Below are 57,671 nucleotides of genomic sequence, written 5' to 3' on the forward strand. Positions count from 1 at the left end.
TATTCCATCGGCTATTTTCATATCAATCCCTCGCAATCATTGTCCAATAGTATCTGTATTTTACACTATTTTAGTAAGTTAAAGTCTTTTGTTTAATGTTTGAAAAACCATTAATAGGCAATGAACGTGAAATTCGCTGTTCCGACATCGTTGACGTGCGGGAGTAACCGATATTGCCACAGTCATGCCTGTTTCGCCACGTGTGCCGACAGAACCCATTGCCAATATAATTCCATTCAGATAATATCAGCGAGCCACACGTTGGCACACAGCCCGCAACGTTGCCAACCCAGCCGGTGCGGCAACTGGGTGAGGCGAGTGCGGGGCCGGGGTTGATGGCGTGTTTCATCCACGATAATGTGACTTTAATAATGAGACTATCGGCAGACTGTTTCCCGTATGTCCGTTTGAACAACTGGCCCATATGTCCGTTTGGACAACCGCTAATGATTTCCCATATGTCCAAACGATCAATGTAACTAGAACAACGACATAACTATAGATTACTGTGGTTCCTAACGGTATATAGGTAACTGTACTAGACACCGTAGTTAACTGCTCTGCCCACTGAACAGGGCCCCACAGCATCTCACAGCAATCATACCTTTTTTCCCATAGACATGAAATAGAGGGATACTGGCGGCAATTCCTGTAAGTCACTCGTCACAACTGCGATCTTTTGGGTAACAAAAAACAGTCTGGACCACATAGTCCCAGGCTGTTATTATTTTGGCTATGTCTGAAAATTGGAGGGTAGCAATGTTCGTCAATTACACCTATAATGCCACGGTCACCAGAGTGATCGACGGAGATACATTCGATGCTGATGTCGACCTCGGCTTCAACGTCTTTATAAAGGAAAGGTTCCGCTTGTACGGCCTGAATGCGCCAGAGATTCATGGCGAGGAAAAGGCTAGGGGAGAACAGGCTAAGCTGTGGTTGAAGAATCAAATAGTGGGAAAGTTCGTTACCGTCAATTCCGTTCGGAAAGAGAAGTACGGGAGATGGCTGGCTGTCGTCAACGCAGCGGGGAAGAACGTGAATGATGAGTTGATTGTCGAAGGGCTGGCCGTTCCGTTTATGAAATAAGACCCCCGACGTATGTAGACCTGTAAAAATAAACCTGCTACGATGGTTATATCGTTAGGAGGTGTCGATGTGGATTATAATCAAGCGAAAAGTCGTTTAGCTCCATGCGGACTTGACTGTTCACGCTGTGCTGATTATGACTCTGGAGAAATACAACAAATTAGTTCTCGCCTAACCGAATTGCTCGGAAATTACAGACGCCTAGCCGCTATTAAGGCAAACACATTCCCTGTCTTTCAGAACTATCAGCAGTTTGAGGACGTACTCTCGTATTTTAGCCAAGCATCATGCAGTGGATGTCGTGGAGAAAACGTAAAATGCCCGATTAATTGCCCGGCACAAACTTGTCATAAGGAAAAAGGCGTTGATTTTTGTTTTCAATGCGATGAATATCCCTGCGATAAACCTTTTCCAGACGCGATTGAGAACCGATGGAGAACATTAAATGACCGAATGAAAAAAATCGGCGTTGAAAAATTTTGTATCGAACAAGATAAAAAACCTAGGTATTAATATGGGCGATACGCGGTAAGCACGAGGGATGATTTTCATTTGACCGTCAGTTGAACTGACTCACAAAATTCGAAGAGCTTCGCAATAAACGATGTTGTCGCGGTGACCGATTTGATAATCAAACCGGTTGGCATGAGTAAAATCCCGGTTGATCGTTTGAACAATCGTACAGTTGTCCGTTTGGACAATCGCATAGTTGTCCGTTTGGACATGCGTATAGTTGTCCATTTGAACAACTGTATAGTTGTCCAAACATGCGATGTAACAAGAACCAACGAACAAGAACCAATAAACAAGAAGAAACAGGCAGAGCAGCCAGTAGTGGTTAAATTACCGTGGATGAAAACAAACAACAGCATGATGGCCTGGAATGTCCGTTTGAAAGATTGCGAGAAGACGCTTTGCTGACGAAAGTTGGCAGGGCGTTTTTTATTTTCCCACTGTAGTTGTAGGAATTAACAGGATTGCTGGAAGGAGGTGATTACCTTGTCGAAAGTATACCGGCTGTCTGCCCAGCAGTTGCGAGCCGCTGAAATCTTTGCCACCAACGACATCCACAAAATGACTATGGCTCAAATCGCCGAGGAAGTTGGCGTAACCGATCGGTCCCTATACCGTTGGAAACAAGAACCCGACTTCATCGCATACCAGAATGATGTGGCCGAACGTGTGATGAACGACTTCCTTGCCGAGACTTACACTATTCTCCGAGGTATCGTTCGGACCAGCGGAAGCGACAGTAACAAACTGAAGGCCATTGAACTCGTGCTGAAAAACCAGGGCCGATTGACCGACGTCCAAAAGATTGAGGCGAAGGTTGAGGATTCCCGTTCCAACGAAGCGATCGAAGCTGAGATTGATAACCTCAAGAAGATGCTAGCCGAGATGTAATCAAAGGGTACGAACATTGTTCGGATCCCTGCGAACTCATCCTCTATCATTGCAATAGAAGATGAGAAAGACTAGGAGTGTCGTAATCCAGCCCATATAATTGCCCACTTATCTCTAAAAAAACTCATCATATATGTATAGGAGTTTCTCTTAACTTCTGCTGCATATGGGCCCGATATAATCGTATTATGCAGGATATCAGTTTATTTCGTCGAACATAGGTAAGAAAATAATGCGAAAGCTATCACATGCACAAAAGTTCAAAGGGGGGACTTGCAGCCAATTAGGCTGCCTTCTCTATCCATTGTATTTTAAGCATAGACATAAAAAACACAAAAGTTCACAGCCAGTTCACCAGTTAGACACATTGATTGATTAGAATAAATTAATGGTAGGTACACAATAAGAAAAATCAGGAGGCTTCCTATGCAAACGTTTCGAAACTTCAATACGGCTACAAAAATTATCAGCCTCATCGTACTTATGAGTGTTTTTATGCTGGGAGTAGGGTTCGTTGGTTTCAGTTACACCAATGTAGTAAGTTCAAACATGCAGGCCATGTATCGTGACAGTTTATTACCAGTAAAATGGCTCAACCAAGTACGGGCGGACAACAGATTAGTTGAAGAGTTAACATTGAAAATAATGTTGACCGACCAAGATAAAAATACAGAGAATGTATCATTGAGTAAAATAAACGAGCAGATTCAAGAAATTATTTCCCTTTTAAATGAATATGAAACTACAAACCTAGATTCTTTTGAGTCAGAAAAGCTAGCACTCATTAGAAAGAAACTGGACGCTTATGGGGTGGAGCATCAAAAAGCATTGAATCTAGCTACGAATGGACAGAAAAGTATCGCCTATGCCGAGTTCTCCCAAAATGCGACCCCGCTAATGATGGATGTAAATACTTCTCTCAATGAGTTAGCTGAATATAAGAGTAAAAAGGCTGAGGAGGAAAACAATAACGCCATGATAGGCAGCGCCATGGCGAAAAGAATGATTATAGGAATTACTGTCGTTGCCGCAATCGTATCTTTAGGCCTTGGATTGATTATTTCTAAGGTAATTGCAAATCCGCTCGTCGAAATGGTTGGTCGAATTCAGCAGGTCGCAGAAGGAAATCTATCTATTAATCAGGTGAAAGTTAACTCTACCGATGAAGTAGGTCAACTTGGGATCGCCATTAACACCATGTTAGTAAACATGAGGAAGCTTGTAAAGCAGGTGACTGTATCAGCCGAAACAGTAACCTCGTCATCGGAAGAGCTATCGGCAAGCACAGAACAATCTGCCCATGCGAATAGTCAAGTGGCCATGGCAATTAGTGACGTCGCTCATGGGGCCGCTGAACAGGTAAAAACGATTAATAATACAGCTAGGATTGTAGATCAAATATCAGCAAGCATCCAACAAATCTCAGTGAACACGAACGAAGTGGCGGCCATGTCGGACAGAACCGACGAATCTGCCCAAGACGGAGAAAGAGCCATACATACCACAGTCAGTCAGATGATGAATATTGAGAAGACGGTTATGACGTCTGCGGGAGTGGTAGCAAGGCTCGGAGATAAATCCAAGGAAATCGATCAAATTGTCACGACCATATCGGAAATCGCAGCCCAAACAAATCTTCTAGCATTAAATGCAGCCATCGAGGCTGCCCGAGCTGGTGAAAATGGAAGAGGATTTGCTGTTGTGGCTGAAGAAGTTCGTAAGTTGGCCGAACAGTCACAGGTAGCATCCAAGCAGATCGCCGAACTGATTCGAGAAGTTCAAGAAGATACGCAAAAAGCAGTTGTTGCCATGAGTGCGGGCACGCACGAGGTGAAGATAGGTACAGATGTTGTAAATGATGCAGGAACTGCTTTTAGAGATATTGCTACGTTAATCACCCAAGTATCGGGAAAAATTAGAGAAATATCATCGGCCATTCAACATGTGGCTAGCGGAAGTCAGCAAATCGCTTTTTCTGTCCGTGAAATAGCAAAGATCAGTGATGGTACTGCCAATCGGGCACAAACTGTCTCTGCGGCGACCCAAGAACAATCTGCCGCGATGGAACAAATAGCAGCTTCTAGTCAAAGCCTTTCAAGCATGGCAATGGAATTACAGGCAAGTTTACATAAGTTTAAAGTTTAAATCTTGCATCATGGGCAGCCTCAATGCTGCGACAGCCTATTCAAAAATTTCATAAGACATACTCAGCGCCATTCCTATGGATAGTACATAACCCGTCAGGAGCCACCCCGCCTTCATCGGCCGTCAAGCGTAGCAATAACTCTTGAGCCACCATCGTTACCGTAACCCCCTGTATGAAATGACCCACCCGATCAAAATGATTGCGCTAGTAAACTTATCCAGCCTTTGTTCTTTCTTTGAACATCGAGAGCACGACATCATTGGGGCGAGAGAAAAAGGCATGATTGCATAGGGTTAATATAAAATCACCCTAGCTCCTTACCGAGTAGATAAAGGAGAAGGGTGACTGTAAACAGGCCTATCGAAGTTTTACTGCTGTTCCACTTGCAGCGACCATCAACATTCCTTCACGGATGACTTCGTAATCGATATCGATGCCAATCACTGCATCAGCACCAAGGCGAGCGGCTCGTTCCTGCATTTCACGCATAGCGATCACGCGAGCCTCGTTAAGTTTACTTTCATACGCGCCAGACCTACCGCCGTTAACGTCGGTGATGCTAGCGAAGAAGTCCCTGACCACGTTAGCCCCCATAATAGCTTCACCAGCGACAACCCCTAGATAATCAGTGATCACCCGGCCCTCTACGTTATTCGTAGTGGTAACAATCATTCCAATGATCCTCCTTTCATTCAAGTAAGGCAGCATATTTAGATTTTTGTTATCTCACCAATAGGTTGATTTACATTACCTTCATACAAACCACCATGAAAACAGATAACCGGTTCGATATCGTATGCGGTGAGTACTTGTATTTTACACTATTTTAACCAGCCGATCCTAATGTTTAATCTTTGACCGGTGGCAAGTAAGCCCTGGGATAGCATTAGAACATGCGTTTCGCAATAGGAACATATGTGCTAAACTATATCCAGGAGGTGGTCTTTTGAACCCGAAAGTAAAACGGTTTTACGAGTCCAATTATCTTTGGCGTCCCATGTTACTGCCCGAACATCGTGAAGTAACTCGCATAACTCAAAGGGAATGGTTGAGTAACGAAGAACCAATCCCAGAACTCAACGATATTCGCCTAGAAGAATTGGCTCGGCTGATCGAGTTGGCTGCGAGCGAACAGTGTGAAATAAAGATTCGGATAAGATCGGGACAGTGGATGAGTGGAATCCCCGTCAAATCGAAGTCCGGCAAATTGACGATCCTTTCTGACGACAGGGAACGTGAAATTCGCTGTTCCGATATCGTTGATGTACGAGAATAGTTCATATTTTAAACACAAAATGGACACATTTCGACGTTATACTTATTTTATCCAAAAGTTATATCCTTTTAAGGAGGCACGAGTTATGCTGGATAAGCGACAGAAGATCTCTAAGAAAAGTAAATTAAGCGAATTCATGATAAGGCTCAGCCAAACCGAAACAGGGCAAGAGGCCAGAGAGTTACTTGAGGTGGAAGGAAAGAATTATACGGTGGGTCAATTTTTGACTGCCATAAACTACAGTGATTTTATTTCTCCATCGTGAATCAAGATAAGGCGGACGTTCCTGTATGTCACCTGTGACCAAAGACATTTGAATATTTTGCGAAGAACAGCCTGGGTGGTATATCCTAGGCTGTTTTATTTTTTGACTAGCAGGACTGCCCTTTGGTTGTACAGACTCAAAGTACCCTCGATTAGCCCGAGAAAGAAAAGCGAGTTCGGTAGTTAGCCCTACGCATAACATAGCACTTGTAGCAATAAGATCGAGAAGGGAGACTTGTTCATTAACCTGAAAATCTGCGGAGGTGGTAGAGATGCACGATTATGGTCTTTTTTCAGGTCTCGTCGGATCCGTCATGGGATTACTGGGGATTGTGATTGCCATCGTACCCTTTTGGAAAATATTCAGTAAAGCTGGTTTTTCGCCGTGGTATAGTTTGCTGTTGATTATTCCTATCGTCAACATCATCATATTATTCTTCTTGGCCTTCGCCGATTGGCCAGCCTTAAAACAGCAAAAACAGCCTTACGAATTCGGACCTCAATAAATCATGAAACAGGCGACACGCGGTGAAACATCATTCACCGCGGGGTCGCTTTTTTTGTGACCGAATCGTCCTGGAAGAGAATTTCTCCGCCTTTGTATTCTCTATCTCGTTCCGGTTAGGTATAATTAGTGCATAAAGTTCGTTGGATCAAGGCTTATGGCCAATAAATAAGGTGCTTAGAAATGAGTGTGGTCGTGCATGAAAAGGTCATGGATGCTCTCTTTTTGTCTCATTTTTATGTTATTGTTGACGGGTTGCGGGCAACAGAAAGCTGCCGATTTTATATCCCAGCACTATAGTCTCGAAGCGGCGCAACAAGATGGTTCTGGTTCATCTTCTAAAACGTACCGAGCCGCTCAGACGCCTGTCGGTGAAGTGGCCACAGCGATTGTCAGTGTAGAAAAGCCGACTGAACAATCGGCCTACAACGACGACAAAATGGTTTTGTTGTACAATAATAATTCTATCATCACCGTTACGAAAGATGCCAATCTCCCTCAAGACAGTTTGGTGAATGTAAGCTCTGTTCAGTACGTTAAAGAACACACGGGCAGTGGTTTCTGGCAGGGATATTTGCTTGGTAATACTCTGGAGCGAATCTTTGGATCGAGTCCTTCGACATTCAGTACTCCATCGTACACGCCGAATAATGGCTACCCTTTCCCGTCAAAAAGCGGTTCTTCCAGTTCTTCTGCTGACAGTTCAAAAGGAAAAATAGACGGAACGACCATTAAACCGACCACATCGTCCGGGACGGGTACGGTGACTCGAAAATCGAGCGATACCACTTCAACACCGACAGAGTCAGCACCGTCAAGCGTAAGTGGATCTACATCATCGAAAAGCACAGTCTCCAGCCCTCCGAAAACCACTACATCAGTTCCATCGAAACCGTCCACATCGAGCGGTGTTGGTTCCGTCAAACGAAAATGATTTGAGCGAGACGAAAGCGTTAAAGCGTCTCTGCGGGGTGAAATTGACTTCACCCCTTTTTCGTGCGCTCCCGAGGGAATATAGTACGACATGGTTACTTCATGGGATACCCGCAAAAAACCAACAGCCCTATCGAATGTTATAGATAACCTCCTTATAAAAGGAGTGTTAATTTGAAAAAGACGGAGGACGAGAATGAGAAAAGCGATTACAACAATCATCACCGGTTTCGTAGCAGCTTCCCTATTCTTGACGAGTGGGCTCCCTAGCGCCGATGCCTTTTGGGCGAGGTATTCCACGTCTCAAGCGATTGCGAAGTACAAGGAGTATAGCGATGATTACCAAAAAGACGAAGTAACCAAAGTGGCGAAATGGCGACAATCGTACGCTTCCATCGATGGCAGCTTGGCCGATCAATTGGTTGAGCGGGCCATTTGGTATATGGACCAAGGCTACATGGTTTACGGACATCAATATAAAGGGTATAAAGATTATGGGATTGTAGACTGCTCCAACTTTGTATCTCTCATATACGGTGACTTTGGTTTCGATATAACGACCACCGCAAAAAACTATGGTACTGTAGGTAAGCGAGTTACGGGCGTTTATGCAGCAAAAGAAGGAAAATACTGGACCATTAAAGGGACTGAAAACCTGCGTCCAGGAGATATATTCACCTATTGGAAGACCGATTCGAACGGCAAGAAGTATATCAGTCACGTGTCCATCTACATGGGAATGATCGATGGACAACCTGCAGTCATTGGAACTGCTGACAGCAAAAACCCGACCGCCATCGGCATCGTCAATGATGTTCGATATTGGTGGGGAAGCAACTTGTTTACGGTCCAACGGGTACTGCCGGAAAGCTCATGGACCCCAAGTAAAACTATCGCTGGACACACTGCCAAAGCACCGGTAATCCCGAAGAAATATCAATTACCGCCGCAAAAACCTGTGATCATGCCCGCCCAAGGCAACACAGCTGCAACAAATTAACTGCATAGGAAAGAGCGTTTGTCAGCATGAAAAAAGACCCGCCACCTTCTCAAGAAAGGTTGGCGGGTCTTCCTCTAGTTGACATAGAGAAATCAATCACGGTGAAGGGAAATGGGTACATCTTTCACTGTTGTATTCGCCTCTTGAATCGTCTTCATCTGCGCTTCTTGACTGAACTTGTCCACGAGCACTTTTGCTTTCGGAGAATGGTTTAAGGCTGCCGGTCCGCCGATGCATCCATTGATACAAGCCATCCCCTCGATGAAGTTCTCCGGAAGTTTTCCAGCCTTGGCGATACGCAGCGCTTTGATACATTCTTCGGCACCGTTGCATTTGAGCGGCTTCACGGTAATATCTTTATTGGATTCCTTCAGGGATTGAACGACCGCTTGGGTCACACCACCGGAACGGGCGAAGGCGCGTCCAAAGGGAGACGTTTCCTCCCGGTGATTTTCTTCACACTGAGCCGGATCGATCTCTGAGGCGGAGAGAATCGCCAGCAGTTCTTCGAAGGTCAGCGCATGATCGACGGCGCCGACTACGTCTTCGCGCACCGTTTCCGCCTTTTTTGCGATGCAAGGGCCGATAAAGACGACCTCTGCTTCTGGAGTTTTTGCTTTTAGGTACCGCGCCACCGCGATCATGGGAGAGACGGCAGAAGAGACATGCTCCTTTAACTCAGGGAAGTGTTTCTCAATCATTTCGACAAAAGCGGGACAGCAGGAGGTGGTGAGGAAAGAACCTGCTTGAATTTTTTCTTCCAGTTCGGCAGCTTCCTCTGGAATGATCATATCGGCACCGAGCGCCGCTTCATAGACATCGAAGAAACCGATTTTTTTCAATGCTGTCCGCAGTTGTCCCAAGGTGGCATCTTGAAACTGGGCGACTACTGCCGGAGCTACAATCGCATAGACAGGATGATCTTTGGCCTGCAAGCTTTGGATCACATGGGTGATGAAGGATTTTTCGGAAATGGCACCAAAAGGACAACGATAGGCGCACTGACCGCAATTGATGCATTTCTCTGGGTCGATCTTGGCCAAGCGATCTTCCCCGGTCGTAATCGCTTTTACCGGACAAGCTTTGACACAAGGACGGAGGGTGTCTGTAATCGCGCCATAGGGACAAGCTTGTTTACAACGGCCACATTCGATACATTTTTCTTGATTGATGATCGCTTTGCGGCTGATTTGACCGATAGCGTTCACCGGACAAACTTCCATACAGGGATGGGCGATGCAGCCCCGGCATGCTTCGGTGACGGTAAACCGTTCTACAGGACATTCATCGCAAGCCGTTTCCATGACTTGAATGATGCCGCCGGAAGATCCGCGAACATCATTTCCGCATGCGAGGATGATCCGTTCCCTAAGGACCGCTCGCTCTTTATAAACGCAACAACGAAAGTGAGGCTTTTTTCCTTTAACAATCATGTAGGGGATCAGATCTTTATGCTGATCGAGTGTTTTTTCCATAGACAATTTGGCAACATGGGTCAGAACTTCGTGGCGCAGCAGTTGTACAGTTGTTTCGAATTTTCGTGGCATGATTCGGTCCTCCTTTGATTGCATATATATATTTATCGTTAATCAAAAATAGTTCTGGTAGTGCACGGACCATTATAAAGATGTATGTAACTAAATACAATGATATCCTCTTGGGAAAAAAGCAAAAAAAAGCCGCCCACCATCACAAATGCTGACGGAATAGTTATCTTAATTATGTCAACGACGATTGGATATACGCGATGGTTTGATATAAGCGACGATGGGTTTAATTAGCAGGTAACCCCGCGAATATAATTCGGAAGTATCCGTCGAGCTTCTTTAATAGAACGGCAAGCGAAGTCGAGGTCTACTTTCGCCTTTTTTTGATACAACTGGTAATTGGCTCGGTAAGTTTCCGGTGTGTTGATCAACATGATCGAGTTTGCACCCCACTCCAATGCGAGCCGCTGTCCATCAGGATGCAGCGTAGCCAGGGAAGTGGTGGCAGGAATGAAGGCGCGGCCGCAGAGAAGACGGGTGACAGCGACAGCACGCAGAGTCAGATCTAAGTCCCCAGGCGGGTGATTTTCTAAAGGGGTATGCTCGGCAGGGAGAAAGGGACCGACGCCGATCATATTCGCGCCCAGATCGCGCCAGTACAGGATGTCTTGGGCGATGCTGGCTACCCTTTGACCGGGCAGACCGACGATGCCGCCTGTTCCCAGCAGGAATCCCGCTTCCCGGAGCCAGAGGAGGTGTTGTTTACGCTCTTGCAGATCATCATCAGGATGGACTCGTGCGAAAACTTCCGGATCGGTCGTCTCGATGCGGAGGAGGTAGTTGTTTGCTCCTGCCCGGCGAAAAGCCCGGTAATCTTCTAAGGATCGTTCCCCTAAACTTAAGGTGATCCGCAGGCCGTACTGTTTTTTGATGGACTTGATCAGTTCCACCAGCGATTCTGTGGCCTCCGGCGACTCTTCGCCCGATTGCAGGATGACAGTCCGTATCCCCAAGGCATAAACGTCGCCGACTGCAGCGAGAATAGCTTTGTTGTCCATACGGTAACGGGGCAGTTGCTGATTCCCCTTACGAAGCCCGCAGTAATGACAGTTCTTGCGGCACTGATTGCCGAATTCCACCGCACCTCGGATGTCGACCACATCACCCAACGTTTCTTGGCGCAAAGCATCAGCGGCCCCTTGAAGGGCTCGATGATCAGCCGGAGTGGGAGGGGATAGAAGCTGTTCAACTTCTTCCAGGCTTGGTGCATTCATTTCCCGTACTCGATTCAACAGGTCACCGTAAGCGGCTGTTTCCACTTGTTCCAAAGCGTTCTGCCAAGCTTCTCCGGGAGGGACTGAACGCCAAGGTTCCAACGCCTGCGGATGTAGTCCATGGTTCGAAAGCAGTTCCTGCACTTCCGGACCGTGAAATCCGGAAAAGACGATGGCCGTCGTGCAGACAGGGCCGAACCCTTTCGGGGTGGGGATAAAGTCGCCCTGTACGCCGGAAGACTCCATCAGTTGATGCGCTTGTAAAGTTTGTTGCATCGAGGGGAAGACGACGATCCACCGATCACCCTTTGGCTGCTTCGTCAGAAATTTATCTAACATGAATGTGGCAACGTCCTTTCCAGGCTAGATATAAATATCTCGTTCGCCGCACCGCAGTCGCTCCATTCCCTGCCGCAGCCGTTCGGCTTTCTCCTCAGAAAGTTGGGTCAGCGCTTGCTCGATTACAGCGGCCCCCCTTTTCTGTAATGACTCATCTCCGTAATCGAGCAGGTATTCTTGTAACGTCAAAAGGGCGTTCGGATCGCACATTTGAGCGATATGCCCGGTTTTGGCCAAGGCCATAAAATCTTCACCCGTCCGGCCGCTCCGGTAGCAAGCAGTACAAAAGCTGGGGATGAATCCTTTCTCCATGATGGAGAGCGTTACTTCCGGCAAGGAGCGATGGTCTTCCAGGTAAAACTGGCTTCCTTTGGTTTCAAGATCTTCTGCCTGTTCTGTTCCATCGCGATAACCGCCGGGGGTGGTGGAAGAGCCGGCACTGATTTGGGAGATGCCCAGATGGAGCAGTTCATTTCGAAGTTCCGCTGACTCCCGTGTAGAGAGGATCAGCCCTGTATAGGGAATCGCCAGGCGAAGAACGGCGACGATTTGTTTAAAGGTTTCGTCATCGATCGAATAGGGGACAGTGGTTAAGGCTGATTCAAAGGCTGGTTTCAACCGGGGAACGGAAACAGTATGCGGTCCGGCGCCATAGCGATCCTCTAAGATCCGGGCGTGTTCCAAGAGGGCCAGGATCTCAAAAGGATGATCATAGAGTCCAAAGAGAACACCGAGTCCCACATCGTCGATACCGGCTTCCATGGCCCGGTCCATCGCAGTTAGGCGGTTGAAGTAATCCGCTTTAGGGCCCGATGGGTGCAGATAGGCGTAAGTGTCAGGATGATAGGTCTCTTGAAAGAGCTGATAGGTACCGATTTGGGCATCTTTAAGGATGCGAAAATCGTCGATACTCAAAGGAGCACAGTTTACATTCAGACGACGAATATCGGTGGACGAATAAATCGCCTCGACCATCTGGGCGATAATGGTTGCTGCAGCTTCCTTGGGGTGTTCACCAGCTACTAACAGCAACCGTTTATGTCCCATTGCTTCCAGTTGCATCGCTTGCCGACGGACCTCTTCTACGGTGAGGCTTTTTCGGACCAAGGCTGTATTGGCGCGACGAAAACCACAGTAAAGGCAGTCATTGATACAACGGTTTGACGTATAGAGGGGAGCGAAGAGGACGATTCGTTTCCCGTAAATCTCATCTTTTATTTTTCCTGCTTCTGCAAAAAGAGCAGACCGCCATTCGGGGTTAGATATCGATAAGAGAAGTGCTGTTTCCCGAAGAGATAAGCCCTTTTTTTCCCGGGCCTTTGCCAGCACCTCGTCAAAACAGTTCTGATCCAAGGGAAGGGGATGTTCAAGGGCAGCATGGATGGGAGCTAATGAAATACTCATACATTACCTCTTTTCTCAGGGTCTACAGGGCGTCCTCGTTTATTATAAACCAAAGTGGAGAATCGCCATGAAGATTAATTTTTCTTGCTTGTTTTAACAATAAAAGCCGGGCGTCCGGGTAGCGAACGCGTCGGCTTTTACTGTCTCTCTTCTACATCAACATCTAAATGATTTGAAAAACCCGGTTGAGTCGTGTCAACTCAAAGACTTCTTTAACGACCCCGTGGATTCCTTTGATGACCACATCGCCCCCGCTTTGGCGGGCTCGTTTCAAGACGGTGACGAGTACGCCGAGACCTGAACTATCGATAAAGTTGACGCCTTGCATATCGATAAGAAAATGGACGCCATGATGATTAGCATGTTGGAGAAGCTTTTCACGCAATTCCGCTGCTTCTGTCACTAGAATGCTTCCAGTCAGGGTGACTGTTACCTGATTGTTCGCTGTAACGATGTTCTGAATCATGATGTTCATCCTTTCGTTATTTCGTCCTGATTTTTTGCGTCAGGCGATCCAGTTTGTGGAGCACTGTTTTGGAATGGTGCTCTAATTCAAGGAGCACTCTCTTCGCTTCCTCACGGTTCCCCGATTGATAGGCCAAGACGGCTTTCTTCGCACAATCATGGACTTGCTGGTGAGGTTCTTCAAGGGACATAAAGTTGGGATCCCTTTTCAGCGGGTTGTTTTCATCGTAGTACCATTTACCGAGGCGGCAATGGTGATGGGAAGTGACATCGTCTAAATCCAATCGCTCGACACCGTCGATCATGTTGGAAATACGCAGTTTCCAAAGTAAGTGATCCGATTTGGCGCGAACGAGCAAATCAAAATCGGTCAACTTTTGGGATGAATCATCGACGGTAAACCTCTGTACCGTGTGTAAGAGTGTAGAGGCCATAGCACTCGTCTCTTCCGTGGAGGCGGCGATCGTTTCCATCGAAGCGGAAGCTTCTTCTGTAGCCGCCGCTACCTGTTGTACATGGGAGCTTACATTTTCAATATTGGTTGCGATGGAGTCGATCAATTTGACGATCCGATCGGAACTGGCCACGTTCTCATTCGTCACCTTGACAATCTCTTGAACCGCCCCTACCGTCCGGTTGACAGCCGTGACGATGTTGTCGAGGGCATGACCCGCTTCTTGTACCACACGGAAGCCTTGTTCTACCTCATCGCGGCTTAGTCGGGTAGCTGTGACTGCCGCTTCGGTACTTTCAGCCACTTTTTGCACTAGTTGATCGACTTCCTGAGCCCCTTGGCTCGATTGCTCGGCCAGTTTGCGTACTTCGTCGGCGACAACAGCGAATCCACGTCCTGCTTCGCCCGCCCTAGCCGCCTCAATCGCGGCGTTCAGTGCCAGCAAATTGGTTTGGTTGGCGATACCGGTAATCGTATCGGTGATGGACTGAATTTGCTGGGAGTAACTGTTGAGGGTCGTGATCCAGTTTTCCGTTTCCGTCGTCTTCTCTTTTATTTTCGTCATCCGGGTTACCGTTTCCTCTACCGTCTGCTTACCTCTTTCCGCCGTCGTTAAAGTCATGTTTGAATCGCTGGCTGCCGATTCGGCTTGGTTCTTGGCGATCTGGATGAGGGACGATAGTTCGATCAATACGGATGACGCGTCTACAACAGACCGGCTGCCTTCTTCTGTCTCTCGGGCGACCTCCTGCATGCTGGCCGCTACTTGTTGGAGGGAGGCCGATACTTGCTGACTCGAGGCCGCCATCTCTTCCGAGGCAGCGGCCATTTCTTCGGACGTTTTCCGGATGCCTCTGATCATATCGGACTGGTGGTGCACCATCTGGTTGAAGGTGGCCGTCATGTTGCCAAATTCGTCGGTAGCTGCCACCTCGCCGTGGACCGATAAATTCCCGGCTCCCGCTTGTGTCATCAACAACTGGATCTGCTGAATCGGTTTAGAGATACTACGGACCAGGAGTGTACTTAAGAAAAGGGAGATGACGACGGCAAAGAGGGTAATAGCAACGATAGTATTTATGGACTGGGAAATATCTTTGTCAATATCCCGATTCAACGTTTCAGCTACGTCTGAATTGAAATCAGCGATCTTTTTCCATAACTCATTCTCTTTTTCAAACTCCGGTTTGCTCGTCGACAATAATTTCAGAGCTTCTTCTGAGTTCCCGGCTAAGGCAAGATCGATGATCTTCTTTTGATTGATATCGTTACGTTCTGCTAAGCTCTTTACCGAACGAAGCGTTTCCAATTCAAAATCGAGCAAGTATGTCTTCTCATAGTCATGTGACAGTTGTGCGACTTTATGTTTATTGTCAGTAATCTGCTTTGCCAGGGAAGAACGTTTATTGATGTCAGAAGTTAAAAGCATCTCAAGCAATTTCGATTCGCTGTCATGACTGAGAGACCCTATTTCATTGAGCCATTTAACAGGCAAGAGCCGATCATTGTACATTTGCTCAGCATAAACGTCAATTTTACTCATGAAAAAATAGCTGACTGCTCCGGTACCGGCTAATAGGAAAATGACACCTGCAATCAAAAGTAGGATTTTTTTCGTAACATTTAGGTTACGGAGCCAATTCACTGGATCAACCCCTTTCAAATAGTGAATAACAACATAATCAAAGGCTTTTTCTTAGTTTATCATAGGTTAAACCTCCCAGCCAGTGTGGGAGGTTTATTTACTTTATTAAACATTTATAACATGAAGTACTTGTAGATTTATAGTTCTACAAACATTATACTGGCACGGTGTCTTATTTGCACTATAGAGAGGGGGATAATGATGCAAATAAAAAGCACCAGACTATATCCGTGGATTCTTTTTGCGGCTTTTTCGCTGGGGGGATTGGCTATGGCTCAACCAGCCTTAGCGAATTATCCTGATATTTCGTTATCTATCAATGGACATTTCATTCAGTCAACGCCAGCGCCGAAGGTCATCGGTGGATATATTGCCGTCCCCGCTCGTGGCTTGACCGAAAGTCTAGGCGGCAAAGTGTATTGGAACGGTGCTACTCAAACGATGACGGTAGTCCGTGGCGGAGCCAACGGCACCGTCGAAATCGGGAACCCGTGGGCTGTAGTAAACGGTAAAACGATCAAACTCGCTTTCGCTCCCTTCTTATCGGGAGATCGTCTGTACCTTCCGTTGAACTTTCTCGGGAAAGCGTTTAACGCCTCACTGAATTGGGACGCTGTAGACCATATCGCTTCTGTGAATACGCCTGATCAAAAGTTTCAATGGGGAACGGGAATGCGAGCAGTCTCCATTCCGGATTATCAAGTGCTGAAGCAACGTGTGCAAGGGTATCTCGATGAGCGTCCCGGTCAGGTCAGCGTCTATGTGCAAGATCTTACGACAGGTGCTTCCTTTGATATCGGCGGTGATCAAATTTATATGACTGCCAGTACCCATAAATTGCCGACCGTATTGTATTTATACACCTTGGCGGCCCAAGGAAAAGTGGATCTAAATTCGACGCTGACTTATACCTCAGATTATTACCGTCAAGGGACGGGTATCATGCAGGGAGAGCCTTTTGGCAAAGAGTATAAGCTCCGCGAACTTGCCCGTTTGGCTATCGTCTACAGCGACAACGCCGCATGGGCTATGCTGCTTGATTACCTCGGCGATGACAATCTGGGTCAATTTGAACAATCTATCGGTGGAACGGTAACTTACTATGATGACAATAGTAATCCGCTGACCACTCCGCGAGACATGGGAAAATACCTGGCCTATTTGTCCGTTTTCCGAGACAATCAGCCTGCTTTGGGCAATGAGATTTTTAATGCTTTAGAAAACACCGTATATAATGATCGTATTCCCTCTGAACTACCTGCTGGTACTGTGGTAGCCCACAAAATCGGCTCCCTCAATGACAAGTTTCATGATGTCGGTATCGTCTTTGCTCCGAACCGACCTTATATCATCTCCATTTACAGTAAAGATGGATGGGAAGCGGCATCAGTGCAGACACTGGCTGATCTTTCCCGCATCGTCTACGATTATCAGGTTTCACTACCTTGATCAGTAACGCTCTGATCAAGAAGATTGAAAAAACCCTCGCCTATCCCACGTGGAATTCTTTCGCGGCGGGAGGCGGGGTTTTTTCTTTTTGTATGAGGAATAATCGGTCCGATTCATGTCAGCTATCCTGCCGAATCAAATCCGACGAGGACGACACCGAGTACGATGAGGGCCGCACCACCGAATTTCAGCGGTGACATCGTTTCGCCCAAAAAATAATAACCGGCAAAAACAGTGATCAGGGGAGAAGCAGCCAAAACTAACGCCGTTTGGCCGATATCCCCCCGTTTGATCGCTGCATAATAAGCCAAGTCTCCTGCAAAGGTGGCTAAAAAGGCCTCCATGGCAAGGAAGTACCAACTCCTGGTGCTGATATCGCTGATGCGGCCGATGTTTCCGCTGATCAAAACCCATAGCCCGACTAAGAGTATCGTGATCAAGGTGCGGGCGGCTAGGCCGTCGATCGTCGGAATTCCTCTCAATCCCACTTTTCCGAAGACCGGTGCCATCCCCCAGCAGATGGCACCGAAAAAAGCCAGCCAAAAGGCGTACAATCGTCATCCCTCCGTCCGAGAATCAGGACATCCGTTCGACCACTCTAGGCATGGGTTGGTAATAGTCCATCCCGAGGTCTTTTGTAACTTTCTTCGAGTCGCTGTATTCGATCGTCAACCAAGACTTTACAGAGAGTCCTTCGAGACCGGGAACAAGTACTTTCTCTTCGCCTTTGTTGAGTGTACTGTTTGTACGATAGACTGTCGGTGCCTGTTGGCGGTTGAGTATTTCATGATGCCAGGTTACGTTCGGAGGGTTCACACTTCCGTAAAATCCCATATACAGTGTGTTATCTTCCGTATCCGCCCAGATGACGACGGGACTATCGGTATCGTTTTTGATCTTAAAGTCTTGGACGCCATAAAAGACAGCCGCATCTTGCCCCGGTGGTACATAAGGGACTTGCATCATATGGGGATGCCGTTCAATGATCTTCAGATTGGACAGGACGGTGGTGTTATACAAGGTGGTGGCCACTTTGCACACACCCCCTCCGACGGTCTTCACCACTTTTGCCCCTATATAAGTGGGACCTTCCTGGAAGCCTCGCTGCGTCGTGTAAGGTCCAATGGTTTTGTTCATAGAAAAAATCTGATTCGGTTCAATGACCGTTCCAGCTAACATGTCAGCGGCTAAGGCGACATTATACTCTTCGCCGGGAAGCGGGTCGGGAAGGGTCGTCTGAAAGGCCCCCATCCGGATCGTGGCACGGTGCTTCGTACAGAGCTCTTGAAAGCGCGGGTCCTCTTCCCATTTGAGCGGCCCTTTGACCGGACGGCCGTAGGGATGTTGCCGGGTTCCTTCTTCCGGTAGAGAAGATGCGTCGCTTGGCGATGAGTTTTCTGGCTGCGGTGGTGCAAGGGGGGACTCTTCCTGTTTCGGGCTTGATTTACCGAGATGTAGGCCTTTCAAAAGGGTACCATCCCCAAAGGTATGATAGGCTGAAAAACCGATTCCTGCAGCGATGAGTGCTCCCATAAAGAGGAACACTCTTTTTCTGCTGAGGGACAATTCGATCCTCTCCCTCCAAGAGACAGTCGAGAAAACCTTTCATGAAGTCTCTAGCATTAATCCATACACCAGGATCAGCAGATTTAGACCGTTTCTTCGGGAGGAATGGAGATAATACGAAGTTGGATGCCAAAAAATGGACAATAACTACATAACTTCAAATGGTAAAAGAAGGAAATTATTATGAGCTTGTCGAAAGGCTCTGTCGGAAAGTGCACTAGATAGGGGGAATAAGGATGGAAAAAACGCCTTTACTACATCTTTGGCGGGCTGATCATTGCCTTGGTGATCGGCATGACGATTCAAGGTACGCGCTTGTACAACAAAGCCGATTCGGAGGGAACTAAAAAAGCCTTTACCGAGAGCAAGGTGACGATTGAGGGAAAGGGTGCTTTGACGGAACGAGATGGCATGAAGGAAAAAGGTTTAGATAAGGAAATCCGTGTTCACGTATCTGGCGCCGTCAATAAGCCGGGAGTCTATCAGATGCCTGCTGGAAGTCGGGTTGATGATGCGTTGCGCTTAGCTGAAGCCGGCCCTAACGCTGACTTAGAGTCGATCAACCGGGCCGCTTTGTTGACGGACGGACGGCAACTCGTCGTGCCGGCGATCCGGTCAGAAAATGGGAGTAATGAATCGATGAAGAACGGTCAAGCTGTAGGCACAACGACGAGCGGGGGAACATCGAGAGCTTTCTCGAAAGGCAGCTCTAGTGGAAACGGAAATGCTGGTGCAATCATCAACATAAACTCGGCCGACGCGTCGGAAATGGATAAACTGCCTGGAGTCGGTCCTGCCTTGGCCCAGCGGATCCTTCAATACCGGGAGACGAAAGGACCTTTCCAGCGTGTCGAAGATATCCAAAACGTGCCTGGAATCGGTCCCAAGAAATATAACGATATGAAGGACATGCTTTCGGTTTATTGAGTGAAGCCGGCTGCATGAAGTTGATGGAATGAAGACGAGAGAGTGGGATAGGATAAAAAGGCGATGCAGGAGGAGTGATGAAGAGATGATGCATGTGATCTTAGAGGGTTATGGAGACAATGAGGCCTACATCAAAACAGATGATGGGACCATGACCATTCCCAGACACCGGGTGCCCAAAGAAGCCAAGATTGGCGATTGTCTCGTGATGCGGGATGGTGCCTATTTCGTAGACAAAAAAGGGAACTGTCAAACTCGTTGATGGAGGATTCATGGGAATCCAGGCTGACCGGAAGCGTTGTCCCGGTCAGCCTTTAAATTTATTTTTATGAAGGTGAGTACTATCTCATTGTCTATTGACATGCGTCGACAGAGTGGTATATTAACCTGTATGGATAAAAGGTCGACGCAGGAGATGACGCAACGGTGCTAAACAGTATCAAAGGGTATAATCTAAACTCACGTCTTTTACTTTTAGGAATGGGACATTTGGTGACGGATATCAACCAGGGTGCGTTGGCGTTAGTAGCCATTTTATTGAAGGACAAGTTCGATTTATCTTATTTTATGGTCGGTTTTACGATTTTGGTCGGAAGCGTCAGTTCTTCTGTCATTCAGCCCCTCTTCGGTTTGCTCAGTGACCGCTATCGGGCTACTTGGTTGATGCCGATCGGTACGTTCACCGCAGGTGCCGGTATGGCTTTAGCCGGGATTGCGCCGACGTACGGCTTGGCCGTAACCGCATTGCTGATTTCCGGTTTAGGAGTCGCTGCTTTCCATCCCGAAAGTTATAAATTGGCCCAAGCCGTTGCTGGGAAAAAGAAAGCTTCAGGTCTTTCCCTTTTTTCCGTAGGCGGAAACTTGGGATTTGGCTTAGGACCTCTTTTGGCCGGTTGGTTTAATAAATGGTGGGGATTGACGGGACTTATCTGTTTTCTACCTATCGCTGCCGCTATGGCTTTTTTGTTGTATCGCTCTACTCAAAAGCTCTATGAGCAGCAAGCTGTTCTTCAAAAGGATCTGAACGGTGGCGGTTCGGCGAATCGGATATCGGAAAGCTCGGCGTCTGTCAAATGGATCTTGGCTATCTTGTTAGGCGTTGTCTTTATCCGCTCTTGGGTGACTTCCGGCTTGACGACATATGTACCCTTGTACGTAGTAGATGTATTAAAAGAGACGCAGGAGCAAGGTGCTGGATTGTTGAGCTTTTTCCTGATCATCGGTGCGCTGGGGACGCTGCTCGGAGGACCGATCGCCGATCGCATCGGCGCCGGCAAGTTGATTGTTTTTTCCTTAACGATTACAGCTCCTCTCGTGTTGCTGATCCCCTTTACCCAAGGGTTGCCACTCAGCATACTGATGACACTGATCGCGATCACCTTGTACGCGAGTTTTTCCTCCACTATTGTTCTGGGACAGCAGTTGCTACCGAATCATATGGGGACTGTTTCTGGATTGATTATCGGATTCGCCATAGGCATGGGTGGTGTAGGGGTGACGGTCTTAGGGAAAATTGCCGACGTTGTGGGCATACCCCCCATTTTTTATGGCATGACGGGGCTCCTCCTCTTGGCCGTTGCCCTCACGTCGGTACTGATAAAACAATGGAAGAACAAAGAAAAAGCTGCAACGGTTCAATGACCGGCAGCTTTTTTTATGCCCCAGGAAATGCTCAAGAAAACAAAAGGATAAATAGCTCTTGCAAGCATAAGCATAGAAGGTAAAATAAGGTTGAAAATATTTGGAGGGATGTGACAAACCCATGGGGTGGCTGCAAGGAGTCAATCAAAAAGTGATACGAGGGATTCTCTTATCTGCTGTTACGGCGGCTCTCTTCGTCTCAGGTTGTTCGAGTGACTCGGACAAGGTCAATGAACCGAAGGAAGTCTCTGCTCAAGGGCAATCGATCAGCAAAGAAGAGGCCAGGAAGCAGTTGATTTCAGGGAATGAACGTTTCCAATCGGGAAAAGTGATCCATCATGATTTAAGCGAGCAGAAACACCTTGAGCTAGCAAAGGCGCAACATCCCTTTGCGATCGTATTAAGTTGTTCTGACTCTCGAGTTCCTCCGGAACTGGTTTTTGACCAGGGTCTTGGCGATCTTTTCGTGGTTCGCTCGGCCGGTCACGTCCTGAGTCCGGAGACGATTGGCAGTATCGAATACGCCGTGGAACACTTGCACACGCCTTATCTCGTCGTTTTAGGTCATGAGAGCTGTGGTGCTGTCAAAGCTACCGTGGAAGGGGGCCATCCATCCGGGAGTATCGGCGCTGTCACCGACCACATTAAACCGGTAGTGGAGAACGTGAAAACGAAAGGAATCGATCAGGAAGAGCTGACGGAAAAAGCCGCCGATGAGAATGTGCGACAGACAGTGGCGGCACTGCGGAAAAGCCCTATAATCGCCGACGCGATAGCCAATGGAAAATTGGCTATCGCCGGGGCGAAGTACCAGATGATTTCGGGAAAAGTCAATTGGTTGGATTAAAGGTCGATTAGCCAATAAATCTTATTCGCTTTTAGCCGGCTGGGAAGGTTCTTTACCGATGGCATCCCTCAAGTTTTCCAACCATTGGCTGATCTGTTTTTCACGTCCGTTCGCGGTGGGCTCGTAAAAGCGAGTTCCCTCGATTTCGGGCGGCAGGTAACTCTGTTTTACATAGCCCCCGTAGTTGTGGGGATACTTGTAACCAATACCGCTGCCAAGAATAGGGCCTGCCTGAGAATGAGACATATCGGCGAGATGGCGGGGAACAGTGATCCTTTTAGCTTCCCGGACAGTCCGAAGCGCCCTATCGATGGCATCTTTCGCACGGTTGCTTTTGGGAGCGCAGGCTAGATAAAGGGCGGCTTCGGCGAGAGGAATCCGACCTTCCGGAAGGCCGACCAGTTTCACCGCATCGGCGGCAGCTTGCGCCAGGACGAGAGCCATCGGATCGGCCAATCCAATATCTTCGGCGGCATGGATGACGATGCGGCGGGCGATAAAGAGGGGATCTTCGCCGGCTTCCAGCATGACGGCCAGCCAATATAGGGTCGCATCAGGGTCAGAACCGCGGATGCTCTTAATAAAGGCGGAGATCGTATCGTAATGACGGTCTCCTTTTTTATCATAATAAACAGCGATCCGACCGGTCACCTGCATCACTTCATCGGGACCGATGGGCTTGTCCAAAGTGCCATGAGCAGAAGCCACCATATCGAGAATCGTCAGTGCCGAACGGGCATCCCCTTTAGCTGCTTGGATGATCAATTCCAGCCCATCTTCTGTTACCGCATCAGCAGGTAAGCCCAAGCCCCGGTTCGGTTCGGTGACGGCTCGTTTTAACAATGACCAAAGGTCCTCTTCTGAAAGCGGATGAAGCATGTAAATACGGAGGCGGGAGAGGAGCGCCGAGTTCAATTCATAGAGAGGATTTTCGGTGGTAGCGCCGATTAAGACCAACGTTCCGTCTTCCACGATCGGGAGCAGCAGATCCTGCTGGGCTTTGTTAAACCGGTGGATCTCGTCAATAAACAGGATCGTACGCTGTTGTTCGAAAGATAGACGCGATTCAGCCTCTTTGGCCACTTTCTTGATATCAACCGAACCGGCTGTGACTGCCGACAAGGTCTCAAAGTGACTGCTCGTAGTCTGGGCGATGAGCCGGGCGATCGTTGTCTTTCCGGTCCCCGGCGGCCCGTATAAGATGAAAGAGTGGACTTTGTCTAGGTCCACCATCTTGCGAAAGAGGGACTCGTTATTTAAAAGATGTTGCTGCCCAGCCACTTCATTGAGGCTGCGTGGACGCATCCGAAAAGCCAAAGGGCCTTCCTTCGCCTTTAGGGCTTCTCCTTGATAGGAAAAGAGGTCCAATGGCTTCAGCTCCTAACGAATTCTATTCAAATCTATTTTAACCATCCTTATACACAAACCCAATATGTAACCCAATAAAATAACGCCTCCAGCCATAGAGTCTCTATGCCTGGAGGCGTTTTCTCTTTCATTAACGCAGGGTTTGATTCTTTTTGGCCCGCTCTCGTTGGGTGGGGTCGAGGAGACGCTTGCGAAGTCGGATGTTCAAGGGGGTCACTTCAACCAGTTCGTCGTCATCAATCCACTCTAAGGCGTCTTCCAAGGAGAGGATTCTTGGGGGTTCCAGTTTAATGGTGCCGTCAGAACCGGAAGCCCGCATGTTGGTGAGATGCTTGGCTTTGGCCACGTTCACATCCATATCTTGTTCCCGGGCGTTTTCGCCGACGATCATTCCCTGATAGACATCGGTGCCAGGGGTGATGAAAAAGGCGATCCGTTCCTGCAAATAGCCAAGTGCGTATGCCGTGGCTGTACCATGTTCGAAAGCGACAGCAGCGCCTTTGGTCCGCCCAGGGATTTCGCCGCGGTGTTCGCCATATCCGTGGAAGAGGTGGTGCATGATCCCGAAGCCCCGGGTATCGGTGAGGAATTCCGTCCGGTAACCGATGAGGCCCCGGGCAGGGATGATGAACTCAAGACGGACTTGACCAGTGCCGTTGTTGACCATGTTGGTCATTTCCGCCCGGCGCGTTCCCAGCTTTTCCATGACTACACCCATGTATTCTTCAGGAACGTCGATGATCAACTGTTCCAGAGGTTCCATCAGGTTGCCTTCATCGTCTTTGCGGAAAATGACGGAGGGCTTGGAGACGGCCAATTCGTAGCCTTCCCTGCGCATCGTTTCTATCAGAATAGACAGGTGCAGTTCGCCGCGGCCCGAAACAAGGAAGACATCGGGGTCTTCTGTTTCCTGGACCCGCAAGGCTACGTTTTTCTCCAATTCCTTCAACAAACGACTGCGCAGATGGCGGGAGGTGATGTAATCGCCTTCTTTGCCGGCAAAGGGGCTTGTGTTCGTTTGGAAGGTCATCTGCAAGGTCGGTTCATCGACGTTGATCACCGGCAGGGGAGCAGGATTGTCGGGGTCGGAGATGGTCTCGCCGATGTTTACATTATCTAAACCGGTAAGGGTGATGATTTCCCCTGTGCTCGCTTCCTCGACAGGGACCCGTTTCAACCCTTGATAGGTGAAGACTTGCAGCACTTTGCCTTTGATGATGTCGCCGTCCCGTTTGCAGATAGAAACCTGCTGGCCTGTACGAATTTTTCCTTGATGGATACGGCCAATGGTGACACGACCTGTGTAGCTGTCATAATCGAGCGAAGAGATGAGCATCTGCAGGACGGCAGAGTCGTCCCCTTCTGGACAGGGGACTTTTTCAATGATCGTCTGGAAAAGAGGCTCCAGCGTCGTTCCTTTTTCATCGGGATCGAGGCTAGCCCAGCCAGCCCGGCCTACGGCATATAAGACGGGGAATTCCAACTGTTCATCATCGGCGCCTAGTTCAATGAACAGCTCCAAGATTTCGTCAAGCACTTCTGCAGGACGGGCATCTTGGCGGTCCATTTTGTTGATCACGACGATAGGCCGCAGGCCCGATTCGAGGGCTTTGCGAAGGACAAACTTTGTCTGCGCCATAACCCCTTCAGCGCTGTCTACCAGCAGAATAGCACCATCGACCATCGAGAGAATGCGTTCCACTTCGCCGGAGAAATCTGCGTGTCCAGGTGTGTCCACGATGTTGATTTTAATGCCGTTGTACGATACGGCCGTGTTCTTGGCCAGGATGGTAATACCCCGTTCCCGTTCCAAGTCGTTTGAGTCCATGACGCAATCCTGGACTTCTTCATTGGCCCGAAAGATACCGGACTGTCGTAGCAAACCGTCGACCAGTGTAGTCTTGCCATGGTCGACGTGAGCGATGATGGCGATATTCCGCAAATCCGTACGTTTCAAACTCGCATTCTCTCCTTAATTCATAAAAAAAAGATGCCCTCAGACATCAACTATTATCACTAATATTTAATGATAGAGCTATAGTCATTGACTGTCAAGGGGTTTCTATAGTAAGGAATACTTTTTTCCATTGGTCCTATTTCGACGGGTATGGGTGCATCCTGAACCGAAAGTCTTGCTTAGTTTAGGTACAGCTCTCATTGGGTAAAATTGGTTTAGATTGATCGAAAAATAACGGCTTGTCATGGAATGGAAGAAAGGTGTATTCTTAAATAAGAACATTCCTAATTAAACGTTCCGGTTCATATAGGGGTGAATCACTCCGTTCCCATTGAAATCAGGATTACTGTACTCAATGGATAAACTTTAATCACCGCAGTGATCGATTAGGAGGCTCATCGGGTGTTGAACATTGTCCGACCATTCAAACGCGAAAAGGATCGAAACGGCGATGAATCGATCCTCGTGGAGGCCCGCCATGTGTCCTTTCGTTACGACCAGCGGGAAACATTAAGTGATATAGAGCTGAAAATCATCCGGGGAGACTTTCTCGGCATTATCGGCCCGAACGGGTCGGGAAAATCGACTCTGCTTCGGATGCTCTTAGGGCTGTTGCGGCCGGAAAAAGGGGAAGTCTTTCTCTGGGGCGATCCCGTCGATAAGTTTCGCCGTTGGCCCCTCATCGGCTACGTACCTCAAAAAGCCATCGCTTTTAACACCGCTTTTCCTGCTACCGTATGGGAAGTGGTCTATGCAGGCCGGCTCGGCCGAAAGGGCCTTTTCGGATGGAAGAATCATCATGACAAAGAAATCGTCGACGAGTGCTTGGAAAAGGTCGGTATGACGAAGTATGCGGGCCAACTGATCGGCAATCTTTCGGGGGGGCAGCAGCAACGGGTATTTATTGCCCAAGCTTTAGCTGGAGAGCCGGAAATCCTCTTCTTGGATGAACCGACGGTTGGTGTCGACGCAGAACAGCAAGAACTGTTCTACAGCTTATTAGAGGATCTCAACCATAACATGGGTCTGACTGTAGTCTTAGTCTCCCATGATATTGGTGTGATTACAGAGCGGGTGAACAAGCTCGTCTGTTTGAACCGCCGGCTGTTCTTTCACGGTGAAGTGGGCGGCTTTAAGGCACGGCAGACAGAGATTTTAGCCAAGATGTACGGCCATCCTGTGCAGATGGTTCAACACCATCACCACTAGGAGGAAGAGAGCATGTTCGGTTTCACAGAAATGTTTCAACATGATTTTATGGTCCGGGCCTTTCTGGCTGGATTGATGGTCGCCGTCATATGTCCGTCGATCGGACTTTTTCTCGTTTTGCGCCGCCTATCCCTCATTGGCGATACTATATCCCATATATCTCTGGCCGGTGTAGCAGGAGGGATGTTGTGGGGCGTCTATCCGCCTCTGATGGCGCTCACTTTTTCCCTCATCGCTGTCTTAGGCCTGGAAAAACTTCGCCGGAGCTATCAGAACTATGCTGAAATCTCCACCGCCGTCTTTCTTTCTGGCGGCGTGGCGTTGGCAGTTATCCTGCTCAGCGTGAAAAAATCGGCCTCATCAGATATTATCAGTTACCTCTTCGGAAGTATCATCGCCGTTAATCGTCAAGATTTAGTCATCTTATCGGCCGTGTTAGCCATTGTCCTCATCGTCATCGGTTCTCTTTATCATCGCTTTTTCTATATCTCTTTCAGCGAAGAAAAAGCGCAGCTCAGCGGCTTGCCGGTCTACGGACTAAACTTAGTGCTCATGGTCCTGGCGGCTCTCGTCGTCGCATCATCCATGCGCATTGTCGGCATCTTGCTCGTATCGTCGATGCTTGTGTTACCGGTAGCGGCTAGCTTGCAGATCGCCCGGAGTTTCCGGGAAGCTTTTTGGTTGGCCCAAGCTTACGCCTTAACATCTGTGACGGCAGGTCTTTTGGCTTCCTATTTTCTCGATCTGGCTCCTGGAGGATCTATCGTATTGTTAGCGGCGTTCCTGCTCGTATCGACGATCTTGGTAAAAAAAGCTTGGCTCCGTTTGCGCCCGCTACGGGCGAAAGATCGCCTATCGGCAAAGGAACTGGCGAAAATCCAATAAACAAGAATAATCCTAAATGGGATTGATATGGTTTACGGAGGGTGCATGGAGACAGAACAGGTACTCAATTTATTAAAGGCAAAGGGATATAAGTGTACGCCCCAGCGCCGGGCAGTTGTTGAAGCTCTTGTCCGAGCCGAACATCCCTTATCCGTCAAAGACCTCGTCGATGAATTACGGGAGCTTTTTCCCGATATGAGTGCAGACACGGTCTATCGCAATGTAAAGGTCCTCAGCGATTTAGGGGTGGTCAATCTCATTCATAATCAGGGAAAAGAAGGGGCCCGCTTTGAACTCGATGGTCGCCCCCATCACCATCACCTGGTCTGTGTCGCCTGTGGTAAATCGGTATGCCTGCCCTATTGTCCCATGGAGGAAAAGGCGGAAGCCCTTGCCAAGCAAGAGGATTTTAAAGTGCTTGGTCATACCTTTGAAATCTTCGGCCATTGTCGTGAATGCCAAAATAATAAGGAGGGAACATCATGATTCCAAGAGCGTTGCAAGGGCTGCTGATTGGTTTCCTTACAGCGGCGGTTATCTCCGGATGTGCCTCTAAACAAGAGGGCATAAAGTCTGTCAGCCAGGAGGGGCAAAAGGTCCAAGTCGTCACCAGCTTTTACCCTATGTACGAATTTACCCGGCAAGTAGGCGGCGATAAGGTCGAAGTGACCAACCTGGTTCCCCCGGGATCGGAGCCCCATGACTGGGAACCGTCGCCGCAAGATATGGTCAAGGTCGGCAAAGCCCGATTGCTTGTTTATAATGGGGGCGGTTTTGAAGGGTGGATCGAAAAAGTCAGCCAGGCCGGCAATAACCCTAACTTGCTTCTGGTAGATACGAGCAAGGGCATTGAGATGCTCCCTAGTGAGATGAGTGAGGATGCCGAGCATGGGCAGGACGAGGAACATAGCCATCAGCACGGAAAATATGATCCCCATTTTTGGCTTGATCCGAACTTGGTCAAAATCCAGGTAGAAAACGTCAAAAAGGCGCTTGTCAATGTCGATCCGGATAACAAAGATTATTACGAAGCCAACGCAAAGGCATACCAAGAAAAGCTGGACCAAATAGACCGGGAGTTTAAAGAGGTCATGAGCAAGACTCAGTCGAAAGAGTTGATCACGACCCACAGCGCTTTTGGTTACCTAGCGCATCGTTATGGCTTACATCAAGTTTCCATCATGGGCATTTCACCTGAGGCAGAACCCAAGCCGGCTGAACTCGCTCGCATTGCCGAATACGCACGAAATCATGAGGTGAAATACATATTCTTTGAAACCTTAGTAAGTCCGAAAGTCGGGGAAGCACTGGCGAGGGAAGTGAAAGCGGAAACACTGGTGTTAAATCCCATTGAGGGTCTGACGGAAGATGAGCAAAAACGGGGACTCGATTACGTTGCTGTGATGAAGCAAAACTTGGAGAACTTGAAAAAAGCGTTAGGGTATCAGCCCTAAGAGAAAAAACCCTTTAGCCTCCTTTGCGAAGGAGGCTTTTTTGATCCCTTGGCAACACTGGCAATTCAACTGTCAATATTTATTCCTTTACCAGTAAGCTCTTTTGACGGTACTATATTTAAGAATCAATGGGTCTATTGTTAAAATGTCAAAACAAAGGGATGAGAATGACAAAGAATAAGAGTAAAGGGGGATGATTTATTGCACCGGTACACATTAGCCGTTGGAAAATTTAGGTTTTTTGTTCTCGCCGTGGTGACTTGGCTCTTTTTCTGTAGCACCTCGGCAGCTCTAGCGGCGGAAGAGTCGCCAGATCTGAGAATAGTTAAGTTTTGGGTCGGTAAAAATGTCTATGAAGTCAACGGCAAAGAATACTCGATGGATTCAGCGCCAGTCGTTGACATCCAAGCGGGACGATTGCTCATGCCGTTACGCTATTTGGCCTACAGTCTAGGTATCACTGATAGCGACATCGAGTTCAAGAAAAATACAGCCGGTTCGATAGACGAAATCATTGTGCGCCGCCCCTCTGAGGGTGGTTTTAGGGATACCTTGCAGATGTTCATCGGACAGCCGGACTTTATCGTCAATGGGGGAGAAGCAGGTACGCTGGATGCCCTTCCCCGTATCGACAATGGTCGTACATTGGTGCCTTATCGTTCCGCTGCCCAGGCTTTAGGGGCACTCGTTTTTTGGGATGCTGCGGAGCGAGCTGTGGTCGTAAAAACCTGGAATCGGGTGCCGTCTCCAGCAAACCCATCATGGTCGAAAGTGATCCTCTATCCTGGACTACAGAAAATCGATCGCATTGGAGTGGGAGGTACCGCAGATTCGCTGAAGACCAAGGTCCCCGTCGCTATAAACGGGAGTGATGGTATCACCCAGTTCAATGTCATCGACTATTTGCATGCCTGGGGAGTGCCGGCACAAAACATCCTTTACGACCAACGGGGCGGTTTGATGGTTCGTGGAGCAGCTGGAGCAAACATACCTGGACAACCTTATCGTGCCGGTTTTATCTATTTCTATGCGGGAGAAGGTTGCGGCTGGATCAGCAACAATCACAAGACAAATCCAGACGAAGGGGTTCTAGCCAACGAGATCAAAAACGGACAATTGTACAGCGCCATGCCGCTCTTTTATGCCATCGGCCCTTTATTCGGCAAACAGGTCGAAGGCAATGTCAGTGCTGATTCCCTGTGGCTGCGCCTGATTTCATAGCCGAAGCGAAAAGAGAGTTCCTCCCTTTGGGGAGCTCTCTTTTTAAGTGCCTGAATAGTCCGGTTCATAATGGGTCCTATGGACTTGCCAATGTTGCCCGTCGCTTTCGGCAGTGATCGCGCCGCAGCGATCGGTTCGTAAGACCTCTGCGCCTGCATCGTGCCAAGCTTGCTGAACCTCTGGACTCGGATGCCCATAACGGTTTTTTCCTACGGAAATGACTGCTAGGGCTGGTTGACCTGTAGATTGCAAAAAATCTGGCTTTAAATTGTGTCGACTGCCGTGGTGCGGGACTTTTACAATGTCGGCTTTTAGGCTTTGGGAAGATGTCTCTGCAGCGGCCACCATGGCTTGTTGTCCTTCGTTCTCTATATCACCGGTAAGCAAAACCCGGCATTGACCGTGCTGCAGAAGCAGAACTAGTGATGAATCATTCGTATTTTGAGGCTTACGTTCCAAGCCAGGGTGTAAAACATCTAGCTGCACCGACGGATCGGGGCTAATGTCACTGTCTAACGGTGGTGTTTCGAGGACAGGGATATTTTTTACTGAAGCGAGTTGAAGAAGCGCGTCGTATTTTTCGGATGGTTCTGGCGGGGTAGATAGGACAAGTTGCTTGACAGGATAGTTTTGCAGAATATAAAAGACCCCGCCTATGTGATCTTGATCAGCATGGGTGACGACAAATGTATCGATATTGGTGATTCCTTTTCGATTAAGCAGTGGCGCCAGCATCTTCTCCCCTGGATCGTAAGGTTTGCTTTGCTGGGCATGTTCTGAAGAAGGGTGAAATTCTGGCGGCCCTGGCACATCGATGATCACCCTTTTGCCTCCCGGCGTCTGAATCAAGATGCAGTCTCCCTGACCCACGTCGAGAAAGGTCACTTGCAGTGCTGGAGGGAAGAGAAGTCGATAGAGGAAAAAGAGAGTCGCAAGGAATGTCGTGACGGGGAGCGTCAAAGTTTGAATTCGGACAGACACCTTGGGGCTCAAGTGGCCGAGGGCAAATTCCCGTACCAGGATAAGCAGGAGGTAGAATGCGAGGAGAAGTAAGGGAGGCGGGGTGGCGATCGTCAAGGCTGCACCGGGCAGCGTAGATAAATGATGTAGCACTGTAGTCAGCAGTTCCACTGAGAGGCCGGAAAAGACGACGAGCGCCTTGGCACCGCCGATCCAGACCGGTAGAAAGAAGAAGGCGGCAAAACCTAAAATAGTGACCAAGGCGATGATCATCCCTGCGAATAAGTTGGCTAAGAGGCCCGATAGAGAGAGTATATTGAAGTAATAGACGGTGAGTGGACCTACAGCCAGTAGAGCTGCAAGCGAGAGGAACAAGGCCTCGACAGAAAGTTTTTTCAGTGCACTCCAGAACCGTGCCCCGGAACGATTGCCCGGATCGGAATTGGGGATGAACCCTTGAAAGATCGGCAAGAGGTAGAGGATACCCCATGTTGCGCCAAAGGACAGTTGAAATCCGGGATCGGCCAGCATGAGAGGATTGACGATGAGGATGGGCAGAGCTGCAGCGGCCATGAGGGTGAATGGTTCCACCCGTCGCTGAACGCCGTAGGCTAGCAAGCTGCCGCAAGCCATGAGAATGGCTCGCTGCACCGAAGGGGGAAAGCCGGTCATCATTCCGTAAAAGACGATTACCAGCATGGTAACAGCGATGCTCGGCCAGAGGGGGAATTTCCAGCGCTTGCCGCCGCGCAGGAGGAGCAAGAGGGTGCTTGTGATGACCGCCACGTTTGAACCGGAGACAGCAAAGGCGTGAGCCACGCCGGTAATTCGAAAAGCTTCCTGGTCTTCCTCAGAAAGTCCCCCTTGTCCGCCAAATATGATCCCGGCGATGATTCCGGCTGTGTCCGATGGCAAGGTGGAAGCTAAGATTCTCTCCATCGTTTGCCGCCAGTCGTAAGCTAACCTGTGCATTGTATCGATGAGACCGTGATGAATCCCTTCGGGAGATGGAGCGAAACGAATCTGATTCGGTTGTGTGGTAAAAATCTCAACGGCGATGCCTTGCCTCCATAGATAAGCTTGATAGTCGAAGTCACCAGGATTGCGACGAGGAGAAGGAGCTTGTACCTGTCCAGTAACTTGGAGATCGTCCGCTGGTTTCACTTCAAAAGGTAAGGCCTTTCCTCGGTGCTTTACCCTCACGGTTTCTTTGTCGTCCAGCAGGAGGTCGAAGACGAAGGAATCTTCTCCGTTGGTCACGATGCTTTCAACTTTGCCTGTTAAGGTAACCGTACCGCCGTTGTGCTTATATAAACTGGATACAGGTTGAGAAGCCATGTACGCGTAGAGCCAGCCGAGGGCGGTGACCATCAAGAACAGCGATAGTGTTAACATATTGTGCCAGTAGGTGTTGCGATGCTGAGAATAGGAGAAAGGGTCGCCGAAGAGATGCCTATCGGAAAATCGAAACACCAAAAGACCGGCGATGATCAAGCAGAGACCTAACTGAACCGTATCACCTTGCAAGGGATATCGGACGAGTTCCCGGTGATAGAGCCCAATCGCGATACCGAGCATGAACAAACATATAAAGACCACCAAGGGGCGCTTCATTACGACACCTCCAGTGGTCCATTTCTACAAATATCCATAAAAACCTTTATATTACGGACGTTGTTTGAGAATTTTTACCCATTTCAGAACTTAGGACTATTGAGAAATCAGTTGCATGACTCATATCAAAGTGATATCATTCAGGTATCAAGATGATATGGAGGGAATGGGATGACTGAGCGAAAAGCTTGGAAAGTTAATGGTTTTTTGGCTTTGCTGTTTTTTGTGTTGTTGTTTATTTCTTCAGGGTTACTCATCATTGCAGGGACAACTATCCTTGGGGTTTTCATTTTTGGGATATCTTTAATTCTCATCACGGGGATCAAAATTGTTCAACCCAATGAAGCGAAAGCGTTAACTTTTTTCGGGCAATACCTGGGAAGTGTCGGAGATAGCGGCATTTGGCTCACCATTCCTTTTACAGCCTGGAAGAAGGTATCTCTCAAGGTTCGTAATTTTAATAGCGCCAAGTTAAAGGTGAACGACGTCGAAGGGAACCCGATCGAAATCGCCGCTGTCGTTGTCTTTCGAGTAGTTGATACGGCAAAGGCTTTATTTGATGTAGATAATTACGAAAAATTTGTAGAGATTCAGGCAGAGACAGCGCTCCGTCACGTCGCCACCAAATACCCCTACGACAGTTTTGAAGGGAATGGCTCTTCTTTGCGAGGAAATACGGAAGAGATTGCCACTGAGATTGCCCGTGAGCTACAAGCGCGCCTTACCGTAGCGGGGGTAGAAGTGTTGGAAGCAAGGTTGACCCATCTTGCCTACGCAACAGAAATAGCCAGCGCAATGCTTCAACGCCAACAAGCATCGGCGATACTAGCTGCCCGGCAGAAGATTGTAGAAGGGGCAGTAGGTATGGCCCAAATGGCCATTGAGAAGCTGCAAGTTGAGGGGATTGTCGCACTTGATGAAGAACGAAAAGTAGCCATGATTAACAACTTGCTCGTCACCATTGTTTCTGACAGGTCGTCCCAACCTGTAATTAACACTGGCAGCCTCTATCAATAGGTGATGCAGGTGCCGCCCAAAAAAAGTTTTCCCCTCAGAATAGATCCGAACCTTTATCAGGCATTGGAAAAGTGGGCTGGAGATGAAATGAGAAGTGTAAATGCTCATATTGAATTTCTCTTGCGAGAGGCTGTGATAAAGGTGGGACGATTACCTAAAACAGATAAAAAGCATCTCACTGAGCAGAACTTATCTGACTAGATTAAAATGCTTATGTTTACACGTAAAAAACGCGCAATGTAGGGTTGCGCGTTTTTTACGTCGTCTGCAGGGTCTTTCTAAGGTGCAGATGATGTCCTTGTTTAAGCGAACTCGGTCATGTATACAGTCTTTGATACAAATCTAGCCAGTGATATCCCTCGGAATCTACGTTACAATCCCCGTTTAATCGAATTCCGTTGCGACACAAGAACCCCAAACAGTACTCCTCGGCGAGGATTCGCAAAAAGCGCATTCTTGTCGTCTTTTCCGATTGCAGTGCCCGGAGGTTAGACAGAAAATGAACACATTCTAACGTTCCACTCTCATAATAGCGGTGGCAAAGGCGCCAAAAACGCTGGGGGAAATATAACAAACCGAGCAAGACCGGGTACTCTTCCGGGAAGATCGGCGTGATCTCGTCGTAAGTTTCCAGGATAGCCCGGGCAAAGCCGAACCTCCAGCGGTGGCTTCGCAGCGTTCGGTCTAAAAGTCGGGCCAGGTCAACGAGGCGTATATCCCAACGGCAGTAATCGAAATCGATGATCTTAGCCTGTCCTTTGTAATCGAGTACAAAATTTCGCGCGGCCACATCCCGGTGGATGAAGGTACCCAACTTTTTCGCTCTCCGAGCGATAGCGCGGTATTGGGAATTTTCCAGGATGTTTAAAGCTGTTTCGGCCTGCAGGATCTGCTCATTCAAGAGAGGCAAAAGAGGAGACTTTTCCAGTTTTACTCGATACCGTCGTAAATCCTCTGTTCGACGAGAAAGGGTCCGGATCCACCGCTCCCAGTGAGGGCGACGATAGAGGTCAGGCGGTGTTTCCAGCCCCCGGCTGTACTGATGAAACTCGGCCAAAGTTGCCGTTGCTGCAAAGATATGCTCTCTTTCCCCGAAATCGCAAGGGATGTCGGCTACCCAATCGGTAAGAAAGTAGCGGTGGCCTCGGTAAAAGGCATAGTAGCTACCTTGCAACGTGGGCAGGAGTACCGGCGACTTGTTGAAGCCTTGCTGATTTAAGTGGGCCATGGCTAGGCAGATATACTGAAGTTTATCTTCTTCATAACATACTTTTTTTAAGCAAAGTGGCCCGAGATCGGTCTCCAATCGCCAGACCGGCGACAGACGCTGCGCTGAACGCAGGCGGTACCCGTATGTATGACGTAAAAAATCGGCCAGCTCCTCCAGGGTCAATTCTGTCATCAAGATTTTCCACCGCTCTTGCATTCGATGGTATTCCTTCTACAATATATGTTAAAGCGTGTCTGTGGGTTTGATGAAATGGAGGGTACCGATGGACTATTCCGGTATGAAAGCAACGATTCAACGGGACGTTTACGCTTCTGTTTATGTGATATTTGGTGATGAACCTTTTTTGATGCAAGAACTGCTGGACGAACTGCTGCGAAGCTTTACGGAAAAGCCTGGCGGGGAGTTTAACGTCGACCGCCTAGAAGGCGACCTTTCGGCAGAAAGCGTGGTAGAAATGGCTCAGGCTCCACCGTTTATGGCCGATCGGCGGTTGGTGATCGTTCGAGACTTTACCCTGTTGAAGGCGGGAAAAGGTTCAGAATCGACAGAAGGGGATAGTTCCCCCTCGAAAGGAAAAGGGGGAGCTGCCAAATCAAAAGGGGCCGAACCGGAAGTGCCGTTGACGAATTACTTGCAAAACCCGAGCCCGACGACCTGCCTCATTTTTTACTCACCTTCCGGTGTGGACAAGCGAAAACGCCTTTATAAGGCCATCGAGAAAACTGGACATACCGTTGAGATCAAAAAGCCAACGGGTGTCGAAGTCGAAGCCTGGGCTGCCCAGCGAGCCCGAACGATCGGACTGCCCTTTGAGCCGGAGGCCCTATCGATGCTCATCGAACGTACTGGCGAAGACATCGGGCAGATCGCCTTGGAAATGGACAAGCTCTATACTTTTTTAGGGGAACCAACGGCACAACGCCGAGTCACTCGGGAACGAGTTCGCCGTCTGGTGCCAGCGACACCGGAAGACAATATTTTCGCGATCGCCGACTCCTTGGGAGATCGGCGAATCGATCGGGCGTTGACGATTGCCCGAGACGTCATCCGCCAAGGGCAGCATCCCATCCCTTTGCTGTTCCTGATCTTGCGCCATGTTCGCCAACTGCTTCGCTTGAAAGAACTGATGGCAGCAGGTGTGCGTAAAAACGATTGGGGAAAGGAACTGAAGCTTCCGCTCGGTGTTATTCGCAAGCTCGAGAGCCAAGCGGGACGCTTTCAGACGGACGATTTATACCGCCTCTATCACCGACTGACAGAGGCCGATGTAGCCATCAAGACTGGTGCCGGTGAGGCAAAGCAGACATTGGAACTTTGTTTGCTCGCTTTCGGTAACGATAGGAAATGAAAAAAAGAGAGACCAGGATGGACCTGGTCTCTCTTGAGTAGCCATGAGCAAGTTTATGTTAAACAGCCTTGGCTTTGGAATTAAATCTTTTGGTGATGCGGGATTTTTTGCGGGAGGCCGTGTTCTTGTGAATCAGGCCTTTGGCAGAAGCTTTGTCTAGAGCTCGGACAGCCTTGGCAAGTGCAGCACGAGCATTGTCCATATTGGCGGAAGCCAGAGCTTCTTCAAAACGTTTCAAAGTCGTACGCAGGGCGGAACGAGCCGAAGCGTTTTTCAGGGTGCGCTCCCGAGCAATTTTAACTCGCTTCATCGCCGATTTGATATTGGGCATACTCTCACCTCCTTGCCACTCAACAAAGGATATTTTACCACGATGATCTTGCAGATGCAAGAAATAGTTTACCATTTCTATAGGACTATATCACGGTAAGTATGTTTTTCTTTCCTCCGGCGATACTACAAAGGAATCCTGTCAAAAAGGAGGAAGAGCGAACCGTGATAGGTTTAGTCGTCCGTTTTCTCGTCTCTGCCGTCGTACTGCTGGTGGCCAGCTGGTTTATTCCTGATTTCGTTGTTAACGGATTTACGGGTGCCGTCGTGGCCGCTTTGGTCATTGCTTTGCTTGGCTATGCCGTAGAAGCTCTATTTGGCGACCGCATCACCAATATGCACCGGGGAATCGTAGGCTTCCTCGTATCGGCGGCGGTCATCTGGGTGAGCCAGTTGCTGGTTCCAAACGCCATTAAAGTGGGCTTGTTTGGAGCTTTGTTGTCGGCCCTCGTCATCGGCATCGCCGATGCTGTCGTTCCGACGCCGCTCAGTCCAAAAGCGCTGCAAGGCAAGCGCTAAGAACTGCTTCGTTACCTGCAAAAAATTCATAGTTAAACGACCCCCGACATACCCATATATATTGGGAGAGAAGGGGGTTGTTTGCTTTGTTATTTAAGAGGACAAACCCATGGGGGCGCAGTCGACGCAGGCCCTTTTGGTTGGTCGTGCCTCTGTTGATTTTAGTCGTCGTAGGATGGCTTTGGCAAGGTGTACGCATCCATTCATCGGCTTGGGCCATCATTTCTCCTGGTGAGATCCTCAACATCGCTCTTCCACTGTTACGATTTAATTCTCCTTCAGTTCAACCGACAGGCACAGACAACCGTTCTGCTATCCCTGGAGAACCCTCACAACCATCGTCTTGGTTTGAGAATAAAAACGACTATCTGAATCGGATTCTGGAGGGCCAAATTCCCCTGCTTGGCGGCAGGGTCGATCCGACGGGAGGGACCTTAGCGGCGAAGACAGCGCCGAATCGGGGAAATGTGTCGGAAGTGGAAGGGGAAGATTATCCCGATGTGGATATTCCTCGTGAAGATCCTCGCGGAGAGGGAGCTACAGAACCGGATCATTCGACGGCATCGGGAGAAGTGATGCCTACCATTTTAATCTACCATACGCATAACGGTGAATCTTATGCTGCCTCAGGCGGCGAAGCCAGAAAAGAGGGACAAAACGGCGGCGTTTTCAACGTGGGGACTCGAATGACCGATCGTTTGGAACAATGGAAAGATAAATACGGTATTGCCGTAGAGCATTCGTCACGGATTCACGATGCACCATCGTACAATCTCGCCTATAACGAATCGAGAAAAACAGTCCTCGAGTTTTTACAGAAATATCCCAATCCCCTCGCTTTGATCGATCTCCACCGTGATGCCTTGCCCACGCGAGAAACCGTCACGATCAGTAACAAGACCGCCGCTAAAATACTGCTTGTGATAGGCACAGATCAGCGGGCACCCCATCCCCACTGGAAAGACAATCTGCGTTTTGCTGAAAAGATACAGAGCAAACTGGATGAGTTGTATCCCGGGTTGTGCAAGGGTGTCGTCACCAAGTCCGGTCGTTACCATCAACAGATGCATCCACGTGCCGTGCTGGTTGAAATTGGCAGCGATCAAAATTCTACGAAGGAAGCGGAGACGGCAGGGGATATGTTTGCCGTCGCCCTGATGGAGGTCCTTAAGGAGGAAAATCTGATAAAATGACCGGTTTGAGAAAAAAGGTTGCCAAAGCTAAAAATACTAATACAATAGGGAAGGGAAGTGGGACAACCGTTTCGTAAAGGAGAGTCGGGGAATGAACCAAAAACCGGAAGAAGGCCAAAAACCCGATGGCGGCGGCCAGCGAATTGCGAAAGCGGCCGGGTCGATCATGTTGGCGATGTTCATTTCCCGGATTTTGGGTTTTGTTCGTGAAGCGGTCATCGGGGCCAAATTTGGTCAGAACGGAGTGACCGATTCATATATTGCGGCCTTTGCACTGCCGGACTTTTTATATTTTCTCTTGGTGGGGGGCGCCCTTTCGACGGCTTTCATCCCTGTCTTTTCGTCTTATGTGGCGACAGACAAGGAGAGGGACGGCTGGGTAGTCGCGTCGACCTTTATCAATGCGATGATTTTGCTGTTGGGGATCGGGGTCATCTTCGGAGAAATCTTCACGCCCCAGTTGATTCCACTTGTTGCCTATGATTTCAAAGGTGAGACGCTAGAGCGGACGATCTTTTTAACACGAATCATGTTCCCATCGGTATTGTTCACGGGCTTGGCTGGGCTCGCGATGGGTGTCCTCAACTCATACCAGCATTTTCTCATGCCCTCTATCGGAGCGATTTTATATAACGCCGTCATCATCATCTGCGGATACTTTCTGTCGGATCGTTTTGGTATTGCCGCCTTCTCGATCGGTGTGGTGTTGGGAGCATTGACCAACTTTATCGTGCAGGTTCCCATGTTGATGAAAATCGGGCTTCGTTACCAGATGACCATGGATTTGAATCACCCTGGTGTGCGCCGGATCGCCAAGTTGATGATCCCGGCTCTTATCGGTCTATCTATCGGTCAAATCCAAGATATTGTGAACCAGAACCTGGCGTCGGCGCTGGAGCCCGGATCGATTACGGCGCTGCGATTTGCCAACCGACTCATGCAGCTTCCTTTGGGTGTATTTGCCATCGCCATTTCGGTGGCCATATTTCCGACGTTGACGAGCACAGCTGCTCGACGGGAATGGACAGATTTCCGGAAAAACCTCTCCTTAGGGTTGCGCACGGTAATTTATATCACCTTACCGGCCGCTGTCGGGATGACCGTCTTGCGGGTGCCTATTGTGCAAGTCCTCTTTGAGCGAGATAACTTCACCCATGAGGCCACCTTAGCGACGGCATCAGTGTTGCTCTTTTTCCTCTTGGGACTTTTTGCTCAAGGTGCGAACCAGATGTTGCCCCGGGTATTCTATGCGCTGCAAAAGCCGCAGATTCCAGTTCGAGTCAGTGCCATTGTGCTGGTGATCAACACAGCCGTGAGCCTGATTTTGATTCCTTACATGGGCGCCGAAGGTCTCGCCTTGGCCTTTTCCTTAAGTGCCTTCCTCGCCTATGGGCTTTTCTTAGTTCTCGCTCGAAAAGCCCTTCGATCCATCGATGGGAAGCATCTTCTGTTTTCGTTATTAAAGACCACTGCCGCCTCGGTCATCATGGGCGCTGTGATTTGGGTTATCTTGCGGTTTGCCCCTCTGGTCGTCGATCTCTCCACCAAGATAGGCCAAGTGAGCCTGCTCATCGTGACAGTCCTGGTCGGTGCTGTTGTCTATGGCGCGTCTACTATGGCGATGCGGATGGAAGAAGCTCAGATGGTCTCTCGTGCCTTTTTGAGTCGCTTTACCGGCCGGTAAATGGGCATTGTTCGCGCTATGTCTATCGGTTATAATACATTGGATATGTCTTTTTATTGGGCAAGGGAGGAACCAGATCTATGGGAATGGCACAAGCCAACATTCGCAATTTTTGCATTATCGCGCATATTGACCACGGCAAATCGACCCTTGCCGACCGCATCCTGGAGTACACTGGTGCCCTTACGGCACGGGAGATGGAAGACCAGGTGCTGGACTCCATGGATTTGGAGCGCGAGCGAGGAATCACAATCAAGCTACAGGCCGTTCGGTTGCAATATAAAGCAAAAGACGGACAAACTTACACATTGAATTTGATTGATACGCCCGGTCACGTAGACTTCACCTATGAAGTGTCCCGTTCCCTGGCCGCTTGTGAAGGGGCCTTACTGATCGTCGATGCGGCCCAAGGTATTGAAGCCCAAACGCTGGCCAACGTCTATTTGGCCTTAGAAAACGACTTAGAGATTATTCCGGTCATCAATAAGATCGATCTCCCGAGTGCTGAACCGGAACGAGTCAAGCAGGAGATCGAAGATGTCATCGGCCTCGATGCTTCTGACGCCGTTCTGGCTTCGGCCAAGTCCGGCATCGGGATTGAAGAAGTTCTCGAAGCGATTGTCAAAAAAATTCCGGCGCCAAAGGGCGAACCGGAAGAGCCGTTGCAATGCCTTATTTTTGACTCTTTCTATGATATCTATAAAGGCGCTATTTCCTATGTCCGTGTCGTTCAAGGAAGCGTGAAAAAGGGTTCGAAAATTCAGATGATGTCCACCGGTCGTACTTTTGAGGTGACTGAGGTCGGCGTCTTCGCGCCGGCGCCTCGCCAGGTACAAGAACTGTCCACTGGGGAAGTTGGTTTCATCGTCGCCTCCATCAAGAATGTGAAAGACACTCGCGTCGGCGATACGATCACGAACGCTGAACGCCCGGCGGCAGAACCGCTGGCTGGTTATCGCCAGGTGACCCCCATGGTCTATTGCGGTCTCTATCCTGTGGAAGGAGCTGACTATGAAGACCTGCGGGATGCCTTGGACAAACTCCGCCTGAACGACGCATCGCTAATCTACGAACCGGAAACATCCGTCGCCTTAGGTTTTGGCTTCCGTTGTGGTTTCTTAGGCCTTCTGCATATGGAGATCATTCAGGAGCGGTTGGAGCGGGAATTCGACCTGGATCTGATCACAACAGCACCGAACGTCATCTACCGGGTCAATCAGACGGACGGTGAAGTGGTTCTCGTCGACAACCCCACGAAACTGCCGCCGAACCAAAAGATCGAGTCTATTGAAGAACCTTATGTAAAAGCCTCAATTATGGTCCCTTCGGACTTCGTAGGTGCCGTGATGGAACTCTGCCAAGAGAAGCGGGGCCTCTTCACCAACATGGACTACATCACGAACCAGCGGGTCATGCTCGTCTACGAACTTCCTTTGGCGGAGATCATCTTCGATTTCTTTGATCAACTGAAATCGCGTACTAAAGGATATGCCTCCCTCGACTATGAACTGATCGGCTACCGTGTTTCCGAGTTGGTGAAACTGGACATTTTGCTGAATGGTGATTTGATTGACGCTTTCTCGATCATCGTTCACCGTGACCGGGCTTATCATCGCGGCCGGGCTTTGGCGGAAAAACTGCGCGACCTCATTCCGCGGCAGATGTTTGAAGTTCCCATTCAGGCAGTCATCGGCAACAAGGTTATTGCCCGGGAGACGATCAAAGCGATCCGCAAGAACGTCTTAGCTAAATGCTACGGCGGTGACATCTCGCGGAAACGGAAACTGCTGGAGAAACAAAAAGAAGGCAAAAAGCGCATGAAGCAGGTCGGCAGTGTCGAGATTCCCCAAGAAGCCTTCATGGCTGTACTCAGCATCGATCAGTAAATAATAACAGTAGGAATAGAATCATGCCAACTGTACAACCTCTCAAACAAGGATGGGGAGTCTATATCCATATCCCCTTTTGCCGGAGCAAATGCGCTTATTGCGATTTTTATTCCCACGGGGCGTCGGAACAAGAACGGCGGGAATACGCTCAGGCGGTCATACGTCATATCGCTGGGGAAGCCGACAAATGGGATGGGGCTCATGGTCCGACAACCGTCTTTTTTGGTGGTGGTACCCCTTCTCTACTTCCGCCGGAATCAGGAAGGGCTATCTTGAAGCAGATTCGGCATACCTTCGGTGACCATCTTTTATCGGAGGTTACCATCGAGGCAAATCCGGGGACGGTGACCGGCCCCGATTTGCTCCAGTGGGTGAGAGGAGGCTGCAACCGCCTCTCGCTGGGGGTACAAGCCTTTCAACCGCGCCTGCTGGCCTTTCTCGGCCGCAAACATTCCCTTGAGGATGTTCGAGGAGCCGTCACGGCAGCAAAGCAAGCGGGCCTGTCCAACGTGAACCTGGATTTGATTTATGGCATCCCCGGCCAGTCTATGGAGGACTGGCGGCTCTCTTTGGAATTGGCACTTGATCTAGAGCCGGCGCATCTTTCCTTATATAATCTCAAACCGGAAGCGGGAACACCTCTAGCCCTATGGCTAGAAAGAGGTTTAACGGGGGTTTGCCCGGAAGACCTGGAGGTGGAGATGTATGAGGAAGCCCGTCGGCTTCTCCATTTGGCAGGTTTTAGACAATATGAACTGTCCAACTTTGCCCGGCCCGGATGGGAATGCCGGCATAATCTAAACTATTGGCACCGTGGTGATTATCTGGGATTTGGCAGCAGTGCCGCCTCCGGTGTGGGGCTTCGCCGGTGGACCTGGGCGGCTGACAGTCGTCAGTATGTGAGGGCTCTCTCGTCAGGCTGTGACGTACCCATCGGAGACGACGAGATGCTTACACCGGTAGTCGCCGCAGAGGAAGCTGTCATGCTCGGTCTTCGGTTGACCAAGGGGGTAAACCTTCAGGAGGTCCTACGGCGATACGGCCTGGGAGAACGCCAGGGGTCTTGTTGGCATAAACTATCGACAATCCTCCATGGCAAAGGTTGGGTCGATTACGATGGTTCTCGGGTGAAGCTCATGCCGGAGTCCTATCTTGTCGCGAATGAAATCATGGAAAAATACCTAGGAGAAGAATCAGAGAATTGAGAGACAGGTGTCTTTTTCACTAGGGAGCCCAAGTATTGACAAGCGGCTTCCCCGGTGGTATTTTTTTATCGTAAGACCATTAGCACTCGTCGGTCATGAGTGCTAACAACGGGAGGTGCTTCGGGGATGCAGATGAACGATCGTAAGCAAAAGGTTCTTTGGGCCATTATTCATGACTACGTATCCACCGCTGAACCCGTTGGTTCCCGAACGATTGCTCGTAAGTACAATCTCGGTGTCAGTCCTGCCACGATTCGCAACGAAATGTCGGACCTAGAGGAGTTAGGGCTCATTGAACAACCCTATACATCGTCCGGCCGAATTCCCTCAGACTATGGTTACCGCTATTTTGTCGATTGCTTGATGGAACGGAAAGCCCTCGCCGCAGAAGAACTGCGCATCATGCAACAGACTATGTCTGACCGGCTGCAGGAAGTGGACTATCTGATGCAGCAGGCGAGCGCGATCATTTCACAATTGACCAACTATACGGCCGTCGTACTTGGTCCTCAAGTTGGTAAAACCACTTTTCAGCAGATCCAACTCATCCCGATCATGCCGACAAAAGCTGTAGCCGTCATTATCACCTCGGCCGGAGTCGTCGAGAGCAAGATTCTCGATATTCCCGAATCGCTAACGCCGGAGGATTTACAGCAAGTCTCCGCTGTGATCAATGAATCCTTGCGGGGATTGACCATGAATCAGGTGAGAGCTTCCCTCTGTCATGAACTGGCGGAAACGTTGAAAAAGCAGACACAGGTGTTGAGCCAGTCTTTGGAGATCATCGACGAGGCTTTGCATGCAGATAATGACGAACGAGTCTACCTGGGTGGAACATTGAACATCTTTAAACAACCTGAGTTTAAAGATGTAGATAAAATCCAAACGCTTCTGGGTATACTAGAGCAGCATCATACCGTTCGAGAATTGCTGCATCACACCCCGGAAAGGGGTGTAAACATCACCATCGGTACAGAAAACAAACATGAAGGTTTTCGCAACTGCAGCATGGTGACAGCGACCTATCATCTTGACGGTGAAGTGCTCGGTGTGATCGGTCTTGTGGGGCCGACTCGAATGGAGTATTCCCGATCGGTGGCGGTCATCGAAAGCTTGACGGAAAACCTATCTTTCGCTTTAAAAAGAATATTGAATCGATAGCGTTTTTGGGAAATTAGGGGCTTTTTGTCAAACGAAAGTCCCTATTTCCCTGCCTATATTGACAATCTTTGATTTTCGCTTGGAGGAACCGTTTTGAGTGTCAAACAAGTAAGCAGCAATACGGAAGTGGACGAACGGCTCGCCGCCTTGATGACGAATGCCAATGCCATCCGGGCTATTTCCTCAGCCGTAGAAGGCACATTAGGCCCCAAAGGCTTGGACACGATGCTCGTCGACAAATTCGGCGATGTGGTCATTACCAACGACGGTGTCACCATCCTTCAATTGATGGAAGTGAACCATCCAGCGGCGCGCATGCTGATCAAAACAGCGAAAGCGCAGCAGTCTGAAATCGGCGATGGAACAACGACGGCGACAGTGCTCGCTGGCAGCCTGATCTCGGAAGGCGTCAACCAAGTGACCAAAGGCGTCCCTGTCTCCCGGGTCATCGAGGGACTGAAAGCCGGTGTGAAGAAAGCTATCGAGATGTTTCACCGTCATGCCCGGCCGATTCAAGGGGTTCATGATCCCATGCTGGAGCGGGTCGCTTTAGTGGCAGGCCGGGAACATCAGGATATCGCTCAGTTGGTCGTAGATGCCTCCCGGTTGATCGGGGAAGAGAAGCTGAAGGAATCAGGTTATAAGCTCTCTGATTCGGTCCGTGCCCGAGAAGGCGCTGATAATCAGGTCTTGACTGGAGTCGTCGTCAACAAAAAGCCCATGAACGAGGATATGCCTAAACGGTTGGAAAATGCCTCCGTTCTAATCGTCGATGACGCCCTTGAACCCGAAGAGATGGGCGATGAAGCGCTCAGCACTGAAGCCGGCTTCAACTGGTACCGTCAAAAGCAACAAGAATTCCTGGAGAATATACGCAAAATCATCGCATTAGATATAAAAGTCCTTTTGGTCGACCGCGGTGTGGAAGATATCGCCGAAGAGATGCTCACCGACGCCGGTGTGCTGGTCATCCAGCGCGTCTCCAGTCGAGAATTGAAAAAAGCAGCCGAACATACTGGCGCCCGCGCCGTCAAACGAACCGGTTTGAAACGGGAGCCCCAAGATCTAATCCGTTATCTCGGGAAGGCAGGCAAGGTTATCGTCGACGATAAGTTGGAACATGTCTGTCTGCTTCAGGGTTCCGGAAAACCGGTAGCCACCGTCCTCGTTGGTGCGGCCACGGAAGAGGTCGTCGGCGAACGGGAACGGATCGCCAAAGACGCTGCATCGGCCGTGCAAGCTGCTGTTAAAGGCGGCCTAGTCCCCGGCGGTGGCGCCGTGGAGTTAGCAGTGGCCCGGCAGATTGAAGAGGTCCGTAGAGAGACGAAAGGCATGGCTGCCTACGGCCTGGATTGCGTCGTTGGAGCTCTGAAGAAGCCTTTCTCGCAGATCATCACCAATGCCGGCTTTAACCCTTTGGAAAAGCTGGGTGACGTGATCGCCGCCCAAATGGAGCAAGAGAGCGATAGACTTTCCATCAACTGCGATAATGGTGAAGTCTCTGATATGTGGGAACTGGGCGTCATCGACCCTGTTCTCGTCAAGGTACATGCCTTGAAAGCAGCTGGAGAGGTCGCCGAAGCGATTTTACGCATAGATACGATCATCAAAAAGCGTGAAGAACGAGCCGATGGCAAAGGAGAACATGGGGAGGGTAATTGGTGACAAAAGAAGAAAAATTGACCGTAGAAGAGCCTGTTGACACTTCTGAAAAGACGGCTGAACCTGTGGATGCAGAATCGGCTGCAGAAACTGTGCACAGCACTGCAGATTTGCATGGAGTAGCAGGTAACCCTGAGGAGAACTCGGAGGAACAACAGGCGACAGAGGCAGCAGAACAGCTGGGCAAATTCCTGGCTGAAGTCGCCAAGACGCAGGAAGAACTTGAAAAAACGAAAAAGGAATTGCAAGATGCGGAAAATCGCTATCTGCGCCTGCAAGCCGATTTCGATAACTTCAAACGACGGACCCGCCAGGAAAAAGAAGAACTAGGTACCTATGCAAATGAACAATTGATTAAAAAATTGCTCCCCGTACTGGACAACTTCCAGCGTGCCCTCGATGCGATGAGAAAAGCCGGGGCAGAAAACATCCTCTCCGGTGCGGAAATGATCCAACGTCAGTTGATCGACATCTTGGCCAAAGAAGGCCTAGAAGCGATGAGTTCCGTCGGTACGGACTTTGACCCTACTCGGCACGATGCAGTCATGTATGGCGAAGCTGACGGAGAGTTTGCTGACGGCATTGTCATGGAAGAGATGCAAAAAGGCTACCTTCTGAAGGAAAAAGTTATTCGTCCCGCTATGGTCAAAGTGGCTAAAGGTTAAAACATAAGGTATTCATGCCAATTCAAACTTAATTCGAAATGGTAATGTTTTAAATTTAACGGGAGGTATCATCATATGAGTAAAATTATCGGTATTGACTTAGGAACGACCAACTCTTGTGTAGCCGTCATGGAAGGCGGCGAAGCCGCGGTTATCCCTAACCGGGAAGGGGCCCGTACAACTCCCTCGATCGTCGGTTTCTCCAAAACGAATGAGCGCCTCGTCGGCCAAGTCGCGAAGCGTCAAGCGATCACCAACCCCGATCGGACGATCATCTCCATCAAGCGCCACATGGGTACCGATCACAAAGTGAAAATTGATGATAAAGATTATACACCCCAACAAATTTCAGCGATTATCTTACAACGCTTGAAGGCGGACGCAGAAGCTTATCTCGGTGAAACGGTGACTAAAGCGGTCATCACCGTTCCGGCCTATTTCACTGATTCCCAGCGGCAAGCGACGAAAGATGCAGGCACCATCGCCGGTCTTGAAGTCATGCGCATCATCAACGAGCCGACGGCGGCGGCGCTGGCTTATGGTGCAGACAAGGAAGAAGACCAAACAATCCTCGTCTATGATCTCGGCGGCGGCACATTTGACGTATCCATCTTGGAACTGGGCGACGGAATTTTCGAAGTCAAGTCAACCTCCGGCAACAACCGTCTCGGCGGTGACGATTTTGACCAGCGCGTCATCGACTGGATGGTAGCAGAGTTCAAAAAAGAAACCGGTGTCGATCTGCGCGGCGACAAGATGGCTGTGCAGCGTTTAAAAGAAGCTGCCGAAAAAGCGAAGATCGAACTGTCTGGAGTCATGTCCACCAATATCAACCTGCCCTTCATCACAGCTACGGCGGATGGTCCACAGCACTTGGATATGACCTTAAGCCGGGCTAAATTTGACGAAATGACGGCTGACCTGGTCGAAATGACTATGGGCCCGACCCGACAAGCCTTGGCTGACGCTAAAATGGAGCCTAAAGACATCGACAAGGTCATCCTGGTCGGCGGTTCCACCCGGATTCCTGCCGTTCAAGAAGCGATTCGTAGATACCTGGGCAAAGAACCTTTCAAAGGCATCAACCCTGACGAAGTCGTCGCGATGGGTGCCGCTATTCAAGCGGGCGTACTCGGTGGGGAAGTGAAGGGGATCGTTCTTGCTGACGTGACCCCATTGTCTTTAGGCTTGGAGACCTTAGGCGGCATTTGCACCATCTTGATCCCGCGGAACACCACCATTCCCACCTCGAAAAGCGAAATCTTCACCACCGCTGCTGACAACCAGACTTCCGTGGAGGTTCACGTCCTGCAAGGTGAGCGGAAAGTGGCTGCCCAAAATAAAACGCTTGGCCGATTTAACCTCGGCGGCATCGCACCGGCGCCTCGGGGCATCCCGCAAATCGAAGTGAAATTCGATATCGACGCCAACGGTATTGTTCACGTCAGCGCCAAAGACAAGGCGACTGGCAACGAACAAAAGATCACCATCACCGCCTCGACCGGGTTGTCCAAGGATGAAATTGACCAAATGGTCAAAGACGCGGAACTGCATGCCGAAGAGGACCGAAAGCGTCAAGAAGAGGTAGAGATTCGCAACCAAGCAGACGCCATGGTCTACCAGGCTGAGAAAACCTTAAAAGACTTTGGCGACAAAGTCGAAGCGGCTGACCAAGAAAAAATCAACGCTGCTAAAGAGGAACTGAAAAAGGCCCTTGAAGGCAACGACAGCGAAGCGATAAAACAAAAAACAGAAGCCTTGACGACAGCTGTGTATGAAGTATCCACCAAAATGTATCAGCAAGCAGGAGCTCCCGGAGCGGCCAATGACGCCGGTGCACCTGGTGCTGGCGGTTTTGGCGGAGAAGCGAAAAAAGATGACAATGTGGTCGACGCCGACTATACTGTCATTGATGACGAGAAAAAGAAATCCTAATTGGTCGACGGGGGGCTTAGCCCCCCTGTCAATGCTTTTACCGGGGGGAGGGGACAAGTATGAGCAAACGGGATTACTATGAGGTATTGGGAGTCAGCCGTGAGGCCGGGGAACAGGAGATCAAAAAGGCTTATCGCAAGCTCCTGAAAGAATATCATCCTGACGTCCACCCGGATAAAAAACTTGCAGAAGAGAAGATCAAAGAAATCAACGAAGCTTATGAGGTTCTCTCTGATCCGGATAAGCGGGCCCAGTATGATCAATTCGGCCATGCTGGTCCCGGCGCCGGCGGATTTGACTTTGGTGGAGCCGACTTTGGCGGTGGATTCGGAGACATTTTTGACATGTTCTTCGGTGGCGGAATGGGCGGTGGACAGCGCAGGGGTCCTCAAAAAGGTGCCGATCTGCGTTTCAACATGTCCCTTTCCTTTGAAGAAGCCGCTTTCGGTGTGGAAAAGGAAGTGGAAATTCCACGGATGGAAGCCTGTGATGTCTGTGGCGGCAGCGGTGCCGAACCGGGTACGACGGCACAGACGTGTCCCACCTGTCACGGATCAGGCCGAGTCGCTACCGTCTCTAAGACGTTCATTGGAAATGTGCAGACCGTTCGCCCCTGCGGCACTTGCGGCGGCGAAGGCAAGATCATCAACAAGCCTTGCCGTCATTGCGGCGGTCAAGGGAAAGTTCGCAAACACCGCAAGATCAAGGTGAACGTCCCTGGCGGCGTTGACTCAGGAACCCGTATTCGGGTACCTGCCGAAGGGGAAGCGGGAGAACGGGGAGGCCCACCGGGCGATCTCTACGTATTTGTCGAGGTTCGTCCCCATTCCTTCTTTGATCGTGACGGCGATGACGTGACCTGCCAAGTCCCTGTCAACTTTGTCCAAGCGGCCCTGGGAACGGAAATCGAAGTCCCCACCTTGGATGGCAAGGTGCTCGTCAAAGTTCCCGAAGGGACCCAATCGGGTACGGTCATCCGGATTCGCGGCAAAGGCATCAAGCGGCTTCGAGGAACCGGTCGGGGAGATCAACGGATCGAGATCAAGGTTTCTGTACCGACCAAGTTATCAGACAAGCAAAAAGAACTTCTCCGGGAGTTCGGCAAAACGCTGAGCCTGGACAATATATCAAATGAAAAAGAAAAATCATTTTTTGACAAGGTGAAGGATGCCTTCATGTGAAGGCCGTTCTGAAACAGCGGGGAAGGGTGTGTCACCGTTGAAATGGCGTGAAATCGCCATCACCACCCGGCAAGAAAATGCCGATGCGATGGCAGAAATATTCGAAACCGTCGGAGCGATGGGGATGGTAATCGAAGATCCTCAACTGATCGCGGATTATATCGACAGCAATGTATGGGACCATCACAACGTGGAAATCCCCGACGTTCCCAAAGGCATGATTCGACTCAAAGTTTATTTGCCTGTCGATGAACGTATCGAAGAGCGCCTCAACCTGCTGCAAGAAGAATTGTCGGCCTGGGAAAGATCCCAGGATGGTTCGTCTGCCCATGCATGGACAATGAACGATATCCTAGAAGAAGACTGGGCCCATGCCTGGAAGGCTTTTTTCAAGCCGGAGAAGGTGGGGCGGCAGATCGTCATTCGTCCTTCTTGGGAACCGTATGATGCCTCTGCCGATGATCTGATCATATCCATCGATCCGGGTATGGCTTTCGGTACGGGGACACACCCGACAACAGTGATGTGCATTCGAGCCTTAGAAGATTACATTTTTCCAGGCTCTCAAGTGATCGATGTGGGTACCGGTTCCGGTGTGCTGTCGATCGCCTCTGCTTTGCTGGGCGCTGGTCGCGTCTTAGCCTTAGATAACGACTTGGTGGCGGTCAATTCGGCCCGAGAGAATATAGAACTGAATCACGTCGATTCGGTCGTAGAGGTGCGCCAAAACGACCTGTTGGCAGGCATCCAAGAACCGGTAGATATCTTAGTTGCCAACATTGTAGCCGATGTGATTATTCGACTTTCTCCCCAGGCTGCAGAACTGCTGGAATCGGGAAAATTAATGCTCGCGTCAGGCATCATCCAGAACCGTTTAGATGACGTGGTCGATGCGCTTACAGCAAACGGTTTTGTCATTGAAGAATTGATTAGTCATGGAGAATGGGCGGCTGTGGTCGCCCGCAAAGAATAGTTCATGCACCGCTTTATTTTCGATCCCGCCCAAAAGTTTGGTGATCAGGCCTGGCTCGATGGGGAAGAGAGCAATCATCTCACCCGGATCCTTCGGTTAAAAACCGGCGATGAGGCTATCCTTTTTGATGGTCAAGGAAACGAGTATACCGCTCGTGTCGCTGAAATGACCAAAGATAAGGTGCTCATGACAGGTCTGCAATCCACGGGAGAGACTCGAGAATCGCCTCTGCAGGTCTGTCTCGTTCAATCGGTAGCCAAAGGCGAAAAAATGGATTGGATCGTTCAGAAGGCCACCGAACTCGGTGTGAGCCGTATTCTACCAGTGCTGACAGAGCGGACGATTGTCAAGCTGGATTCAGGGAAGGCCATCGAACGCAGGGACAGATGGCAAAAGATCGCTCGTGAAGCGGCAAAGCAATGTCGGCGAACGATCATTCCAGAGGTCATTGTCCCCATATTCTGGAGAGATCTGCTGGCTCAATGGGACCGTTCTCAACCGCTGCTGATCCCGTGGGAACAGTTAAAAGGCATCGATTTGAAGACGGCTTTGCGCCGCCTGAATTCATCGGCTTTACAGGGATCTGGCTGCCTCGGACTCGTTATCGGCCCCGAAGGAGGACTGACAGAGGAAGAAGTGGACAGGGCTGAAACGATTGGCGCCCTGCCGGTCAGCCTTGGTCCCCGAATTTTACGAACGGAAACGGCCGGTCTTGCTGCTTTGGCCGCGATCATGTACGAACTGGGGGATTGGGGATGACCGGAAAACAGCCCACCGCTGCCTTCTATACGTTGGGTTGTAAAGTCAACCAAGGCGAAACCGATTCGATCGCGGGTATGTTCAAAGCACGCGGTTACCAACGGGTCGACTTTGATGAGCCGGCCGATGTGTACGTCATCAACACCTGCACGGTGACCCACCTCAGCGACCGAAAGTCCCGTCAAACGATCCGGCGGGCTTTGCGCTTAAATCCGGACGCCGTCGTCGCTGTGACAGGCTGTTACGCACAGACTTCCCCCGATGAAGTCCGGGCCATCGAAGGCGTCGACGTGATTGTGGGAACGGATCAGCGCAGCCGAATCGTGGAACTCGTGGAAGAGCACAGGGTCGCTGGGAAAGCCGTTGATCAGGTCGGCGATATCCGCGCCGTTCAGGTCTTTGAAGAACTGCCTGCCGTCGCTGAGATATCCCGGGCAAGGGCTTCCATCAAGATCGAAGATGGATGCAACCTTTTTTGCACATACTGCATCATTCCCTATGCCCGAGGACCGGTACGAAGCCGCCCTGTGGAGAGTGTGATCCGGGAAGCCCGTCGGTTAGTTTCGGAGGGTTATCAGGAAATTGTCTTGACAGGGATTCATTTGGGTGCTTATGGTGCCGATTTGAATAGGGAGCTTGCCGATCTGCTGGAACAACTTATCCAAGAGGTGCCTGAATTACCGCGACTGCATGTGGGTTCGGTAGAACCGCAAGAGTTCACCGAAGACCTGTTACGGATCATCCAGCAACCTAAAGTGAACCCTCATTTTCATATCCCCTTACAGTCCGGTTCCGACTCAGTCCTGGAACGAATGGGAAGGCGCTACCGGCGGCAGGATTTTATGGATGTCGTCGCGAAGATACGTTCATTAATCCCCGATGCGGCGATCACTTCTGATGTCATCGTCGGCTTTCCTGGTGAGACGGAAGCCGATTATTTGCTGACAGAGGAAACGTGCAAAGCGACTGCTTTGGCAGGCTTGCATGTATTCCCCTTTTCTCCGCGCAAGGGTACGCCGGCCGCATCTTTTACGGATCAACTGCCCGCCTCGGTGAAGCAGGACCGGGTGAAACGTTTGATGGCGGTTGCCCAAGAACTTTCGCGGGCTTACGCAGAGACATTTGTCGGTAAAACTATAACGGTCCTCCTTGAGGAAAAGTCGGGGGAATACTGGTCGGGACATACGAACAATTACTTGAAAGTGCTCATCCCGTTCCAGACGGGTGAACACAAAGCTTTAAGCTCCCTCGACGATGCTGACGCAAGGGATCAACTTGTTCCCGTCCGGTTGGAGAGACTTCTTCCGGACAACACCCTTCTCGGACAACCGCTGGAATCTCAGCAAAGGGGGTGAACTTGAATTGAGCGATTGTATTTTTTGTAAAATCGTTCGCAAGGAAATTCCCGCCCAGATCGTTTATGAAGACGATGTCGTTGTAGCCTTTAAAGACATCAATCCGGCAGCGCCTACCCATATTCTGATTATACCCCGGGAACACATTTCTTCGATCGCAGCAGCTGAAGCCAGCCATCAAGCGATTTTGGGACAGCTTTTGCTGGCCTCCCAAAAAGTCACTGCAGCCCTAGGGATAGAGCCAGATAAGCATCGCCTGGTGATCAACACCGGCGCTGATGCGGGTCAAACTGTATTCCATCTACACGTCCACTTACTTGCAGGTCGAAACCTGGGTTGGCCTCCCGGATAAAATGGTATAATAACTACTGTTGACGCTTTCGCCCCCTGGAAGTATAATGTAGACTGTGTGTATCTTGTTTCAATCACACAAACGTTCACCGCACCGAGCATAGCCTGGACCCGGCATCATAGATACCAGCGGGGGGAGGGAAGCGGAATGAGCGAAGTACGAGTAGGTAAAAATGAGAGTTTAGATAGCGCCTTGCGGCGTTTTAAACGCTCCTGCCAAAAAGCGGGCGTATTGTCCGAATATCGCAAACGGGAACACTATGTCAAGCCTAGTGTGAAGCGCAAGAAAAAATCAGAGGCAGCCCGGAAACGGAAGACCACCTAAAGAAAGGTGAATCATCTATCCATGTCCCTAAAGGAACGTTTGATGGAGGACATGAAGCAGGCGATGAAGGATAAGGAGGCCGGAAAGTTTCGGCTCTCCGTGATTCGCATGGCTAGGTCCGCCATTCAGAAAGCGGAGATCGATAAACGGCGTGATTTGACCGACGAAGAACTCTTAGAGGTCTTAGCTCGGGAAGTCAAACAGCGCCGCGACTCCATGGTCGAGTACGAAAAAGCGGGGCGAACCGATGCGATTGACGCCCTGAAACAGGAGATCGACATCCTGACCGCCTATCTTCCCCAGCAACTTTCCGAAGAAGAGGTCCGCGCTTTGGTGCGAGAGGCTATGGCGGTGACCGGAGCCCAAGGTCCTCGGGATATCGGCAAGGTCATGGGGGTTCTGATGCCCAAAGTCAAAGGCCGTGCCGATGGCAAGCTGGTTAATCAGATTGTCAAGGAATCCCTTGGCTAGTTTGTATACTCCTGAAAATAGGTTTGAGAGAACCCTCGTCGAGATAGGCTCGACGAGGGTTCTTTTCGTTTGTCGGCGGCATGTTAAGCCGCCTTTTTGCATATCTATGGACAGGAGTCCGGGAAGGGGGCTATTGTCCTTGGCTTGGGAACGTGGTAAACAGAGGCTTCAAAAAGCGTTGGCCGGCCTCTTGGAAATGCCGAAAGATGTGCTGATGGACTATCCCAAAGTCACCATGATCGGCAATGTGCAATTAGTCTTAGAGAATCACCGCGGTATTGTCGAGTATACGGAAGAGCGCATCCGGGTTTTAGTCACGGGTGGCCAATTGGAGATATTCGGGGAGAAACTGGTCTTGCGAACAATCCTTCCAGAAGAATTGATGGTGGAAGGGCGGATTCACCAGGTTCATTTCCCGAAGTAGCACTTCAGGAGGGAAAAAGATGCTGCGCAACTGGTGGACCTTTTGGTTCGGTTTCTTACGCATCAACATCGAAGGAACTCAGTTAGAGAAATTTATCAATCTGGCTGCAAGCAGAGGGATCCCCTTATACGACTTACGCAGAACACCGTCAGGCCGGATGACGGCGCGAGTTCGTCTGGACGGCTTTCGCCTACTCCGGCATGTAGCTCGGAAAACAAACAGCCGGGTCCGCATCGAGGGGCGTTCCGGCTTTCCTTTTTTCCTTACCCGGGTAAAACGGCGCAAGGCTTTGGTCATGGGCGCCTTCACGTTCGTTTTAGCCATATATATGATGTCGACATTTATCTGGGATGTGGACGTAGTCGGCAATGAGCGCCTGGACAAGCCGACGATTTTACAAGCCGCTTACAATTCCGGTGTTCGTCCAGGCCGGTGGCTTCCCATGGTCAATGTTCGGGAGGCGGAACGAAGGATCATTGCAGAAATTCCAGGACTGGAATGGGTGGGGATTCGAGATCAGGGGACACGACTCATCATCGAAGTGCAGGAAAAGGTCCTGCCGAATCGACCGCCTGTGGCTGGTCCGAGCCACATCGTCGCCGCTAAAGACGGTGTGATTCAACGGATGATCGTTCTCGTCGGCGAGGGAAAAGTAGCCGAAGGAACGCGAGTGACTAAGGGGCAAGTGTTGATTTCCGGGTTGATTTACGCACCCCCAAAAGAGCAAGAACCCCAAAAGACAGCAGAGGACAAGCCGGCTCCGTTAAAAGTGCACGAAAAACTTCAAGCCAAGGGCGAAGCCTGGGCACGGGTTTGGTACGAGCAAACTTTAGAGGAACCGACACAATTGGAGGGGACAATCCCAACTGGAGAAACATCCGGTCAATGGAGAATAAAATGGGGAAATCAGGAAATCATCATAAAAGGACCTTCTTCGAGTCCTTTCGCAAACAGTAATGAAGAGGTTTATACAAGAACACCTTCTTTATGGAGGAATCTCCAAATACCTGTCGAATTAATTAAAACGGAATATCATGAGTTGCGCCCCTATCGCCAAAATCGTACTCCGCAAGAAGCGATTACAGCGGCCCAGGACAAGGCACGGCAAGCGCTTATGGGACAGTTGCCTCAAGGTGCAAAGGTTTTGCGCGAGATGGTCCTACCCCAGCCTTCGTCTCCAGACAAGGTGAAAGTAAAGGTGTCTATCGAAGCATTAGAGAACATCGCTTTGCCGCAAGCCATCGACGCTGTAGAACAAGGAACGTAATGAATAGGTGAGCGTAAGTCACAATAGGAGGTTGGACGATACTGTCGGCATCCGACCGTGAGGTCCGAATCAATTTAGAAGACAATTGGGACGCCGTACGGCTTTTTGGACATCGTGATGAGAACTTACGGCTGATTGAACGGTTGAGTGGAGTCCGGATCGTAGCCCGTGGCGGCGAAGTGATCATCACCGGAGAACCGGCCAATGTGGACCGTTCAGCCCGACTTTTTCAGCAGTTAGTCGCCATGGTTAAGTCTGGGCAGTCCATCGGCGTCGGAGAGATCGAATACGCCTATGCCTTCACCGGTGAAGAAGACCGCTCCCTTCTAGCCGACTCGCTTTCGGAAGTGATCTTCACGACTGTCCGGGGAAAACAGATCAAAGCCAAAACATTAGGCCAACGGAAGTACTTACAGTCGATCCGTCAAAATCAAGTTATCTTTGGCGTGGGACCTGCCGGCACAGGCAAGACGTACCTTGCCGTCGTCATGGCTGTTTTAGCCCTAAAGAACAAAGAGGTTAACCGGATCATCTTGACCCGGCCCGCTGTGGAGGCTGGAGAGAAACTCGGTTTCCTGCCGGGCGATTTGCAAGAGAAAGTAGATCCTTACCTGCGTCCGCTCTATGACGGCCTTTTCGATACGATGGGAGCCGAACCAACTCAAAAATTTATAGAACGAGGGATCATCGAGATTGCTCCTCTCGCCTATATGCGTGGCCGTACCTTGGATGATTCTTTCATCATTCTCGATGAAGCCCAGAATACGACGCCTGAACAGATGAAGATGTTTTTAACCCGTCTTGGCTTTGGTTCTAAAGCTGTCATTACGGGAGATATTACGCAGGTGGATCTGCCCCGGGGTTCGAACTCGGGGCTAATCACCATTCAAAAGATCCTGCAAGGTATTGAAGGAATCAGTTTTCATTTCTTCACCACCGGGGATGTCGTGCGCAACCCCTTGGTCGGCCGTATCATCCGTGCTTATGAAGAATTTGAAGGCCGAGGTGGACAGGGAAACAAATGAGGTGACATGGATTGGCGTATAGCCAGATAACAGCTCTGTTGACGCTCGCCGTAAAAAAAGCCTGGCAATATAGCTTAACTCGCCGTGTCATCTTCGGCCTGGTCTTTTTTTTGACTATTACTACGATTTTATCCTATCCCTACCTGTCTCCATCAGAGACTTTAGAGGCGGGAGAGGTATCCTCCAAGGATATCACATCGCCTATGACCAAAGATGTCGTCGACGAAGAAAGAACCCGCATTGCCAGGGACCAGAAGGTCAACGCCACGCCTCCTGTCTATACTCACGATCCGAATGTAGCCAGTCGGGTGAAAAACGAGATTGAGCAAGATTTTAACGCGGTTGTAGCGTATCAAAAGGCTCGTCCAACGAATGAAGGCGGGACAATCAACGGCAATGGGACCGACGAAAAGTTGGATGCCTTGAAGAATCGGTTGACGGTGACTATACCGGACGCTCTTCTGCAAAGACTCGTCGCTATGCGTCCTGAGTCATTGGCCTTTATTCAAAAGGAAACGGAAAATTTGGTTATTGCTATGTTGAATATGCCTGGACTGACGGAGGCCTTGGCAGAACCTTCCGATGCCGCTGCAGCGGTGCAAGGATCCACTCGTGTCTTACCCTACAGCATGGCGGAAGCTCGTTCGAACGTGCAAGAGCGGATCAACAGTTCCTCCTTTTCGAAAGATGCGAAAGATACCCTGCAGGTCATCGTGCCGCTATTTCTGCGTCCCAACGCCACCTACGACGAGGATGCGACCAAGCGGTTACGGAACGAGGTCAGACAGAGCGTAGCTCCCTATACAATCCCCGTTCGCAAAGGAGAGATCATCATCCGCAACGGGGAAGTGGTGACGGAAGAACATATTCGGATTTTATCCCAACTGGATATGCTCCGAACTGGCGAAAGCTGGATGA

Annotated in this window: 56 protein-coding genes and 1 pseudogene (1 of these 57 running past the window's edge); 42 read left to right on the forward strand and 15 right to left on the reverse strand. The window is 49.7% G+C overall.

Features of this window, described 5'->3' with window-relative positions; translation table 11 throughout:
• Window positions 1-759 precede the first annotated feature (759 nt).
• Window positions 760-1,089, forward strand: a complete 330-nt coding sequence (locus GJ688_RS14025; RefSeq protein ID WP_170291997.1) for a thermonuclease family protein — start codon at window positions 760-762, stop codon at window positions 1,087-1,089.
• Between the two features lie 69 nt (window positions 1,090-1,158).
• Window positions 1,159-1,602, forward strand: a complete 444-nt coding sequence (locus GJ688_RS14030) for a DUF3795 domain-containing protein (protein ID WP_328597375.1) — start codon at window positions 1,159-1,161, stop codon at window positions 1,600-1,602.
• Between the two features lie 60 nt (window positions 1,603-1,662).
• Here the strand turns inward: GJ688_RS14030 and GJ688_RS14035 are convergent, their stop codons facing one another.
• A complete protein-coding gene (locus GJ688_RS14035; RefSeq protein WP_155477188.1) occupies window positions 1,663-1,830 on the reverse strand; it encodes a hypothetical protein in 168 nt (55 codons plus the stop codon).
• A gap of 258 nt (window positions 1,831-2,088) precedes the next feature.
• Here GJ688_RS14035 and GJ688_RS14040 point away from each other — a divergent pair, with 258 nt between their 5' ends.
• Both GJ688_RS14040 and GJ688_RS14045 read left to right on the forward strand, forming a co-directional pair.
• Window positions 2,089-2,493: a phBC6A51 family helix-turn-helix protein gene (locus tag GJ688_RS14040; RefSeq protein WP_155477189.1), complete on the forward strand. Its 405-nt coding sequence runs from the start codon at window positions 2,089-2,091 to the stop codon at window positions 2,491-2,493.
• Window positions 2,494-2,919: 426 nt separating this feature from the next.
• On the forward strand, window positions 2,920-4,638 hold the full coding sequence (locus GJ688_RS14045; protein WP_155477190.1) for a methyl-accepting chemotaxis protein: 1,719 nt from the start codon (window positions 2,920-2,922) through the stop codon (window positions 4,636-4,638).
• A 49-nt stretch (window positions 4,639-4,687) separates the two neighbouring features.
• On the opposite strand, the pseudogene GJ688_RS21055 reads toward GJ688_RS14045, so the two are convergent.
• Window positions 4,688-4,831: pseudogene (locus GJ688_RS21055) on the reverse strand (hypothetical protein); the annotation flags it as partial.
• Window positions 4,832-4,996: 165 nt separating this feature from the next.
• Window positions 4,997-5,311 (reverse strand): YbjQ family protein, encoded by a 315-nt coding sequence (locus GJ688_RS14055; protein ID WP_155477192.1) that lies wholly within the window; start codon window positions 5,309-5,311, stop codon window positions 4,997-4,999.
• 274 nt (window positions 5,312-5,585) lie between these two features.
• On the opposite strand from GJ688_RS14055, the gene GJ688_RS14060 reads away from it, so the two are divergent.
• From GJ688_RS14060 to GJ688_RS14080, 5 genes are all read left to right on the forward strand, one after another.
• Window positions 5,586-5,915, forward strand: coding sequence for a hypothetical protein (locus GJ688_RS14060; RefSeq protein ID WP_155477193.1), 330 nt, complete (start codon window positions 5,586-5,588; stop codon window positions 5,913-5,915).
• An 85-nt stretch (window positions 5,916-6,000) separates the two neighbouring features.
• Window positions 6,001-6,180: a hypothetical protein gene (locus GJ688_RS14065; RefSeq protein ID WP_155477194.1), complete on the forward strand. Its 180-nt coding sequence runs from the start codon at window positions 6,001-6,003 to the stop codon at window positions 6,178-6,180.
• A 271-nt stretch (window positions 6,181-6,451) separates the two neighbouring features.
• Window positions 6,452-6,685, forward strand: coding sequence for a hypothetical protein (locus tag GJ688_RS14070; protein ID WP_155477195.1), 234 nt, complete (start codon window positions 6,452-6,454; stop codon window positions 6,683-6,685).
• Between the two features lie 198 nt (window positions 6,686-6,883).
• Entirely contained in the window at window positions 6,884-7,618 is a 735-nt protein-coding gene (locus tag GJ688_RS14075; protein WP_155477196.1) for a DUF4247 domain-containing protein, read from the forward strand.
• A gap of 195 nt (window positions 7,619-7,813) precedes the next feature.
• On the forward strand, window positions 7,814-8,617 hold the full coding sequence (locus GJ688_RS14080; protein WP_155477197.1) for an NlpC/P60 family protein: 804 nt from the start codon (window positions 7,814-7,816) through the stop codon (window positions 8,615-8,617).
• 92 nt (window positions 8,618-8,709) lie between these two features.
• Here the strand turns inward: GJ688_RS14080 and GJ688_RS14085 are convergent, their stop codons facing one another.
• The 5 genes from GJ688_RS14085 to GJ688_RS14105 all read right to left on the reverse strand — a co-directional run bounded on the left by GJ688_RS14085 (window position 8,710) and on the right by GJ688_RS14105 (window position 15,685).
• A complete protein-coding gene (locus GJ688_RS14085; RefSeq protein ID WP_155477198.1) occupies window positions 8,710-10,164 on the reverse strand; it encodes a 4Fe-4S dicluster domain-containing protein in 1,455 nt (484 codons plus the stop codon).
• Between the two features lie 230 nt (window positions 10,165-10,394).
• Window positions 10,395-11,717: a [FeFe] hydrogenase H-cluster radical SAM maturase HydE gene (hydE, locus tag GJ688_RS14090; RefSeq protein ID WP_155477199.1), complete on the reverse strand. Its 1,323-nt coding sequence runs from the start codon at window positions 11,715-11,717 to the stop codon at window positions 10,395-10,397.
• Between the two features lie 24 nt (window positions 11,718-11,741).
• Complete coding sequence (gene hydG / locus GJ688_RS14095; RefSeq protein WP_155477200.1) at window positions 11,742-13,121, reverse strand: [FeFe] hydrogenase H-cluster radical SAM maturase HydG; 1,380 nt, start codon at window positions 13,119-13,121, stop codon at window positions 11,742-11,744.
• Between the two features lie 163 nt (window positions 13,122-13,284).
• Window positions 13,285-13,587, reverse strand: a complete 303-nt coding sequence (locus GJ688_RS14100) for an STAS domain-containing protein (protein WP_155477245.1) — start codon at window positions 13,585-13,587, stop codon at window positions 13,285-13,287.
• Between the two features lie 16 nt (window positions 13,588-13,603).
• Entirely contained in the window at window positions 13,604-15,685 is a 2,082-nt protein-coding gene (locus tag GJ688_RS14105) for a methyl-accepting chemotaxis protein (RefSeq protein ID WP_170292000.1), read from the reverse strand.
• Between the two features lie 270 nt (window positions 15,686-15,955).
• Between GJ688_RS14105 and GJ688_RS14110 the strand changes: the two genes are divergently transcribed.
• Window positions 15,956-17,134, forward strand: a complete 1,179-nt coding sequence (locus GJ688_RS14110; RefSeq protein ID WP_170292001.1) for a serine hydrolase — start codon at window positions 15,956-15,958, stop codon at window positions 17,132-17,134.
• Window positions 17,135-17,256: 122 nt separating this feature from the next.
• Here GJ688_RS14110 and GJ688_RS14115 read toward each other — a convergent pair whose 3' ends face one another.
• Both GJ688_RS14115 and GJ688_RS14120 read right to left on the reverse strand, forming a co-directional pair.
• Entirely contained in the window at window positions 17,257-17,688 is a 432-nt protein-coding gene (locus GJ688_RS14115; RefSeq protein ID WP_155477203.1) for an EamA family transporter, read from the reverse strand.
• 22 nt (window positions 17,689-17,710) lie between these two features.
• Complete coding sequence (locus GJ688_RS14120) at window positions 17,711-18,700, reverse strand: VanW family protein (RefSeq protein WP_170292002.1); 990 nt, start codon at window positions 18,698-18,700, stop codon at window positions 17,711-17,713.
• A gap of 294 nt (window positions 18,701-18,994) precedes the next feature.
• On the opposite strand from GJ688_RS14120, the gene GJ688_RS14125 reads away from it, so the two are divergent.
• The 4 genes from GJ688_RS14125 (at window position 18,995) to GJ688_RS14135 (ending at window position 22,115) form a co-directional block, all read left to right on the forward strand.
• The gene (locus GJ688_RS14125) at window positions 18,995-19,627 is read left to right on the forward strand and encodes a ComEA family DNA-binding protein (protein WP_170292003.1); all 633 of its coding nucleotides are present in this window, start codon (window positions 18,995-18,997) and stop codon (window positions 19,625-19,627) included.
• Window positions 19,628-19,712: 85 nt separating this feature from the next.
• Window positions 19,713-19,889, forward strand: a complete 177-nt coding sequence (locus GJ688_RS20320) for a hypothetical protein (protein ID WP_170292004.1) — start codon at window positions 19,713-19,715, stop codon at window positions 19,887-19,889.
• A gap of 230 nt (window positions 19,890-20,119) precedes the next feature.
• Window positions 20,120-21,268, forward strand: coding sequence for an MFS transporter (locus GJ688_RS14130; RefSeq protein WP_170292005.1), 1,149 nt, complete (start codon window positions 20,120-20,122; stop codon window positions 21,266-21,268).
• A gap of 121 nt (window positions 21,269-21,389) precedes the next feature.
• Window positions 21,390-22,115, forward strand: a complete 726-nt coding sequence (locus GJ688_RS14135; protein ID WP_155477207.1) for a carbonic anhydrase — start codon at window positions 21,390-21,392, stop codon at window positions 22,113-22,115.
• A 21-nt stretch (window positions 22,116-22,136) separates the two neighbouring features.
• Here the strand turns inward: GJ688_RS14135 and GJ688_RS14140 are convergent, their stop codons facing one another.
• Both GJ688_RS14140 and typA read right to left on the reverse strand, forming a co-directional pair.
• Window positions 22,137-23,483, reverse strand: coding sequence for a replication-associated recombination protein A (locus GJ688_RS14140; protein ID WP_155477208.1), 1,347 nt, complete (start codon window positions 23,481-23,483; stop codon window positions 22,137-22,139).
• 130 nt (window positions 23,484-23,613) lie between these two features.
• Window positions 23,614-25,440, reverse strand: coding sequence for a translational GTPase TypA (gene typA, locus GJ688_RS14145; RefSeq protein WP_155477209.1), 1,827 nt, complete (start codon window positions 25,438-25,440; stop codon window positions 23,614-23,616).
• Window positions 25,441-25,842: 402 nt separating this feature from the next.
• Here typA and GJ688_RS14150 point away from each other — a divergent pair, with 402 nt between their 5' ends.
• The 5 genes from GJ688_RS14150 to GJ688_RS14170 all read left to right on the forward strand — a co-directional run bounded on the left by GJ688_RS14150 (window position 25,843) and on the right by GJ688_RS14170 (window position 30,209).
• Window positions 25,843-26,649 (forward strand): metal ABC transporter ATP-binding protein, encoded by an 807-nt coding sequence (locus GJ688_RS14150; protein ID WP_328597377.1) that lies wholly within the window; start codon window positions 25,843-25,845, stop codon window positions 26,647-26,649.
• 12 nt (window positions 26,650-26,661) lie between these two features.
• Window positions 26,662-27,534 (forward strand): metal ABC transporter permease, encoded by an 873-nt coding sequence (locus GJ688_RS14155; protein WP_155477210.1) that lies wholly within the window; start codon window positions 26,662-26,664, stop codon window positions 27,532-27,534.
• Between the two features lie 45 nt (window positions 27,535-27,579).
• Entirely contained in the window at window positions 27,580-28,020 is a 441-nt protein-coding gene (locus GJ688_RS14160) for a Fur family transcriptional regulator (RefSeq protein ID WP_170292006.1), read from the forward strand.
• The gene (locus GJ688_RS14165) at window positions 28,017-28,988 is read left to right on the forward strand and encodes a metal ABC transporter substrate-binding protein (protein WP_155477212.1); all 972 of its coding nucleotides are present in this window, start codon (window positions 28,017-28,019) and stop codon (window positions 28,986-28,988) included. The genes GJ688_RS14160 and GJ688_RS14165 overlap by 4 nt, the downstream gene beginning before the upstream one ends.
• 201 nt (window positions 28,989-29,189) lie before the next feature.
• Complete coding sequence (locus tag GJ688_RS14170; protein WP_155477213.1) at window positions 29,190-30,209, forward strand: stalk domain-containing protein; 1,020 nt, start codon at window positions 29,190-29,192, stop codon at window positions 30,207-30,209.
• 42 nt (window positions 30,210-30,251) lie between these two features.
• Here GJ688_RS14170 and GJ688_RS14175 read toward each other — a convergent pair whose 3' ends face one another.
• Entirely contained in the window at window positions 30,252-32,783 is a 2,532-nt protein-coding gene (locus GJ688_RS14175; protein WP_155477214.1) for a DNA internalization-related competence protein ComEC/Rec2, read from the reverse strand.
• Between the two features lie 171 nt (window positions 32,784-32,954).
• Between GJ688_RS14175 and GJ688_RS14180 the strand changes: the two genes are divergently transcribed.
• A complete protein-coding gene (locus GJ688_RS14180; protein WP_155477215.1) occupies window positions 32,955-33,800 on the forward strand; it encodes an SPFH domain-containing protein in 846 nt (281 codons plus the stop codon).
• 3 nt (window positions 33,801-33,803) lie between these two features.
• Complete coding sequence (locus GJ688_RS20760) at window positions 33,804-34,001, forward strand: hypothetical protein (protein WP_235911000.1); 198 nt, start codon at window positions 33,804-33,806, stop codon at window positions 33,999-34,001.
• A gap of 115 nt (window positions 34,002-34,116) precedes the next feature.
• On the opposite strand, the gene GJ688_RS14185 is transcribed toward GJ688_RS20760, so the two are convergent.
• Window positions 34,117-35,226, reverse strand: coding sequence for a CotS family spore coat protein (locus tag GJ688_RS14185; RefSeq protein ID WP_155477216.1), 1,110 nt, complete (start codon window positions 35,224-35,226; stop codon window positions 34,117-34,119).
• 67 nt (window positions 35,227-35,293) lie between these two features.
• On the opposite strand from GJ688_RS14185, the gene holA reads away from it, so the two are divergent.
• Window positions 35,294-36,379 (forward strand): DNA polymerase III subunit delta, encoded by a 1,086-nt coding sequence (gene holA / locus GJ688_RS14190; protein WP_170292008.1) that lies wholly within the window; start codon window positions 35,294-35,296, stop codon window positions 36,377-36,379.
• A 58-nt stretch (window positions 36,380-36,437) separates the two neighbouring features.
• Here the strand turns inward: holA and rpsT are convergent, their stop codons facing one another.
• Complete coding sequence (gene rpsT / locus GJ688_RS14195; RefSeq protein WP_155477218.1) at window positions 36,438-36,710, reverse strand: 30S ribosomal protein S20; 273 nt, start codon at window positions 36,708-36,710, stop codon at window positions 36,438-36,440.
• 164 nt (window positions 36,711-36,874) lie between these two features.
• Here rpsT and GJ688_RS14200 point away from each other — a divergent pair, with 164 nt between their 5' ends.
• The 20 genes from GJ688_RS14200 to GJ688_RS14295 form a co-directional block, all read left to right on the forward strand.
• Complete coding sequence (locus tag GJ688_RS14200) at window positions 36,875-37,228, forward strand: phage holin family protein (protein ID WP_170292009.1); 354 nt, start codon at window positions 36,875-36,877, stop codon at window positions 37,226-37,228.
• An 86-nt stretch (window positions 37,229-37,314) separates the two neighbouring features.
• Window positions 37,315-38,421, forward strand: a complete 1,107-nt coding sequence (gene spoIIP / locus GJ688_RS14205; RefSeq protein ID WP_170292010.1) for a stage II sporulation protein P — start codon at window positions 37,315-37,317, stop codon at window positions 38,419-38,421.
• A 91-nt stretch (window positions 38,422-38,512) separates the two neighbouring features.
• The gene (gene murJ / locus GJ688_RS14210; protein WP_155477221.1) at window positions 38,513-40,105 is read left to right on the forward strand and encodes a murein biosynthesis integral membrane protein MurJ; all 1,593 of its coding nucleotides are present in this window, start codon (window positions 38,513-38,515) and stop codon (window positions 40,103-40,105) included.
• An 80-nt stretch (window positions 40,106-40,185) separates the two neighbouring features.
• Window positions 40,186-41,991 carry a translation elongation factor 4 gene (gene lepA, locus GJ688_RS14215; RefSeq protein WP_155477222.1) on the forward strand — a complete coding sequence of 602 codons (1,806 nt, stop codon included), beginning with the start codon at window positions 40,186-40,188 and terminating at the stop codon, window positions 41,989-41,991.
• Window positions 41,992-42,014: 23 nt separating this feature from the next.
• A complete protein-coding gene (gene hemW, locus GJ688_RS14220; RefSeq protein WP_155477223.1) occupies window positions 42,015-43,199 on the forward strand; it encodes a radical SAM family heme chaperone HemW in 1,185 nt (394 codons plus the stop codon).
• Between the two features lie 126 nt (window positions 43,200-43,325).
• Window positions 43,326-44,360, forward strand: coding sequence for a heat-inducible transcriptional repressor HrcA (gene hrcA, locus GJ688_RS14225; protein ID WP_155477224.1), 1,035 nt, complete (start codon window positions 43,326-43,328; stop codon window positions 44,358-44,360).
• A gap of 93 nt (window positions 44,361-44,453) precedes the next feature.
• Window positions 44,454-46,025, forward strand: a complete 1,572-nt coding sequence (locus tag GJ688_RS14230; protein WP_155477225.1) for a TCP-1/cpn60 chaperonin family protein — start codon at window positions 44,454-44,456, stop codon at window positions 46,023-46,025.
• Entirely contained in the window at window positions 46,022-46,687 is a 666-nt protein-coding gene (grpE, locus tag GJ688_RS14235) for a nucleotide exchange factor GrpE (protein WP_207708819.1), read from the forward strand. Before GJ688_RS14230 ends, grpE begins: the two co-directional genes overlap by 4 nt.
• Before the next feature lie 75 nt (window positions 46,688-46,762).
• Window positions 46,763-48,622: a molecular chaperone DnaK gene (dnaK, locus tag GJ688_RS14240; RefSeq protein WP_155477226.1), complete on the forward strand. Its 1,860-nt coding sequence runs from the start codon at window positions 46,763-46,765 to the stop codon at window positions 48,620-48,622.
• A 59-nt stretch (window positions 48,623-48,681) separates the two neighbouring features.
• A complete protein-coding gene (gene dnaJ / locus GJ688_RS14245) occupies window positions 48,682-49,803 on the forward strand; it encodes a molecular chaperone DnaJ (RefSeq protein WP_155477227.1) in 1,122 nt (373 codons plus the stop codon).
• Between the two features lie 37 nt (window positions 49,804-49,840).
• A complete protein-coding gene (prmA, locus tag GJ688_RS14250) occupies window positions 49,841-50,776 on the forward strand; it encodes a 50S ribosomal protein L11 methyltransferase (protein WP_155477248.1) in 936 nt (311 codons plus the stop codon).
• A gap of 3 nt (window positions 50,777-50,779) precedes the next feature.
• Window positions 50,780-51,535 (forward strand): 16S rRNA (uracil(1498)-N(3))-methyltransferase, encoded by a 756-nt coding sequence (locus GJ688_RS14255; protein ID WP_155477228.1) that lies wholly within the window; start codon window positions 50,780-50,782, stop codon window positions 51,533-51,535.
• Entirely contained in the window at window positions 51,532-52,890 is a 1,359-nt protein-coding gene (gene mtaB, locus GJ688_RS14260) for a tRNA (N(6)-L-threonylcarbamoyladenosine(37)-C(2))-methylthiotransferase MtaB (RefSeq protein WP_155477229.1), read from the forward strand. The genes GJ688_RS14255 and mtaB overlap by 4 nt, the downstream gene beginning before the upstream one ends.
• Window positions 52,891-52,897: 7 nt before the next feature.
• Window positions 52,898-53,242 (forward strand): histidine triad nucleotide-binding protein, encoded by a 345-nt coding sequence (locus GJ688_RS14265; RefSeq protein WP_155477230.1) that lies wholly within the window; start codon window positions 52,898-52,900, stop codon window positions 53,240-53,242.
• A gap of 147 nt (window positions 53,243-53,389) precedes the next feature.
• The gene (gene rpsU / locus GJ688_RS14270) at window positions 53,390-53,566 is read left to right on the forward strand and encodes a 30S ribosomal protein S21 (protein WP_155477231.1); all 177 of its coding nucleotides are present in this window, start codon (window positions 53,390-53,392) and stop codon (window positions 53,564-53,566) included.
• A gap of 21 nt (window positions 53,567-53,587) precedes the next feature.
• A complete protein-coding gene (locus GJ688_RS14275; protein WP_155477232.1) occupies window positions 53,588-54,037 on the forward strand; it encodes a GatB/YqeY domain-containing protein in 450 nt (149 codons plus the stop codon).
• 139 nt (window positions 54,038-54,176) lie between these two features.
• The gene (gene yqfC, locus GJ688_RS14280) at window positions 54,177-54,461 is read left to right on the forward strand and encodes a sporulation protein YqfC (protein WP_155477233.1); all 285 of its coding nucleotides are present in this window, start codon (window positions 54,177-54,179) and stop codon (window positions 54,459-54,461) included.
• Between the two features lie 19 nt (window positions 54,462-54,480).
• A complete protein-coding gene (gene yqfD / locus GJ688_RS14285; protein WP_155477234.1) occupies window positions 54,481-55,728 on the forward strand; it encodes a sporulation protein YqfD in 1,248 nt (415 codons plus the stop codon).
• A 41-nt stretch (window positions 55,729-55,769) separates the two neighbouring features.
• The gene (locus tag GJ688_RS14290; RefSeq protein ID WP_155477235.1) at window positions 55,770-56,753 is read left to right on the forward strand and encodes a PhoH family protein; all 984 of its coding nucleotides are present in this window, start codon (window positions 55,770-55,772) and stop codon (window positions 56,751-56,753) included.
• 11 nt (window positions 56,754-56,764) lie between these two features.
• A protein-coding gene (locus GJ688_RS14295; protein WP_155477236.1) for an HD family phosphohydrolase crosses the window boundary here: on the forward strand, window positions 56,765-57,671 show its 5' portion. It continues 1,340 nt past the right edge of the window; the window shows 907 of its 2,247 coding nt (coding positions 1-907); the start codon lies at window positions 56,765-56,767; the stop codon falls past the right edge of the window.

Source organism: Heliobacterium mobile, assembly GCF_009720735.1.
In the GTDB taxonomy this organism is placed as follows: domain Bacteria; phylum Bacillota; class Desulfitobacteriia; order Heliobacteriales; family Heliobacteriaceae; genus Heliobacterium; species Heliobacterium mobile.

Coding starts and splice junctions, on each gene's coding strand:
- murJ (WP_155477221.1), top strand. CDS start 38,513: ATGAACCAAAAACCGGAAGAAGGCCAAAAACCCGATGGCGGCGGCCAG.
- GJ688_RS14110 (WP_170292001.1), top strand. CDS start 15,956: ATGGCTCAACCAGCCTTAGCGAATTATCCTGATATTTCGTTATCTATC.
- dnaK (WP_155477226.1), top strand. CDS start 46,763: ATGAGTAAAATTATCGGTATTGACTTAGGAACGACCAACTCTTGTGTA.
- hydG (WP_155477200.1), bottom strand. CDS start 13,121: ATGAGTATTTCATTAGCTCCCATCCATGCTGCCCTTGAACATCCCCTT.
- GJ688_RS14175 (WP_155477214.1), bottom strand. CDS start 32,783: ATGAAGCGCCCCTTGGTGGTCTTTATATGTTTGTTCATGCTCGGTATC.
- dnaJ (WP_155477227.1), top strand. CDS start 48,682: ATGAGCAAACGGGATTACTATGAGGTATTGGGAGTCAGCCGTGAGGCC.
- hrcA (WP_155477224.1), top strand. CDS start 43,326: ATGCAGATGAACGATCGTAAGCAAAAGGTTCTTTGGGCCATTATTCAT.
- GJ688_RS14055 (WP_155477192.1), bottom strand. CDS start 5,311: ATGATTGTTACCACTACGAATAACGTAGAGGGCCGGGTGATCACTGAT.
- rpsU (WP_155477231.1), top strand. CDS start 53,390: ATGAGCGAAGTACGAGTAGGTAAAAATGAGAGTTTAGATAGCGCCTTG.
- GJ688_RS14165 (WP_155477212.1), top strand. CDS start 28,017: ATGATTCCAAGAGCGTTGCAAGGGCTGCTGATTGGTTTCCTTACAGCG.
- GJ688_RS20760 (WP_235911000.1), top strand. CDS start 33,804: ATGCAGGTGCCGCCCAAAAAAAGTTTTCCCCTCAGAATAGATCCGAAC.
- GJ688_RS14035 (WP_155477188.1), bottom strand. CDS start 1,830: ATGGACAACTATACGCATGTCCAAACGGACAACTATGCGATTGTCCAA.
- GJ688_RS20320 (WP_170292004.1), top strand. CDS start 19,713: ATGATGCATGTGATCTTAGAGGGTTATGGAGACAATGAGGCCTACATC.
- GJ688_RS14180 (WP_155477215.1), top strand. CDS start 32,955: ATGACTGAGCGAAAAGCTTGGAAAGTTAATGGTTTTTTGGCTTTGCTG.
- GJ688_RS14085 (WP_155477198.1), bottom strand. CDS start 10,164: ATGCCACGAAAATTCGAAACAACTGTACAACTGCTGCGCCACGAAGTT.
- GJ688_RS14275 (WP_155477232.1), top strand. CDS start 53,588: ATGTCCCTAAAGGAACGTTTGATGGAGGACATGAAGCAGGCGATGAAG.
- GJ688_RS14080 (WP_155477197.1), top strand. CDS start 7,814: ATGAGAAAAGCGATTACAACAATCATCACCGGTTTCGTAGCAGCTTCC.
- GJ688_RS14135 (WP_155477207.1), top strand. CDS start 21,390: ATGGGGTGGCTGCAAGGAGTCAATCAAAAAGTGATACGAGGGATTCTC.
- yqfD (WP_155477234.1), top strand. CDS start 54,481: ATGCTGCGCAACTGGTGGACCTTTTGGTTCGGTTTCTTACGCATCAAC.
- GJ688_RS14185 (WP_155477216.1), bottom strand. CDS start 35,226: ATGCAAGAGCGGTGGAAAATCTTGATGACAGAATTGACCCTGGAGGAG.
- mtaB (WP_155477229.1), top strand. CDS start 51,532: ATGACCGGAAAACAGCCCACCGCTGCCTTCTATACGTTGGGTTGTAAA.
- GJ688_RS14100 (WP_155477245.1), bottom strand. CDS start 13,587: ATGATTCAGAACATCGTTACAGCGAACAATCAGGTAACAGTCACCCTG.
- GJ688_RS14160 (WP_170292006.1), top strand. CDS start 27,580: ATGGAGACAGAACAGGTACTCAATTTATTAAAGGCAAAGGGATATAAG.
- GJ688_RS14125 (WP_170292003.1), top strand. CDS start 18,995: ATGACGATTCAAGGTACGCGCTTGTACAACAAAGCCGATTCGGAGGGA.
- GJ688_RS14045 (WP_155477190.1), top strand. CDS start 2,920: ATGCAAACGTTTCGAAACTTCAATACGGCTACAAAAATTATCAGCCTC.
- hemW (WP_155477223.1), top strand. CDS start 42,015: ATGCCAACTGTACAACCTCTCAAACAAGGATGGGGAGTCTATATCCAT.
- GJ688_RS14070 (WP_155477195.1), top strand. CDS start 6,452: ATGCACGATTATGGTCTTTTTTCAGGTCTCGTCGGATCCGTCATGGGA.
- GJ688_RS14065 (WP_155477194.1), top strand. CDS start 6,001: ATGCTGGATAAGCGACAGAAGATCTCTAAGAAAAGTAAATTAAGCGAA.
- hydE (WP_155477199.1), bottom strand. CDS start 11,717: ATGTTAGATAAATTTCTGACGAAGCAGCCAAAGGGTGATCGGTGGATC.
- GJ688_RS14255 (WP_155477228.1), top strand. CDS start 50,780: ATGCACCGCTTTATTTTCGATCCCGCCCAAAAGTTTGGTGATCAGGCC.
- rpsT (WP_155477218.1), bottom strand. CDS start 36,710: ATGCCCAATATCAAATCGGCGATGAAGCGAGTTAAAATTGCTCGGGAG.
- GJ688_RS14075 (WP_155477196.1), top strand. CDS start 6,884: ATGAAAAGGTCATGGATGCTCTCTTTTTGTCTCATTTTTATGTTATTG.
- GJ688_RS14025 (WP_170291997.1), top strand. CDS start 760: ATGTTCGTCAATTACACCTATAATGCCACGGTCACCAGAGTGATCGAC.
- holA (WP_170292008.1), top strand. CDS start 35,294: ATGGACTATTCCGGTATGAAAGCAACGATTCAACGGGACGTTTACGCT.
- GJ688_RS14155 (WP_155477210.1), top strand. CDS start 26,662: ATGTTCGGTTTCACAGAAATGTTTCAACATGATTTTATGGTCCGGGCC.
- lepA (WP_155477222.1), top strand. CDS start 40,186: ATGGGAATGGCACAAGCCAACATTCGCAATTTTTGCATTATCGCGCAT.